The sequence below is a fragment of the Bhargavaea cecembensis DSE10 genome, from assembly GCF_000348905.1.
GTDB classification, from domain to species: domain Bacteria; phylum Bacillota; class Bacilli; order Bacillales_A; family Planococcaceae; genus Bhargavaea; species Bhargavaea cecembensis.
Window position 1 is genome coordinate 115150 of the sequence record NZ_AOFT01000009.1, and the last position, 43304, is coordinate 158453.

39 protein-coding genes and 1 rRNA gene (1 of these 40 running past the window's edge) are annotated in these 43304 nt (G+C 55.9%); 5 read left to right on the plus strand and 35 right to left on the minus strand.

Annotated elements, in window-relative coordinates; translation table 11 throughout:
* From thrS to citZ, 17 genes are all read right to left on the minus strand, one after another.
* On the minus strand, nucleotides 1–1693 hold the 5' portion of the coding sequence (thrS, locus tag C772_RS10010; protein WP_008299691.1) for a threonine--tRNA ligase. 245 nt of this gene lie to the left of the window's left edge; the window shows 1693 of its 1938 coding nt (coding positions 1–1693); its start codon is at nucleotides 1691–1693; the stop codon falls past the left edge of the window.
* Between the two features lie 374 nt (nucleotides 1694–2067).
* Nucleotides 2068–3015: a primosomal protein DnaI gene (gene dnaI / locus C772_RS10015; protein ID WP_008299692.1), complete on the minus strand. Its 948-nt coding sequence runs from the start codon at nucleotides 3013–3015 to the stop codon at nucleotides 2068–2070.
* 1 nt (nucleotide 3016) lies between these two features.
* Complete coding sequence (locus tag C772_RS10020; RefSeq protein WP_008299694.1) at nucleotides 3017–4387, minus strand: replication initiation and membrane attachment family protein; 1371 nt, start codon at nucleotides 4385–4387, stop codon at nucleotides 3017–3019.
* A gap of 28 nt (nucleotides 4388–4415) precedes the next feature.
* Nucleotides 4416–4877 carry a transcriptional regulator NrdR gene (gene nrdR / locus C772_RS10025; protein WP_008299696.1) on the minus strand — a complete coding sequence of 154 codons (462 nt, stop codon included), beginning with the start codon at nucleotides 4875–4877 and terminating at the stop codon, nucleotides 4416–4418.
* A gap of 188 nt (nucleotides 4878–5065) precedes the next feature.
* Nucleotides 5066–5449 (minus strand): adenosylmethionine decarboxylase, encoded by a 384-nt coding sequence (gene speD, locus C772_RS10030; protein ID WP_008299697.1) that lies wholly within the window; start codon nucleotides 5447–5449, stop codon nucleotides 5066–5068.
* 271 nt (nucleotides 5450–5720) lie between these two features.
* On the minus strand, nucleotides 5721–6743 hold the full coding sequence (locus C772_RS10035) for a glyceraldehyde-3-phosphate dehydrogenase (protein ID WP_008299698.1): 1023 nt from the start codon (nucleotides 6741–6743) through the stop codon (nucleotides 5721–5723).
* 127 nt (nucleotides 6744–6870) lie between these two features.
* A complete protein-coding gene (coaE, locus tag C772_RS10040; protein ID WP_008299699.1) occupies nucleotides 6871–7467 on the minus strand; it encodes a dephospho-CoA kinase in 597 nt (198 codons plus the stop codon).
* 13 nt (nucleotides 7468–7480) lie between these two features.
* Nucleotides 7481–8353 carry a bifunctional DNA-formamidopyrimidine glycosylase/DNA-(apurinic or apyrimidinic site) lyase gene (mutM, locus tag C772_RS10045; RefSeq protein ID WP_008299700.1) on the minus strand — a complete coding sequence of 291 codons (873 nt, stop codon included), beginning with the start codon at nucleotides 8351–8353 and terminating at the stop codon, nucleotides 7481–7483.
* A gap of 46 nt (nucleotides 8354–8399) precedes the next feature.
* Nucleotides 8400–11033, minus strand: coding sequence for a DNA polymerase I (gene polA, locus C772_RS10050; RefSeq protein WP_008299701.1), 2634 nt, complete (start codon nucleotides 11031–11033; stop codon nucleotides 8400–8402).
* A gap of 89 nt (nucleotides 11034–11122) precedes the next feature.
* Entirely contained in the window at nucleotides 11123–12178 is a 1056-nt protein-coding gene (hflC, locus tag C772_RS10055; protein WP_008299702.1) for a protease modulator HflC, read from the minus strand.
* Nucleotides 12168–13151: an FtsH protease activity modulator HflK gene (gene hflK / locus C772_RS10060; RefSeq protein ID WP_008299703.1), complete on the minus strand. Its 984-nt coding sequence runs from the start codon at nucleotides 13149–13151 to the stop codon at nucleotides 12168–12170. The genes hflC and hflK overlap by 11 nt, the downstream gene beginning before the upstream one ends.
* 148 nt (nucleotides 13152–13299) lie before the next feature.
* Nucleotides 13300–14817, minus strand: coding sequence for a two-component system histidine kinase PnpS (gene pnpS, locus C772_RS10065; RefSeq protein WP_008299704.1), 1518 nt, complete (start codon nucleotides 14815–14817; stop codon nucleotides 13300–13302).
* The gene (locus C772_RS10070; RefSeq protein WP_008299706.1) at nucleotides 14814–15533 is read right to left on the minus strand and encodes a response regulator transcription factor; all 720 of its coding nucleotides are present in this window, start codon (nucleotides 15531–15533) and stop codon (nucleotides 14814–14816) included. The genes pnpS and C772_RS10070 overlap by 4 nt, the downstream gene beginning before the upstream one ends.
* Nucleotides 15502–16023: a MaoC/PaaZ C-terminal domain-containing protein gene (locus C772_RS10075; RefSeq protein ID WP_008299709.1), complete on the minus strand. Its 522-nt coding sequence runs from the start codon at nucleotides 16021–16023 to the stop codon at nucleotides 15502–15504. The genes C772_RS10070 and C772_RS10075 overlap by 32 nt, the downstream gene beginning before the upstream one ends.
* Nucleotides 16024–16243: 220 nt before the next feature.
* Nucleotides 16244–17182, minus strand: a complete 939-nt coding sequence (gene mdh / locus C772_RS10080) for a malate dehydrogenase (protein ID WP_008299711.1) — start codon at nucleotides 17180–17182, stop codon at nucleotides 16244–16246.
* A 104-nt stretch (nucleotides 17183–17286) separates the two neighbouring features.
* On the minus strand, nucleotides 17287–18555 hold the full coding sequence (gene icd / locus C772_RS10085; protein WP_008299712.1) for an NADP-dependent isocitrate dehydrogenase: 1269 nt from the start codon (nucleotides 18553–18555) through the stop codon (nucleotides 17287–17289).
* 85 nt (nucleotides 18556–18640) lie between these two features.
* Complete coding sequence (citZ, locus tag C772_RS10090) at nucleotides 18641–19756, minus strand: citrate synthase (protein ID WP_008299714.1); 1116 nt, start codon at nucleotides 19754–19756, stop codon at nucleotides 18641–18643.
* Between the two features lie 226 nt (nucleotides 19757–19982).
* Between citZ and C772_RS16145 the strand changes: the two genes are divergently transcribed.
* Complete coding sequence (locus C772_RS16145; RefSeq protein WP_008299717.1) at nucleotides 19983–20945, plus strand: AI-2E family transporter; 963 nt, start codon at nucleotides 19983–19985, stop codon at nucleotides 20943–20945.
* Here C772_RS16145 and C772_RS10100 read toward each other — a convergent pair.
* The 8 genes from C772_RS10100 to C772_RS10135 all read right to left on the minus strand — a co-directional run bounded on the left by C772_RS10100 (nucleotide 20935) and on the right by C772_RS10135 (nucleotide 31155).
* Nucleotides 20935–21321 (minus strand): FxsA family protein, encoded by a 387-nt coding sequence (locus C772_RS10100; RefSeq protein WP_008299720.1) that lies wholly within the window; start codon nucleotides 21319–21321, stop codon nucleotides 20935–20937. The two genes, C772_RS16145 and C772_RS10100, sit on opposite strands and share 11 nt — an antisense overlap.
* 65 nt (nucleotides 21322–21386) lie before the next feature.
* Nucleotides 21387–23147, minus strand: a complete 1761-nt coding sequence (gene pyk, locus C772_RS10105; RefSeq protein ID WP_008299723.1) for a pyruvate kinase — start codon at nucleotides 23145–23147, stop codon at nucleotides 21387–21389.
* An 18-nt stretch (nucleotides 23148–23165) separates the two neighbouring features.
* Nucleotides 23166–24125: a 6-phosphofructokinase gene (gene pfkA / locus C772_RS10110; RefSeq protein ID WP_008299724.1), complete on the minus strand. Its 960-nt coding sequence runs from the start codon at nucleotides 24123–24125 to the stop codon at nucleotides 23166–23168.
* Nucleotides 24126–24148: 23 nt separating this feature from the next.
* The gene (locus C772_RS10115) at nucleotides 24149–25111 is read right to left on the minus strand and encodes an acetyl-CoA carboxylase carboxyltransferase subunit alpha (RefSeq protein WP_008299727.1); all 963 of its coding nucleotides are present in this window, start codon (nucleotides 25109–25111) and stop codon (nucleotides 24149–24151) included.
* Nucleotide 25112: 1 nt separating this feature from the next.
* Nucleotides 25113–25973, minus strand: a complete 861-nt coding sequence (accD, locus tag C772_RS10120) for an acetyl-CoA carboxylase, carboxyltransferase subunit beta (protein ID WP_008299729.1) — start codon at nucleotides 25971–25973, stop codon at nucleotides 25113–25115.
* Nucleotides 25939–26625 carry a FadR/GntR family transcriptional regulator gene (locus tag C772_RS10125; protein WP_008299730.1) on the minus strand — a complete coding sequence of 229 codons (687 nt, stop codon included), beginning with the start codon at nucleotides 26623–26625 and terminating at the stop codon, nucleotides 25939–25941. The genes accD and C772_RS10125 overlap by 35 nt, the downstream gene beginning before the upstream one ends.
* 525 nt (nucleotides 26626–27150) lie before the next feature.
* A complete protein-coding gene (locus tag C772_RS10130; RefSeq protein ID WP_008299732.1) occupies nucleotides 27151–30204 on the minus strand; it encodes a DNA polymerase III subunit alpha in 3054 nt (1017 codons plus the stop codon).
* Between the two features lie 15 nt (nucleotides 30205–30219).
* Nucleotides 30220–31155 (minus strand): DHH family phosphoesterase, encoded by a 936-nt coding sequence (locus C772_RS10135; protein ID WP_008299734.1) that lies wholly within the window; start codon nucleotides 31153–31155, stop codon nucleotides 30220–30222.
* A gap of 92 nt (nucleotides 31156–31247) precedes the next feature.
* Between C772_RS10135 and C772_RS10140 the strand changes: the two genes are divergently transcribed.
* Nucleotides 31248–31556 (plus strand): YtpI family protein, encoded by a 309-nt coding sequence (locus C772_RS10140; RefSeq protein ID WP_008299735.1) that lies wholly within the window; start codon nucleotides 31248–31250, stop codon nucleotides 31554–31556.
* A gap of 24 nt (nucleotides 31557–31580) precedes the next feature.
* Here C772_RS10140 and C772_RS10145 read toward each other — a convergent pair whose 3' ends face one another.
* Nucleotides 31581–32888, minus strand: coding sequence for a DRTGG domain-containing protein (locus C772_RS10145; RefSeq protein WP_035002038.1), 1308 nt, complete (start codon nucleotides 32886–32888; stop codon nucleotides 31581–31583).
* Between the two features lie 160 nt (nucleotides 32889–33048).
* A complete protein-coding gene (locus C772_RS10150) occupies nucleotides 33049–33732 on the minus strand; it encodes a metal-dependent hydrolase (RefSeq protein ID WP_008299739.1) in 684 nt (227 codons plus the stop codon).
* 105 nt (nucleotides 33733–33837) lie between these two features.
* Here C772_RS10150 and C772_RS10155 point away from each other — a divergent pair, with 105 nt between their 5' ends.
* Complete coding sequence (locus C772_RS10155) at nucleotides 33838–34932, plus strand: M24 family metallopeptidase (protein WP_008299741.1); 1095 nt, start codon at nucleotides 33838–33840, stop codon at nucleotides 34930–34932.
* Between the two features lie 76 nt (nucleotides 34933–35008).
* Here C772_RS10155 and ald read toward each other — a convergent pair whose 3' ends face one another.
* A complete protein-coding gene (gene ald / locus C772_RS10160) occupies nucleotides 35009–36124 on the minus strand; it encodes an alanine dehydrogenase (RefSeq protein WP_008299743.1) in 1116 nt (371 codons plus the stop codon).
* A gap of 210 nt (nucleotides 36125–36334) precedes the next feature.
* Here ald and C772_RS10165 point away from each other — a divergent pair, with 210 nt between their 5' ends.
* Entirely contained in the window at nucleotides 36335–36805 is a 471-nt protein-coding gene (locus C772_RS10165) for a universal stress protein (RefSeq protein WP_008299745.1), read from the plus strand.
* Between the two features lie 41 nt (nucleotides 36806–36846).
* On the opposite strand, the gene C772_RS10170 is transcribed toward C772_RS10165, so the two are convergent.
* From C772_RS10170 to C772_RS10200, 7 genes are all read right to left on the minus strand, one after another.
* Nucleotides 36847–37785, minus strand: coding sequence for a class I SAM-dependent methyltransferase (locus C772_RS10170; protein ID WP_008299747.1), 939 nt, complete (start codon nucleotides 37783–37785; stop codon nucleotides 36847–36849).
* A gap of 52 nt (nucleotides 37786–37837) precedes the next feature.
* On the minus strand, nucleotides 37838–38344 hold the full coding sequence (tpx, locus tag C772_RS10175; RefSeq protein ID WP_008299749.1) for a thiol peroxidase: 507 nt from the start codon (nucleotides 38342–38344) through the stop codon (nucleotides 37838–37840).
* 29 nt (nucleotides 38345–38373) lie between these two features.
* The gene (locus C772_RS10180) at nucleotides 38374–38913 is read right to left on the minus strand and encodes an RDD family protein (RefSeq protein ID WP_008299751.1); all 540 of its coding nucleotides are present in this window, start codon (nucleotides 38911–38913) and stop codon (nucleotides 38374–38376) included.
* 13 nt (nucleotides 38914–38926) lie between these two features.
* Nucleotides 38927–39937 carry a signal peptide peptidase SppA gene (sppA, locus tag C772_RS10185; protein WP_008299754.1) on the minus strand — a complete coding sequence of 337 codons (1011 nt, stop codon included), beginning with the start codon at nucleotides 39935–39937 and terminating at the stop codon, nucleotides 38927–38929.
* A gap of 53 nt (nucleotides 39938–39990) precedes the next feature.
* Nucleotides 39991–40902, minus strand: a complete 912-nt coding sequence (gene rarD, locus C772_RS10190) for an EamA family transporter RarD (protein ID WP_008299756.1) — start codon at nucleotides 40900–40902, stop codon at nucleotides 39991–39993.
* A 170-nt stretch (nucleotides 40903–41072) separates the two neighbouring features.
* A complete protein-coding gene (gene mbcS / locus C772_RS10195) occupies nucleotides 41073–42638 on the minus strand; it encodes an acyl-CoA synthetase MbcS (RefSeq protein ID WP_008299758.1) in 1566 nt (521 codons plus the stop codon).
* Between the two features lie 194 nt (nucleotides 42639–42832).
* Nucleotides 42833–43036 (minus strand): alpha/beta-type small acid-soluble spore protein, encoded by a 204-nt coding sequence (locus tag C772_RS10200; RefSeq protein WP_008299759.1) that lies wholly within the window; start codon nucleotides 43034–43036, stop codon nucleotides 42833–42835.
* Nucleotides 43037–43120: 84 nt separating this feature from the next.
* Here C772_RS10200 and C772_RS10205 point away from each other — a divergent pair.
* Nucleotides 43121–43304, plus strand: a 16S ribosomal RNA gene (locus tag C772_RS10205); the annotation flags it as partial.

Below are 43304 nucleotides of genomic sequence, written 5' to 3' on the forward strand. Positions count from 1 at the left end.
CTGCATAGTCGTGGTGGACTTCCGGAGAAACCGGAATGACTTCCACCTGGACCGGTGCGAGCCATGTCGGGAACGCGCCTTTGTACTCCTCGATGAGGAATGCGACGAATCGCTCCATCGTGGAGACGACACCACGGTGGATGACGACCGGGCGGTGCTGTTTGCCGTCGCTGCCGATGTAGTTCAGGTCAAAGCGTTCAGGCAGGAGGAAGTCAAGCTGGACAGTGGACAGGGTCTCTTCCTTGCCGATGGCCGTCTTGACCTGGACATCGAGCTTAGGACCGTAGAATGCCGCTTCGCCTTCCGCCTCGTAGTAGTCGAGGCCGAGGTCATCCATCGCTTCCTTCAGCATGCTTTGTGCCTTTTCCCACATTTCATCGTCATCAAAATACTTTTCCGTATCCGCCGGATCGCGGTAGGACAGGCGGAACGAATAATCGTTCAGGTTAAAGTCTTTGTAGACATCCATGACGAGTTCGACAACGCGCTTGAACTCTTCCTTGATCTGATCCGGACGGACGAAGATGTGGGCGTCGTTCAGTGTCATGCCGCGCACGCGCTGCAGGCCGGATAGTGCACCGGACATTTCATAGCGGTGCATCAGTCCGAGCTCCGCGATGCGGATCGGCAGGTCGCGGTAGGAGTGGATGCCGTTTTTATAGATCATCATGTGGTGCGGGCAGTTCATCGGGCGCAGGACGAGTTCCTCGTTGTCAGCCTGCATCGGCGGGAACATGTCATCCTGGTAGTGCTGCCAGTGGCCGGACGTCTTGTAAAGCTCCACATTTGCCATGACCGGCGTGTAGACGTGATCGTAGCCGAGCTTTTCTTCCTTGTCGACGATATAGCGTTCGACGAGACGGCGGATCGTCGCGCCTTTCGGGAGCCACATGGGAAGCCCTTGCCCGACCAGCTGGTTCGTCATGAACAGGTCGAGCTCCTTGCCGATTTTCCGGTGGTCACGCTCCCGCGCTTCTTCAAGCAGGCGGAGATGTTCTTGCAGGTCTTCTTTCTTGAAGAACGCCGTTCCATAGATGCGCTGGAGCATCTTGTTATCGGAGTCTCCACGCCAGTAAGCGCCGGCAGTGCTGAGCAGCTTGAACTCCTTCAGCTTGCCGGTGGACGGTACGTGGACGCCCCGGCAAAGGTCGAAGAATTCGCCTTGGTGATAGATCGTCACTTTTTCATCTTCCGGAATCGCGTCGAGCAGTTCCAGCTTATATTCATCGCCGATCTCCTCGTAGATTTTCCGGGCTTCGTCGCGAGTGACCTCTTTCCGGACAATTTCAAGGTTTTCATTGATGATTTTCTTCATTTCTTTCTCGATGGCGGCAAAGTCTTCCGCGCGGAGCGGTTCAGGCGAATCGAAGTCATAGTAGAATCCGCTTTCGATAACCGGGCCAATGCCGAGCTTCACGTCTTTGAACAGTCGTTTTACCGCCTGGGCGAGCAAGTGTGCAGAACTGTGGCGGAGAATCTCAAGTGCTTCCGGTGAATCCTGAGTGATGATTTCGATGTCCCCGTCTTCCGTGATGGGTGTACGGAAATCGATCAGCTGACCGCTGAGCTTGCCGGCCAGCGCCTTTTTGCGCAGACCGGGGCTGATCGACTGGGCCACATCCTCTGTTGTCGTACCCGCCGCGAATTCTTTTACCGCGCCATCCGGGAAAGTCAATTTAATCTGTTCTGCCATGCCAATGGGCTCCTTTCAATTTTCCAAAATACGCAAAAAAGCCCCGTCCCAAAAAGGGACGAGGCCTGCTCGCGGTTCCACCCTTCTTCCTGCCGGCAATGAACGACCATGCCGGAGAAGCTCTGCATCGGATAACGGACCGGAGGCCGGCTCGGGCTAATCCACGGTTTCCCGGGGTTCACCTTCGCTGCTCTGGGGTGGTCGATCCGATGCCGCGCCATCGGGGGCTCTCAGCCTAAGGCCCCGTTCTCTGTCTGGCCGGACAACCGTTCGCTGTCCCCGTCATTGCATTTGGAAGAAGTATTGAACTCATCATACGAAAAACCCGAGAAATTTGCAACAGCCGATTGCATGCATCCGGCTAGCAGATCTGATCAGCTGCGCTCGCGGCGGTTTTCCCCGTCAAGACGCACCGGTACGGTCATCGCGCGGATCCGCTCCATGATGCGGCCCGCCTTGACGACTTCCTTGTCCCCGCGCTGGGTGTACGACAGGTGGGTTTCCATTTCCTTATAGTCAAAGTTCGACGTGAAGAAAGTCGGAAGCTTTTCCGCCATCCGGTGGTGAAGGATGGTCGCCAAAACTTCGTCGCGCGTCCAGGCGGTCAGTGTCTCTGCCCCGAGATCATCGAGCATCAGGACCGGGGCCCGTTTGACGAAGTCGATTTTCTCGTTCAGCGACTGGTCCTGGATCGATTGCTTGAGCTCCCGGAGAAACTCCGGTACAAAAACGAGGACAGACGGCACGTGCCGCTTCGCCAGTTCGCCGGCGACCGCTCCGAGCAAATAGGATTTACCCGTGCCGAACGGGCCATGAATATAGATCCCTTGTGCAGGCAGCTCGCCTGTGCGGTCATATTTATCAAGGAATTCCAGGACAAGCTCCACTGCGCCAAGACGGCTCTCCCCTTTCGTGATATCAAAATCACGGATTTCCAGGTTAAGCATGTCCTTTGGCATATGCATGCTGCGGATCATGGAAGACACGCGGCGACGTTCCGAATCTTCCAATTTCCTCTTGCACATCACATAATCGACGCCGATCGAACCCCGCTCGATCACCAGCTTCGGTTCATACCCCTTCATCATATTGGTGCATGCTTCCAGGCTCTCGCACTTGCCGCAATCATGGGATTGGGAGGTATATTCATACAGCTTCCCCAGGCCGCGGTCGACCATCGCCTTGTCCACTTCCCCGGCGTGGGCTTCCAGGAAAGCCTGTACACCGGGATGGTTCAGGACTTCAGACCGCATCTCTGAATATCGTTCGGCGAATGTCGGTGCATTGACAATTCGCTTTAGTGTGTCACGGATCGGTTCCATCTCAGTTGACACCGCCTTTCGTCATGCCGAATTTCTCCATGAGGCGGATCCGCCTTGCCTCGATGTCGGGATCCTTCTCCTCTGGCCGGGGCTCTTTATCGCCCTCGGGTTTGTGGTCTTTCTTGTAGAACCAGTCGGGTACGGCTTCCGTTTTGGCACCCGGCTTTCGGGGTCTCGTGGTTCCGCCGCCCTCCTGCTTCCACTTCATATACTTGTCGTGTTCTGTCCGTGCCAGCTCGAGCGCGTCCTTTACATTGTCGACTTTTTTAGCCATCCAATGCGAGGCGATCCGCTCAACATAATTGTTCGTCAGCTTCCCGTCGTTCCTGAGCCATACATACTGCAGAAGCACATTGACCACACCTGACGGAAGGCGATGTTCCAGCACAAGCTTCTGTGCAAGTTTTACATCCACCTGCATCGGCTCGCGTCCCCCATTGATGTCTTTCAGCATCTCGACCGGCGAACTGGACTCCAGATAGAGGATCAGCTCATCTTCCTTGGTTTTCGGTTCTTCAGGAGAAGCCGCTTTTTCCTGGGTGGCGATGATTTTGGTGAGTTTCGGAGCTGTATTCGACCTGGACAGCTTGTAATAATCGGCAGCTGCACGCTTCAGCCGGTCTTCCGTCAGATTGCCGTCGGCATCGATCGCCAGAAGGACGACCTGCTGCATATCGACCGGCGACAGGCCATATAGGAAGGCGATCCGGACGATCATTTCTTTCACCGACGGAGTAAATGCCTTCCTTGGCACCAGTTGCGCCGACAGCCCTTCCATCATAAGCGGGAAGTCAAACGGATAGCCGGTGAAAGCGAGCTTTGGCGCCCGCTGGTTTGATTCGTATGTATCTGTATCTTCCTCCATGGCACCTGCCTTGACGGACTTGTACACTTCGGGGAATGACCTGGACACCTCTTCGTAGCCCTCCGGAACCGGCGGGTTCAGAAAACGTCCGCGGATGCGCTTATATGTCTGGGCCCCCACCTTGCCGAACAAGAACATCGACAAAATCGGATCATGGAAGAACGTCTCCGGGTCCAATGGCGGCTTAAGTTCATAAAGGAAGCAGCGCGCCTCCCCGTCATTTTTCCGGTAGGTCTTGAGCAGCCCGATTCCCTCAAGTGACAGCCTGGCCTCGAACAGCGTCCCGATCGGCATATCAAGAAGGTTGAGGAGGTGATAGTGGGTGGACTCTGCGGTCCCTTCCCGCTCAGCCTCTCCCCAAAGGGCAAAGAAGACCGCCATCGCCCCATGCCCGATAAGCGGCTGGTAGAGTGCGGTCAGGATCTGGCGGTCAAAATCGGAAAAGGGATAAGGAAGACGGACACAATACGCATCCGACGGCTGCAATTCTTTGTAGAGCGGATTCATATTCCCATCCTTTCATTCCGCGGGTCAATCAGTCATCTTCTTTCTTCAGGAGGTCTTTCAGTTCATCGATAAAAACATTAATGTCCTTGAACTGACGGTAGACGGAGGCGAACCGTACATAGGCGACGTCATCGATTTCGACAAGCCGCTCCATCACCATCTCCCCGACATCCTCGGACTTGACTTCGGCATTGCCCTGGCGCCGGAGCTCTTTCTCGATCGAGAAGACAACCTCTTCAAGGTCGTCGAGCGGCACGGGCCGCTTTTCACAGGCCCGGATCAGTCCGCGCAATACTTTCTCACGGCTGAACTCTTCCCGTGAACCGTCTTTTTTCACGACGATCAGCGGCATCTCCTCGACTTTTTCAAATGTAGTGAACCGGTATCCGCAAGCCTCGCACTCCCTGCGTCGCCGGATCGCCTTGCTTTCGTCCACCGGCCGGGAATCGACGACTCGCGTCCCGTTATGCTGACAGGCCGGGCACTTCATCGGCATCCCCGCTTTCTGTTTAAGTTCATGATCTTCCGGTCACCCGATGTGAGCGGAGTGTGTCATTCATTCCATTATAGCAGAGTTCCGCCGGCGGCTAAACGGGATACTGCCTGCCAGAAACTGCTCCAAAAATAAAAAAGCAGAAGCTTCCGCCTCTGCTCTTGATGTTCCAATCATAAACGGTGTCAGGCCATGACGGTGACCGCTGTTTTTCCGGCTCCGACAGGACCCATGCCCCGGGGCAGTTCGGTCATCTGGCGGTTCTTTGCTCCGAGCGCATCCGCAATATAGCCGGCTGCAATGGTCGGATCAAGATCTCCGCAAGTGTATACGTCAATGCTGGCATAGCCATGCTCAGGGAAGCTGTGGATCGTGAGGTGTGATTCGGAAATGATGACGACCCCGCTGACTCCCTGCGGTGCGAATTTGTGAAACGCGACTTCTCGCACTTCCGCGCCCGAACGCAATGCGGCTTCGACAAATGTCTGCTCGATATACGGCATGTCATTCAACTTGTCGAATTCACATTCCCAAAGTTCAGCAATTACATGACGACCCATTGTTTCCATGGTTCGTCCCCCCTTCTTCAGTAAGTATTGCCGGCTGTCGGCAAACGGGCAACCACGGGGGAAAGTTAGTCCGATGAGGTCCTAACCCTTTAAGCTGCCCAGTGTGAACTTTGAGGTTCACGGGATAATTATATGACGGGAACCCTTCAAACGCAACTATTAATCTCAAACAGAGGATAAACGGCCAATCATTCCCAATGACGGACGATGTCTCTGTCCCCCTCCGCGGCAAACAGAAAACCCGGGCGGGGCCCGGGTCCTGACTCATTGATTACGCATTGACTTTCGCACCGATTCCGGCCGCAACTTTCTTTGTTAGGTCGACAACGCGTGCAGAATAGCCCCATTCATTGTCATACCATGCAAGAACTTTCACTTTGCGGTCTCCCATGATCATCGTCGTGAGCCCGTCGATTGTAGCCGAGTGCGCATCGGTCTTGAAGTCACTCGAGACAAGCGGTTCTGTCGTGTAAGCAAGAATTCCCTTGAGCGGGCCTTCTGCCGCACGGATGAAGGCATCATTGACTTCTTCGACCGACACGTCACGGTTCAGGTCAACCACAAGGTCGACGAGCGAGACGTTAGGGGTCGGAACGCGGAGTGCCATGCCGTGAAGCTTGCCTTTGAGTTCCGGCAGTACGAGAGAAAGTGCCTTTGCGGCGCCTGTAGTTGTCGGGATGATCGACTCGGCAGCCGCGCGCGCACGGCGGAGGTCCTTGTGCGGATTGTCGATGTTGTTCTGGTCATTTGTATATGCGTGGACAGTGGTCATCAGTCCGCTGTCGATGCCGAATTCGTCATTCAGCACTTTTGCAACCGGTGCAAGGCAGTTTGTTGTGCAGCTTGCGTTGGAGATGACATCGTGCCGGTCGAGATCAAGCTGATCATCGTTCACACCCATGACGATGGTGACATCTTCGTTCTTGCCCGGAGCGGTCAGGATGACTTTCTTCGCACCGGCTTCAAGGTGAAGGGCCGCTTTGTCCCGGGAATTGAACTTGCCGGTCGCTTCGATGACGATATCCACGCCGAGCTCTTTCCACGGAAGCTTAGCCGGGTCACGTTCAGCAATCAGCTGGACCCGTTTGCCGTTGACGACAAGCGCATCGTCCTCAGTCAGGACATCTCCTTCAAACTTTCCGTGAATGGTGTCATATTTCAAAAGATGGGCAAGTGTTTCCGGCGGATAGCTCGCGTTGACCGCTACAATATTCAATCCGTCTTCAAGAATTGCCTGGCGGAATACCATACGGCCAATCCGGCCGAAACCGTTAATCGCGATGGAAGGATTCATGAGGGGGCCTCCTGTAACTGTGTTATACTCATTTTCTTTTACTCGTAATTAGTATATCACATTTACCGGAAAAAGCACCCACATTTATCACGTTCAATGAAATTACATGATTCAGAATGTTTACCGGTCAGGGGAAGGCATTCCAGGATTCCAGAATCCGGTCCAGCTGTTCTTCCGTCTCTTCTATGGTCCCATTGTTGTAGATGACGGCATCTGCTCCCCGTTCTTTCTCGGAGATCGGAAGCTGTGAGGTGATCCTGGCCCTAGCTTCCTTTTCACTGAAGCCGTCCCTTTCCATCAGCCGCTTCAGCTGGGTCTCCTCTGTCACTGATACGACGAGGATCTTGTCGGCGTAATGCTGGAGCCTGCTTTCAAACAAAAGCGGGATATCCATCACTACGGTCTTCGCCCCACGGTCAAAGTGCCCGTCGCGCTGGCGCAGCATCTCCTGACGGATGGCGGGGTGCATGATGTCATTCAATTTCTTGCGTTCGGCCGGATCGTTGAAGATCCGTTCCCCGACCGCGGCTCGGTCCATCGTCCCGTCCTCAAGGATCACCTCTTCCCCGAACGCCTGACGGACCCTTTCGAGTGCAGGCTGCCCGGGCTCGACGACGAGCCTCGCGACACGGTCCGCATCCACAATCGGAAATCCTCTTGCTTCAAGCATCCCGGAAACTGTACTTTTCCCGCTCGCAATACTTCCGGTCAATCCGATAATCATTGTGACACCTCTTTCAATGCTGGCATTTCGGGCAATAGACCGATGTCCGCCCGGCTATTGTCACCCGTTTGGTTTCCGCACCGCAATCGGGACAGCCTTTCCGCCCGTACATGCGCAGCCGGTTCTGCATCCCGCCTGCTTCGCCGTTGATGTTCCGGTAATCCGAGATCGAGCTGCCGCCCGCTTCGATCGCTTCTCCAAGCACCTGGCGGATCTCAGCAAACAGTCGCTCAAGACGCTCCATGCTGATTCTGCCCGTCTTCCGTACAGGGTGGATCCCGGTCCGGAAAAGCGCTTCAGTCGCGTAGATATTCCCGCAGCCGGAGATGACTTTTCCATCCATAATCGTTTCCTTGATCGGCTTTCCGGCGTATTTCGCAGTCCTGCACAGACTCAGAAAATGCCCTGCTGCTGATTCATCGAACGGTTCAGGAGCCATCGCGAGCAGCGGCGGATGATCGCTTTCCTCCCCGATCAGGCGCAGCTCACCGAAACGGCGGATGTCCGCAAAGGCAAGCAGGCCGCCGTCCTCCATCCCGAATATGACATGGATATGCCGGCGAAACTTCTCCTCCTTCACCTCATCGATGTCGTTGACCGCGAACCAGGCGCCCGACATGCCGAGATGGCTGACAAGAAGAAAGGTTTCTCCGTTTTTCTCAAGGTGAAAGTAAATGTATTTGCTCCGGCGGGTGACATCCGTGATCGTCATCCCGCGCATCCGCTCAGCGAACTCTTCCGCAGAGATGTTTTTCAGGATGGCTTCTTTTGCCTCAGACTTCGATTGGATGACCGTATCGGACACCGCAATGTCCCGGATTGTCCGTCCGGATGCGGCCGGGGCGAGCGACCGCACGACCCCTTCTACCTCCGGCAATTCCGGCATGTTGTTCAACTTCTTTCTTTATAAAATGGTTCTTTTGCTGGGTGACTTATTTTGTATCGTACCAGGATGGACCGTAGGCGGATTCCACCATTAGCGGTACATCCAGTTCCAGTGCCGCCTCCATCACATCCGGCACCACCTCGGCAAGCTTTCCAAGCTCCTCTTCCGGGCACTCGAAGATCAGTTCATCATGCACCTGAAGCAGCATGCGTGCCTGCAGGCCTTCCCGCTCCAGACGCTTGTCCATCTCGACCATCGCCTTCTTAATGATGTCCGCTGCGGTTCCCTGGATCGGCGTGTTCATCGCGGTCCGTTCAGCGAAGCTTCTCAGGTTGAAGTTCCTGCTGTTGATATCCGGCAAGTATCTCCTGCGGTTCATGAGGGTCGTGACAAAACCTTTTTCCTTTGCTTCGGCAACCGAATCCTCCATGTACTGCTTGACACCGGGGAAACTGGCCAGATAGCGGTCGATGAATTCCGCAGCTTCTTTTCGTGTGATGTTCAGGTTCTGGGAAAGTCCGTAATCACTGATCCCGTAAACGATCCCGAAATTGACAGCTTTCGCCGCACGCCGCATGTCCGGTGTCACATCCTGCGCTTCCACGTGGAACACATCGCCGGCCGTCCGGGTATGAATGTCCTCACCTTCACGGAATGCGTCAATCAGCTTCTCGTCTCCGGACATATGGGCAAGGACGCGAAGTTCGATCTGTGAATAGTCTGCAGCAAACATCACCCAGCCCGGTTCCGAGGGGACGAAAGCCTTGCGGATTTTCCGCCCTTCCTCGATGCGCACCGGAATGTTCTGCAGGTTCGGGTTGGTGGAGCTCAGCCTTCCTGTCTGTGTGAGAGCCTGCTGGTAATACGTATGAATCTTGCCGTCCGCATGAATCTCTTTCAGCAGCCCCTCGATGTAAGTGGACTGGAGCTTTCCAAGCTGGCGGTATTCAAGGATCAGGTCGATGATCTCATGCCGCCCGCTGAGCTTTTCAAGCACGTCCGCTGCAGTGGAATAGCCGGTTTTTGTCTTCTTGATCACCGGCAGGCCCATTTCCTCGAAAAGGATCACACCCAGTTGCTTGGTCGAGTTGATGTTGAACGTTTGACCGGCCAGGGCATAGATCTGTTCTTCAATGGCTTCAAGTTTGCCGGCGAGGTCTTCCCCGATTTCTTCAAGGATACCCCGCTCGGTTTTGACGCCGGTGGCTTCCATGCGTCCGAGGATCGTCGCAAGCGGAATCTCGAGTTCCCGGTACAGTTCGAATTGGTTGTTTTCCTTTAGGCGCCCTTCCACTGTCTCGCGGAGCCTGTGGACGGCAAGCGCCTTGCGGCTTGCATGTTCCGCAACGGTTTCCAGGTCAGGGACTGCCCGTTTGGCGCCTTTTCCGTAAATGGCCTGGTCTTCCGAAACCCCTGAAAACCCGAATTCCCTTGCCGCGGAAGACGCGTCGGTGAGCGACACGGAAGGATTGGCGATATAAGCGGCGAGCAGCAGGTCAAAAACGATGCCGTCCGCTTCGAGCTCCAGCCTCGCAAGCGCAGCCAGAGAGGCCTTTGCGTCGACGGTCAGTTTTTCCGACGAATCATCCGCAAGCCACTTTGCGAGCTGCGGGTCCGCTTTCAGATGATCTGAAGGGATATAGACGGTCTCTTTTCCGTCAGACAGCGCCACACCGAGAATATCCGCCGTGTGATAAAACTCATCGGACAGTTCGACATGGAAGGCTGTGCCGCTCTTGAGGAGGGATTCGGGCGCTTTCTCGGCGACCGTGAAACGGATCTCTTCCGCTTCCTCTGTCTCTGTTGCCGGCTGTGCCCCATCCGCCTTTTCGATGAGTGTCCGGAAATTCAGCTCACGGAACACCGGGATAACCTGCTCCATGTCCGGTCCCGGGTAGGTGATGTCTGACAGCCCGATCTCAATTGGGGACTCGGTGTTGATTGTGGCGAGCGCTTTGCTCATCCTGGCCAGTTCCTCATTCTCGACCAGCTTCTCTTTCAGCTTTTTCCCGCTGACTTCGTCAATGCCATTGTAGACGCCTTCGACAGAGCCAAACTGTTTCAGCAGCTTGATCGCGGTCTTTTCTCCCACACCGGGAACTCCCGGGATGTTATCGGATGCATCGCCCATCAGACCCTTCATATCGATGATCTGTTCAGGCGTCAGGCCATACTTTTCCTTCACATGATCCGGCGTATAGGCCTCGATGTCGGTCATTCCTTTTCGGGTGATCTGGACGGTCACCGCTTCATCAGCAAGCTGGGTCAGGTCCTTGTCACCGGTGATCACGACGGTCTCCACACCGCCGGCCGCAGCTTCACGGCTTAATGTGCCGATGATGTCATCCGCCTCAAAGGACTCCAGCTCGTACTGCCTGATGTTGTAGGCGTCGAGCATTTTTCGGAGATACGGGAACTGTTCGGACAGCTCGGGCGGCGTTTTCTGCCGGCCGCCCTTGTACTCCTTATACGTGCTGTGGCGGAACGTTGTTTTTCCGGCGTCCCACGCGACCAGCATATGGGTCGGCTGTTCATCTTTCAGGATCTTCTCCAGCATCATCGCAAAGCCGTACACCGCGTTGGTGTGCACGCCCTGGTCATTCGTCAGGAGCGGCAGGGCGAAAAACGCCCGGTAGGCCAGACTGTTCCCGTCCAGGAGCAGCACTTTCTGCTTGGTCATTCAGGTCAACCTCCATCCGCAAATAAAAAACGTCGTCTCCCTCCATCTTACCACAGGGGCAGGATGGAGCAGAAACGACGTGTTGGCGCTTATTCGGTGAAGCCGGAAAGGATCCTTGCATAAGGGGAATCGGATGGGATGACAATCATCGTCTCTTCACCGATCGTCTTCTTATACGATTCCAATGTACGGTAAAGCTCATAGAAATCAGGGTCTTTCGAGAAGGATTGGTTATAGATGCGTGCCGCTTCCGCCTCGCCTTCCGCCCGGATTACTTCAGCCTGTTTTTTCGCTTCGGCCAGAAGTTCCTGCACTTCCCGGTCCGTTTCGGCTTCAATGCGACGTTTTTCCGCATCCCCTTCCGACAGGTAGGTCTGGGCGGTCGATTCCCGCTCCGAGATCATCCGCGTATAGATGGACTGTTCGTTCTCAGGCGGCAGGTCGATCCGCTTCATCCGGACATCCGTCACCGCAATTCCGAAATTACCGGATTCCAGCAGTTCATTCACCCGTTCGGTGACTTTGTCGTTCAGGTTGCCCCGGGAGGAGTCCTCGTCGTTGACGATGCTTGTATAGTCAAGCTGCCCAAGCTCCGAACGGACAACGGAATAAATATATTCTTCCATCCGTGCCTCGGCATTGACGATATTCCTCGCGTTGTTGATCATCATTTTCGGGTCGGTAATGCGCCATACTGCATAGTTGTCGATGATCATGCGCTTTTTATCCTTTGTCGTGATTTCCGCTTCGGAGACGTTATAGGCCATCTGGTTTTTCGGAAGCATCGTCACGCTTTGCAGAAACGGAACCTTGAATTTCACACCAGGGTCCGAATCGATGCGGACGATCTCACCGAACTGACGGACAACGCGGTACTCGTTTTCCTTTACTACATACACATTTGCAAGAAGGATGAGCAGCACTGCGAAAATGGAAGTGAACACAATGGCCGGCTTGATGTACTTGCGCAGGTCTGCCGGCGGCTTCGGTTCCGAAGGATCATTCGTTTTCCTGGACCGTTTCTTTTTCCCGAAAGGAGTGATCTTGCTGCTGCCGCCTGATTTTTTGCGCGCCTGTTCCTGTCTCTGCCGCTCCAGGAACTTCTCTTCGATGCTCTTGAATGGGTTGTTGTCATTATTGGCCATCGTTTTTCCCTCCTTCCTCCTGGGTGTTCTGATCTGAGCTTTGAGGCACGGCCGGCTGAGGCGGCTGGATCGGCAGGTATTTCACTGTCCCTTCCCCGTCGTTCATGATATAGATCTTCGCGCCGGGGAGAACCTGCTCGAGGGTCTCAAGAACCAGCCGCTCCCTTGTGATGTCCTGATTGTTGCGGTACTCCTCGTACAGTTTGTTGAACACGGCCACATCACCGTGGGCCTGCTCGATCCGGGACGTTTTATCCCCCTGTGCCCTGGAGAGGATTGCGTCCCGCTCTCCCGTAGCCTCGTTCTTTTTCTGGTTTTCGTATTTTTTGGCCTGGTTGATCTTCGTGCTTTTCGTCTCCCGGGCATCTGTTACCGCGGTAAACGCCGAACGGACTTCCTCATTCGGAAGCTCGACATCCTGGAGCTTCACTCCCTGGATGGATATTCCGATGTCGTACTTATCGACGAGTGTACTGAGAAGGTCCCTTGTCTCCGCCTCGATTTCAGCCTTCCCGTCTGTGAGTGCATCGTCGATCGGCGAGGAACCGATGATCGACCGGATGGATGCCGCCGTGGCGTCATGCAACAATTCCCTCGGATCCTCTGCGTTGAACAGGTATTTCACAGGTTCTGTGATTTTCCACTGGACGACCAGGTCGGCAAGGACGATATACTCGTCGCCTGTGATCATCTTTGTCTCCTTGTCATAGGAGATGAGGTTTCCGTCCTCGTCCTGGTCATAGCCGAACGTCGTACTGAACGTCTCTTTGGACAGTTTCTCCACTCTCTGTACCGGCCATGGAAGTTTGAACTTCAGTCCCGACTCCGTTACCGTTTCATCCGCCTTTCCGAACGTAATGATGACGGCCTGTTCCCCTTCATCCACTGTGTACCAGGTCGTGAATGCGAGGACGACGAGGATCAGCCCTGCAAAGGCCATTCCGGCAATCGTCAATATGCGCTTAACGCTCATGTGGGATTCTCCTTTGTATTGGTCTATGTATAGTTCATATACGGCCATCAGCGCTCTGCGGTTTCATCATTTTTGGGATCCCGGCAAAAAATGGACACAAAAAACTCCCCTGCCCGCTTGTCTGTGCGTTAAGCGAGCAGGGGAGTGATCAGTTATCACTCAATGGAATGTTCACCGTGAAGGTCGATCCTTTGCCGGGCTCGCTCTTCACAGAGATTGTACCGCCGTGAAGCTCCACGAGATGCTTCACGATGGAAAGGCCAAGCCCGGTGCCGCCGGAATCCCGGCTCCTGGCACGGTCCACCCTGTAAAACCGTTCAAACAGCCTCGGCAATTCCTCAGCCGGGATGCCAATGCCCTGGTCAGTCACAGCGATGGACGCCATGCCCTCAGATACAGTCGCCGTGACCCCGATTGGAGTCCCGGGCTTTGAATAGCTCACGGCATTCGTCAGGAGATTGACCAGGACCTGGACGAGGCGCTCAGGGTCACCCTTGACACACAGATCCGGCGGGCATTCGGAGCGGATGGTCATCTCCCGGTTTTTCAGCCTGCCGGAGACGGAACGGATGGAGCGTTCGATGATATCCTGCACATTGACCGTCTGAAGCCTGAGTGAATACCCCTCTTTTTCGATCTTGGAGAGGTCCAGAAGATCTTCGATCAGCATCTCAAGTCTTCCGCTCTCGCCATGGATGATCTCCAGAAATTGCATGGCAGCCTCTTGGTCATGGATGGCCCCGTCCATCAGTGTCTCGGAAAAGCCCCGGATCGACGTGACCGGTGTCCTGAGCTCGTGGGACACATTGGCGACAAAGTCTTTCCTGACCCGCTCGAGGCGGATCAGTTCGGAAATGTCATGCATGACGACCACGATGCCGAGCCATCCCCCGTGTTTATCAATGACAGGCGCAGAATAAACCGCCATCGTGCGGTTTCCCGTATCCGTTTCGATATCGATCTGTTCGGATACCGGCTTTTCCCTGACGGAGACCACATCAATCAGCGTGACAAGTGCATCAGGAAGCCCGGCTGCCTTGTATGCGCTGCCGATCAGCCGGTTCTCTTCCTGCCCGATCTGATTGAGGAAAAATGAGTTGGCCATGGAAATATCGGAATTCCTTCCGATCATGAGCAGGCCGCTGCCCATGTTGGCAATCAGGGTTTCCAGCCGTTCGGCTTCCGTCTCCCTGATGGATTGCATCTCCTGAAGATTCCGCGCCAGTGCATTGACCGCGGTGACCAGGCCAATCTGGATGCCCGGGGCCGTCCATCCCGCCCTGGCGGAGTAATTGCCCTTCGCCAGTTCCATGGTGGTATCCGTCACCAGGTCGATCGGACGGATGTACCGCTCCGTCAGACGGTGGAAAACAATGACGGACACGATGAAGGCAACCGTAAAGGCGATGACGATCAGCCGGAGAAAGCGTGCAGGTGCCACCCCTGCTGCGTCATCGGCCATTCTCTGGCTGAGCTGCTCACGGTCTCCGCTGTCCATCTCGACCCCCATCTCAGCCAGATGCCGGACAACCGCCTCCGCCTCTGCCCTGCTTTCCTGATCCTGCAGGATGGGAAATGTCTGGCCCAGGACGATGGCAAGGCCTGTCAGTGTGATGGCCATGATGAAGATGAATGCCAGGAACAGCAGCCTCTGGAGCGATTTCATCCTTCCTGAGGGCCCTCGAATTTATAGCCGGTCCCCCGGATCGTCTTGATGAAGACCGGACGCCTCGTGTTTTCTTCAATCTTGTCACGGAGGTGGCTGATATGTACGTCAACAATTCTCGTATCCCCGGCAAAGTCATAGTTCCAGACCGCACTGAGAAGCTGGTCACGTGACATCACCCGGTTCCGGTTGGAAATCAGGTGGACGAGAAGTTCAAATTCTTTTGGAGTGAATTCCAGAGGCGTGCCATCCTTGTAGGCTTCAAAGCGTTCCGGATACACCTTCAGAGGGCCTGATTCGTACACCGGCTCCGCCTGCTCGTCGGTATCCTGCACAGGCGAGCGCTGTTCCGACCTGCGCAGCACCGCCTTGATCCGTGCCACGACTTCCCTCGGACTGAACGGTTTCGTCATATAGTCGTCGGCGCCAAGCTCCAAACCGAGGATTTTCTCCAGTTCATCCGACTTGGCGGTCAGCATGATGATCGGGGTGTCTACCCCCTTCTGTCGGAGGGTACGGCACACATCCATACCGTCCAGCTTCGGCAGCATCAGGTCCAGGACGATGAGGTCCGGACTTTCCGTCTCTGCCTTTTGCAGCCCCTCCTCTCCATCGGCGGCGGTGATTACATCATAACCAGCCTGTTTCAGGTTGTACTCAAGCAGTGTCAAAATAGGACGTTCATCATCCACGACCAGAATTCGTTTCACGTTCATCCATGCCTCCATCAGGCGCACCAAGCGCAGAAATTTCCGTATTGCCGCCGTCAACCGGCGCCATTCCGGCCACCAGCTCGCCGGCCATCACCGTGCGATTCTCCTCGTCTGCCGCCTCAACCCGGATCAGGACAGTGCGGGAAATGAGATCCACATTTCCGATTGTGAGATCAAAGGACACCGTCGACCCGTGCCAGGCGGCTTCCGGGAAACGGAATCGCTGTTCCAGCACTCTGGAACCCGGTCCGGGAAGATGCTTTGATACAGCCGAACTGACGATGCCCGTCAGCATCACAACAGGAACGACCGGCCTTTTGTAGCCGGCTGCCGCCGTGAAATCATGCTGGATGTAAAGCGGGTTGCTGTCATTGGTAAGCCCAAGGTACAGGAGCAGATCCCGGTCATCCATTTTCTCGACGATCTTCAGGGATTCCCCTTCAGTCAGCTCTTCTGCCGGACGGATCCGGACGCGGCGCCCGTTGAATAGCAATTCAATCTCCCCTTTGGCGGTGTAGTCTGCAGAAGACAGAAATGATCCGCCGCTCTGCTTACTTCCAATATTCTTATTATAGCATGGACGGCAACTGCAACGGTCCTTCAGAGCAAGAAAGAAGGGACATTGCAGAATGACAGGATGTCTGTCCTCTGCAATGCCCCATTGCGAACATCTTCGCACCTGAATCTATTTTGCGCTAATCCGTTACTTGTCCTCATTCCAGTACGTTCATCACATTCCTGACGGACTCGGCTGATTTTCCGAGGCTTTTCTTTTCATCTTCTGTCAGATCAAGCTCGATGATTTTCTCGATGCCGCCCGCCCCGAGCACGGCAGGCACGCCGATATAAAGGCCGTCCATCCCGTACTCGCCTTCCAGATAAGCGATGGCAGGTAGCACCCGTTTCTGGTCTTTCAGGATCGCTTCCGCCATCTCGGCAAGTGATGCGGCAGGCGCGTAGTAGGCTGACCCGTTGCCGAGCAGGTTGACGATCTCGGCGCCGCCTTTCCGTGTCCGGTCAACGATTTCATCGAGTCGTTCCGGCGGAAGGAGTGTTTCAAGCGGAATGCCGCCCGCATAGGAGTATCGGACAAGCGGCACCATATCATCGCCGTGCCCGCCCAGGACAAACCCTGTAACATCTTTGACTGATAGATTCAGCTCCTCGGCGACAAATGTCCGGAAACGTGCTGTGTCCAGTACACCGGACTGGCCGATGACCCGTTCTTTGGGGAGGCCGCTTTCCTTGAAAACCGTATACGTCATCGCGTCCACCGGATTTGTCAGCACGAGAATTGTGGTATCCGGGGAATACCGGGTGATTTCCGATGTGACGGCTTTCATGATTATCTGATTGGTCTTGACAAGATCATCGCGGCTCATGCCAGGTTTGCGTGCCATGCCTGCCGTGATGATGACCAAATCGGAGTCCTCCGTGTCCCGGTAGTCGGAAGTGCCGGTGATTTTCGCGTCAAATCCCAGCACGGGGGCGGATTCTGCCATATCGAGCGCCTTCCCCTTTGTCGGTTTTTCCATATCCGGAATATCGACGAGGACGACGTCTCCAAGTTCTTTCTGGGCAATCAGGAAAGCAGTGGTTGCGCCAGTGAAACCGGAACCGATCACCGAGATCTTGTTGCGTCTGATGGACATTTCGCTCACTCCTTTGTTTGGAAGGGTTGCTGCATGCAAAAAAGGGAGGAGCCTGGGCTCCTCCCTTTCGTATTCCCGATATTCGGAAGAAAATCCTTTTCCGATTACAGGTTCTTGATCAGTTCGTCGGCGAACTCGGAAGCCTTGACTTCTGTTGCGCCTTCCATCAGACGTGCAAAGTCGTAAGTGACGACTTTCGATGCGATTGTCTTCTCGATGGATTTCGTGATCAGGTTTGCTGCTTCGTTCCAGCCGAGGTGCTCGAGCATCATGACACCGGACAGGAGGACCGAGGACGGGTTGACTTTGTCGAGGCCTGCATACTTCGGTGCCGTGCCGTGTGTTGCTTCGAAGATCGCGTGGCCGGTCACATAGTTGATGTTCGCGCCCGGCGCGATGCCGATGCCGCCGACTTGCGCAGCAAGCGCGTCGGAGATGTAATCGCCGTTCAGGTTCATCGTCGCTACGACGTCGAACTCTTTCGGACGTGTCAGGATCTGCTGGAGGAAGATGTCGGCAATCGCATCTTTGATGATCAGTTTGCCTGCCGCTTCAGCATCGGACTGTGCTTTGTTGGCAGCATCCGTGCCTTGCTCTTCCTTGATCTTGTCGTACTCGTTCCAAGTGAAGACTTTATCGCCGAACTCTTGCTCAGCCACTTCGTAGCCCCAGTTCTTGAACGCGCCTTCCGTGAACTTCATGATGTTGCCCTTGTGTACGAGTGTGACAGACTTGCGGCCTTCTTTGAGTGCGTACTCGATCGCAGAGCGGACGAGGCGCTTCGTGCCTTCTTCGGAAACCGGCTTGATGCCGATACCGGAAGTTTCAGGGAAGCGGATGTTCTTGACGCCCATTTCGTTCTGGAGGAAGTCGATGACTTTGTTGACTTCTTCCGTACCCTGCTTGTATTCGATACCCGCATAGATATCTTCTGTGTTTTCACGGAAGATGACCATGTCTGTGTGTTCAGGATGCTTGACCGGCGAAGGAACACCTTCGAAGTAGCGGACAGGACGTACGCATGCGAACAGGTCGAGTTCCTGGCGCAGTGCTACGTTCAGGGAGCGGAAGCCGCCGCCGATCGGAGTTGTCAGAGGACCTTTGATCGCGATGAGGTACTCATCGATTGTCTTGAGTGTTTCTTCAGGAAGCCAGTTCCCAGTTTCGTTGAACGCCTTCTCGCCTGCAAGGACTTCTTTCCAGACGATCTGCTTTTTTCCGTCATATGCCTTCTCAACCGCTGCCTCGAGGACGCGGGAAGCTGCATTCCAGATGTCGGGGCCTGTACCGTCACCAATGATGAATGGAATGACGGGTGCGTCAGGTACATTCAGTTTACCGTTGGATACTGTGATCTTTTCACCGTTTGCCATGTTGAATTCCTCCTGATTCTATCTTTGTTCACAAGTAGGGGACGGCGGTTGCCGTCCCTAACATTGTACACTATTTCACATACAATTAGCGTTCGTTTACGGGAACGTAGGATTGCATGCCCGGGCCCGTGTAGTCTGCACGCGGGCGGATCAGGCGGTTATTCGCATATTGTTCGAGAATGTGCGCGATCCAGCCGGACATGCGGGACACCGCGAAGATCGGCGTGAACAGGTCGTGGTCGATGCCGAGCGAGTGGTAGACCGATGCCGAATAGAAGTCGACGTTCGGAGGCAGGTTCTTCTGTCCCGTCACAAGCTCTTCGATCTGTGTCGACATCTTGTAGAGGTCTTCCTGGCCCGTGAGGCCTGTCAGCTTCTCGGACATTTCGCGCAGGTGCTTCGCACGAGGGTCGCCCTTGCGGTAAACGCGGTGGCCGAAGCCCATGATCTTTTCTTTGTTGTCCAGTTTTTCCTGGATGTAGGATTCGACCTTATCAGGGGAGCCGATCTCGGTGAGCATCTTCATGACCTGCTCGTTGGCGCCGCCGTGGAGAGGGCCCTTAAGCGCACCGATCGCCGCAGTTACGCCGGAATAGATGTCGGAAAGAGTCGCGACACATACACGTGCAGTGAACGTGGATGCGTTCAGCTCGTGGTCCGCGTGGAGAACAAGCGCCTTGTTGAACGCTTCTTCCTCGATCGCTTCAGGCTCCTTGCCGTTGAGCATATAGAGGAAGTTCGCAGCGTAGCTGAGCTCCTTCTTCGGCGCAACCGGCTCTTCGCCTTTACGGATGCGGGAGAACGCAGTCACGATTGTCGCGACTTTTGCCTGGAGCTTGATCGCTTTCTCATAGTTGGCTTCGTCGGACATGTCTTCCGATTTGTCATCATACAATCCCAAGAGCGATACCGCTGTGCGGAGTGCAGCCATCGGATGTACGTTATCAATCGGATAAGTCTTGAAGTGGTCAAGCACTTCCTGAGGCACGGCCATGTTGTCGGCCAGCTGCTGCTTCAGTTCCGACAGCTCGTCCGCTTTAGGCAGACGCTTGTGCCAAAGAAGGTAAACGACTTCTTCAAAGCTTGCATGATTCGCGAGATCATCAATGTTATAACCGACGTATGTAAGTGTATCGTCGATGATGGAGCTGATGGAAGACTCGGTAGCCACTACCCCTTCAAGTCCGCGTGTTGCAGTCATATCAATCTCTCCTTTTTCCCTGTAATGCCTTTGCCCGGGCATAAAAAAAACCGGGTTCTGGCCATATGCAGCTTGTACAATCTGTTTAAACGCTTACAAGAACATTATAATCATTTCTTACATTTTTGTGAATGGAAATGCATGATTTTCTTTTGTGCTTGGCCAGAACAAGAAAAAAGAAGGGCGAAGCATTAAAAAAACCGGCCGAAAACAGGAGGGTGAAAAGGTGAAAACCGGCATCAAATTCCAAAGAGGGGTGAGAACTTACGGTCCGATTGCTGCCGGGGCGGCGCTCTGTTTTTTTCTGCCCCAGCTGTCATTGGCCATACTTGCGGGCTATATCGCATCTCCCGCCGTTTCGTTTATGAAGCAAAGGCTCCGCATCCCGCTTCCTGCCGCTGCTCTCCTGGCAGAACTGCTGATTCTGGCATCCGGCGCCTTTGCGCTCCTTTTCGCGCTTCAGCAAATCATCCTGACCCTGCCCGCCATCCGGGCCGCGCTTTCAACCATGGACTTCGAGCATCCGGTCGCTTCCGAATGGCTGGCATACGCAGAAACAGCCGTGTCCGCAGCGGGAGACAATCTGATCGATTCTTCGGCGGGCATGGTGCAGGCTGCATTCGGCCAGGTGTTTTCCTTTATCCTTTTCCTGCTCGCATTCTATTTTGCCCTCTATGAATCCGCGAGGGACCGTTTTTGGTTCCTCTCGGCCCTCCCCGCGGATGCCAGGAAAAAAGCAAAAGGAATGTTCCGTGAGGGCGGCAGCCTCTTTGGAACATTCCTCTTCGTGGAGCTCAGGCTGATTTTGCTGACGTTCGTCATCCTGAGCATCGGACTTGCGGCACTCGGCTTCGGCTCGCCGGTCGGCAGGGCTTTCCTGATCGCTTTGGCGGACAGCCTGCCGTTTCTGGGAATCGGGATCTTCCTGATCCCGATGGCGGCCTACTACCTTCTGAGCGGCAATGCCCTGCTTGGTGCTGCGCTGATCGTCCTCTACGTTTTCGTCATGCTGACCCGGCAAATCGCCGAATCCCGGATGTGGGCGGCCACATTCCAGCTCAGGCCGTCACACACATTCTTCATTACAGCAGCGTCAATTCTTCTGTTTGGGCTGGCAGGTATCGTGCTGAGCCCGATCCTGCTGTTCGTGGCAGCACGCATCAGAAAGATGCCTGCCTTCAGCGGATAATGACCACACTGCCGTTTTTCATCTTTTTCCGGATCTGGCGGTAAAGGAACGGTTTCAGCTTTTTCCTTACTCCCGGGATCAGCAGGAACAAGCCGATCACATCTGTAATAAAGCCCGGGAACAGAAGCATGAGGCCTCCGGCCAGAATAAAGAGTCCGTCAAGGGCTGCATCGCCCGGCGGATAACCTTCTGCCGCCTGTTTCCGGATGTCCTGCCAGGCCCGCAGCCCTTCCCGCTTTGCCAGGTAGGATCCGGCAGCGGCTGTCAGAAGGATCAGAAGGATCGTTTCAAACACTCCGATATGGCTTCCGGCATAGAGAAGAACCGCCAATTCGGTTGTCGGGACGACGATAAACAAAAGGAACAGCCATTTCAAATTGAAAAATCCTTTCGAAAGACGCCCTGCCGTTCCGGCCAGGGCGTCTTGGTTTCTTGATTTAATTATAGCACGGATGCATGGCCGTTGTAGACTACGCCGGCTTCGGCATCGATCGTCAGATCCTGTCCGTCCCCGATTTCGGTCATGGCGTTTTTCACGCCGATGATGACCGGGATTCCCACATTAAGGCCAACAACCGCCGCGTGACTGGTCAGGCCGCCTTCCTGGACGACCATGCCTGCGCACTGCTCGATTGCCGGCATCATGTCCCGGTCTGTCCCGTAGGTGACAAGGATCTTGCCTTTCATGTCACGTGCGAGCGCTTCTTCGGCATTCCGTACGACAGCGGCCTGTCCGAATGCAACCGCCTTGCCGATGCCCTGGCCTTTTGCCAGCAGATCCCCGATGACGTGGATCTTCATCAGGTTGGTCGTGCCCGCTTCACCGACCGGAACGCCTGCCGTGATGATGACGACATCCCCATGGGTGACGTACTTGTGTTTGATGCTTTCTTCAACCGATGTTTCCAGAATGGCGTCGATCGATTTGACGCGCTCTCCGACAATCGGATAAACACCCCAGACGAGCGTCAGCCTGCGCGAGCATTCGTCGGATGCCGTCACTGCGATGATCGGGCAGCCCGGGCGGTATTTCGCGATCATCTTCGCTGTCTGTCCGCTCTCCGTAGGCGCAATGACAGCCCTGACGTTCAGGTTGACCGCCGTGTAGGCGGCGGCCTGTCCGATTGCATCGGTCATATTGCCTTCCTTTTCGCGCCGTCTTGTTGAAATGACGGAGCGGTAATCCACGGCCGCTTCTGCGGTCTTTGCAATCCTGTCCATCGTACGGACAGATTCTGCCGGATACTGGCCGGCTGCCGTTTCACCGGACAGCATGATCGCATCGGATCCGTCCAGAATGGCATTTGCCACGTCGCTCGCCTCTGCCCGTGTCGGACGGGGGTTGCGCTGCATCGAATCGAGCATCTGCGTGGCAGTGATGACCGGCTTGCCGGCCTGGTTGCACTTTTCAATCATCCGCTTCTGGACAATCGGCACTTCTTCTGCCGGAATCTCCACACCGAGATCCCCGCGCGCGACCATCAGTCCGTCGGAGACTTCAAGGATGGCATCGAGATTGTCGACCCCTTCGCGGTTCTCGATCTTCGGAATGATCTGTACGTGACCGGCATCATTTTCCTCAAGCAGCTTCCGGATTTCCATGACATCGGACGCACGGCGGACAAATGACGCCGCGATAAAGTCCACCCCGTTTTTGATCCCGAAGAGGATGTCGGATGCATCTTTTTCAGTGATTCCCGGAAGCTGCACGGATACCCCGGGTACGTTGACGCCTTTTTTATCCTTCAGGGTCCCCGCATTCCGGATGACTGTCCGGATTCTGCCGGATTCGGGATCCGACTCCCTGACTTCCAGCTCGATCAGGCCGTCATCCAGTAAAATCGTAGATCCGGCGTGCACGTCCTCCGCCAGCTTTTCATACGTGACCGAGAAGCGCTCGGAGTTGCCGAGCACCTCGGTCATCATGATGTCGATTTCCTGCCCGTTTTCCAGTTCCACCGCTCCGCCATCCATCTTGTGGGTGCGGATTTCCGGGCCCTTTGTGTCCAGGAGGATGCCAACGACACGGTTCATCCTTCTGGCAGCCTCGCGGATATTGCCGATTCTCGCCAGGTGTTCTTTATGGTCACCGTGGGAGAAGTTGAGACGCGCGACGTTCATTCCCGCATCGATCAACTTTTCCAGCATCTCAGGCGTTTCACTCGCCGGCCCGATCGTACATACGATTTTTGTCTTCCTCACATCGCTCGCCCCAATCCTTTAAATCGATAGTTCTTTCGAAAGTTCGTAAAGGCCGTCTTCCATGCCTTCCCTTCTGCTGAATACTTCCGTTAAAGGATAGTCTATCACTGCGTGGTTTCGCATGCCAACGGCGACTCCCGCACGGCCTTCAAGAAGCACTTCGACAGCCCTCGCACCGAACTTTGAAGCGAGGACCCGGTCACGGCCGGTCGGGCTGCCGCCCCGCTGAATGTGGCCGAGCACCGACACACGGGTCTCGATCCCCTCGGCTTCCTTTAGCTTTTCCGCGAGATCCTGGGCCGTCATGACGCCCTCGGCGACAATCAGGATACTATGCTTTTTGCCCCTGCCGGTTCCCTGCCGGAGCCTCGTGATGATTTCATCGACATCGTGGGGCTTTTCGGGAATCAGGATCGACTCGGCACCTCCGGCAACACCTGCCCAGAGTGCCAGGTCGCCCGCATCGCGACCCATCACCTCGATGATGAAAGTCCGCTCATGGGACGTGGCGGTGTCCCGGATTTTGTCGATCGCGTCGATCACGGTGTTAAGCGCAGTGTCAAAGCCGAGTGTGTAGTCGGTGCCGTTGATATCGTTGTCGATCGTTCCCGGCACTCCGACACATGGGACCCCTTCCTGCGATAGGGCCTGGGCACCCCTGTATGAACCGTCGCCGCCGATGACAATCAGCCCTTCGATTCCGCGTTCACTCAGTTGGCGGACTCCTTCCGCCCGGCCTTCCGGTGTCTTGAATTCTGGGCATCGTGACGAGTGCAGCATGGTGCCGCCCTTCTGTATGATGTCCCCGACAGATCCCGCATCAAGGCGCTCGATCTTCCCTTCAATCAGCCCCTGATAGCCGTTATAGACACCAAAGACATCAAGACCTTCAAAAATCCCTTTCCGGACCACCGCCCGGATGGCGGCGTTCATGCCGGGGGCATCCCCGCCGCTTGTCAGTACCGCTATTTTCTTCATTCGGGCAACCTCCCGGTCAATCTTTAGTCTTCGCCTTCCTTGTATACCCCAATGTTGCGGAATTTACGGTACCGGTCTTCGATTACCTGGTCCGCGTCCATCGTGCAAAGGGTGTCCATGGAAGAACGGATTGCTTTCCCGATCGCATCGGCCTGTCCGGCAGCGTCACGGTGTGCGCCTCCCATCACTTCAGGGACAATTTCGTCGATGATCTCCATTTCCTTCAGGTCCGCAGCGGTGATTTTCATCGCTTCCGCGGCCTGCTGTGCAAGAGCGGCGTCTTTCCAGAGAATGGATGCCGCGCCTTCCGGCGAAATGACCGAATACGTCGAGTTCTCGAGCATGTGGATATGATTGGCCACACCGAGACCGAGCGCCCCGCCGCTTCCGCCCTCGCCGATCACGATACTGATCACCGGAACGCGGAGTCCTGCCATCTCGACCAGGTTTCGGGCAATTGCCTCACTCTGGCCGCGCTCTTCGGCGGCCTTGCCCGGATACGCGCCTTTCGTATCGATAAAGCAAATGATCGGACGGCCGAATTTCTCTGCCTGCTTCATCAGGCGCAGCGCCTTCCGGTAACCTTCAGGGTGCGGCATCCCGAAGTTTCTGCGGATATTCTCTTTTGTGTCCTTGCCGCGCTGGTGCCCGATCACGGTCACCGGCGTGCCGCCGAACGAAGCGATCCCTCCGACAATGGCAGCATCATCGCCGTAGGCACGGTCCCCGTGAAGCTCGATAAAGTCCTCGAACAAATACCCGATATAGTCCAGGGTCGTCGGGCGTTCAGGATGGCGCGCCACCTGGACACGGTCCCAGGCGGCCATATTGCCATAAACGTCGGCCTCCAATTTCTGCAGGCGCTCCTCAAGGCTGCGGATTTCATCCGCCATATCGACATGCGCATCATCCGTAATGTTTTTCAGTTCTTCAATCTTTTCTTTAAGCTTGATTACCGGCTCTTCAAAAGGCAGCGGCTTCACCATATCAGCGTGCCTCCTTCGTGTGGAATCGGATCAGTGTGGAGAGCGTCTTTTTCATCTCCGAACGGTGAACAACGGCATCCAGCTGTCCGTGCTCCATCAGGAATTCAGCTGTCTGGAAATCTTCCGGCAGCTTCTCACGCACGGTCTGCTCGATGACCCGCCGGCCGGCAAATCCGATCAGCGCCTTTGGCTCGGCCAGATTTATGTCACCGACAGAGGCGAAGCTTGCAGACACTCCGCCCGTCGTCGGGTGTGTCATGACTGAGATGAACAGGAGTCCGCGGTCCGCGTGACGGGAAAGCGCGACGCTCGTCTTGGCCATCTGCATGAGCGAGAGAACGCCCTCCTGCATCCGGGCACCCCCGCTTGCAGTAAAGATGATGAAAGGGACTCCTTCTTCTGTAGCTTTCTCGATCGCACGGGTGATTTTCTCGCCGACGACCGATCCCATGGATCCCATCCGGAAATGGGAATCCATGATCGCCACGGCGATGCGCTGGCCGTCGATCTCGCCGATGCCCGTGAGCACCGCTTCATTCAGGCCGGTTTTCTCCGCATCCGCATTCACTTTTTCTTCATACGAAGGGAAGCCGAGCGGATTGACGGTTTTCATGCCCTCATCCATCGGAATGAACGTATCCTCATCAAACAGGCAGTCCACCCGCTCGTATGCAGTCATTTTATAATGATGTCCGCAGTCGGGACAGACTTTATCACATTTCATCAGGTCCTTTGTCAGGACGATGGATTTGCATTCAGGACATTTTGTCATGAGTCCTTCAGGTACATCCTTTGCCGCCTCGGAAGGGACGGTCATGTACCGTTTTTTATTTTTCTTGAACATCTCTCGGATGATCGCCATCGGTATTCCCCCTTTGAGCGTGTACAATTTCGGTCCATCGGTCATAGGCCGCCACTGCTTTTTCGGTCTCGCCGCTCCGGATCAGCCGGAGCATGCCTGCGATTTCAGTCCGTTCATCTGCCTCTGCCTCTCCTGAATAGGGCTTCCCGGCATATTGGTAAAGCAGGTGCCAGATTTTAAGGGACAGGCGGTTGCCGGATGCGATCAGCACTTCCCGCACAATGTCTTCCCGAAGATAAGGGCCTCCGGATTCCACTGCGTCGATGAGACTGTCCCAAAGCGGCAGTTTGCGGATATCATCGTGTCCCGATGAGACACGGACCGCTTCCTTTTCATGGATCCGCATCGTTGCGCTTACGTCCTCGAGCGACTTCGGTTCCTGCATGATGAATGCCGCGAGCACTTCGACAAGCTGGTGTTTGCGGAAGTCGGACAGGAATGTGCCTTCTCCCTGCCGTGACTCGATCAGCCCGAGCAGCTCCAGGCTCCGCAGGGCTTCCCGGATCGTCGACCTTCCGGTTCCGAGCCGCTCGGCAAGCACCCGCTCGGAGGGAAGTTTATCTCCTGCCCGAATGTTTTCATTCCCGATAAGCGAGCGCAATTCCTGCACCACTTCAAGAAACATCTTGCGGGACGGTTTGGTTTCGGTCATGTCGCGCTCCTTGTTTTACCATTTAATTGAAAGTGGTCAGACCACTCGTACCCATACAGCATAACGGAATCGGAAAAACGAGTAAAGAAAAAACTGCACAGAAGATCTGTGCAGTCAGGGTGTCGACAAGTGAATGTATGGCTTTTTTGTCTGCAGTTTTTCTTTTTCATAAAATCCTCCGGAATTCCGCTGCGGGCCTTCCCTTACCGCGGGCGTTGCCTTAGCCGGCGCCAGTACGGAGACTGGCGTCTGTGCGCATCGCGTAGCGGAAGATCTCCTGCGAGCTAAAGCGCCAGCGTTGCGGAGCATTACGCAACACTTTTGGGCACAAAAGCGTAGCGTTGTGCCACATCCTGCGGGGTCTTCGGCTAACGCTTTTCCCGCAGGTGTCTCGGGCCCTTCGCACCAATCCATCCACATAATAGAAAAAATGATGTCGTTCCCACTCTAAAAGTAGAATCCTGGAACAAGGCGTGGCGTTTTTTGACTAATTGATAATTGCCTGTATCAGAAACCCATCGAAGGTTACCCTTCGATATTCTTCACGATCAGCTGCAGGCGGCCGTTGCGCATTTCGGCGTGGCCGGACAGGCGGATGCCGGCTTCTTCCGTGAGCAGGCGGTTGAAGGCTGCGTATTCTTTCGGGAACAGGGTGCATTCGACTTCTCCCGTGTCGTCCTGAAGTTTGAGGAACGCCATGGCCTCCCCTTTTTTTGTCCGGATGCGCTTGATCTCGGTGATGATGCCTGCGACCCGAACACGGCCGCTTCCGCCGCCGAGTGCGGCGATATCCGCAAATGACCCGCTCCGGTCTGTCTTCAGTCTCGCCGCCGGGTGTTCCGATATATAGAAGCCGAGTGCGTCCCGTTCGTACTGGAGTTTCAGGGCTTCGGGCAGCGTTCCGGCCTCGGAGTACTTTTGGCGGCCGAACGATGCCGCATCTCCGCCGAACAGATCGTCCTCTTCGGTCGGCCTCACCAAATTCGCATAGGTTTCCGCTGCTCCGATCGAGGCAAGCAGGACGGCCCTGTCCGGATGGAAGTCATCCAGCGCACCCGACCGTGCAAGCGGCTCGGCTGCCCCCCTTGTGAAATGCGCACCGGATAGGGCGACCGCCATGTCGAACAGGTCTTCCCACGGAGCGGAAAGCTTTCTGGCTTCCAGCAATCTTCTGATGAACGGGGCGGGAACCCCCTTGATGCCGGATAGGCCGTAGCGGATCGCGCCGTCCTCCACCCTGCATGCGTAGCCGCTCTTTTTTACGGACGGCGGCAGGATCTGGATGCCCTTCATGCGGATTTCGCTGACCAGCCTGGAAACCCGGTCCGCGTCACCCGCCGCCTGTGAAAGAAGTGCTGCATAGAAGTATGCGGGTTCATGCGTCTTCAGGTATGCCAGCCGGAATGAAATCAAAGAATAGGCGACGGCGTGGCTTTTCGGGAAACCGTAATCCGCGAACCTGACGATATAATCGTAAACCCTGACGGCTGACCCGCGGTCATATCCGCGGGATTCCGCTCCGCGTACAAAGTGCTCCCGTTCCCGCTCAAGCACATCCCTCTTTTTCTTGCTGACGGCCCGGCGGAGAATGTCCGCCTCCCCCATTGTGAATCCTGCCATTTGTACGGCGATCTGCATGATCTGTTCCTGGTAGACGATGATGCCGTACGTCTCCTCCAGGATCGGATCGATGTCAGGATGGATCGACGGAACACGTTCCCTGCCGTGCATCCTGCGCTCAAACACCGGTATATTGTCCATCGGGCCCGGCCTGTACAGCGCGTTGATCGCGTAGATGTCACGGAAACGCTCCGGTTTCAGCTTCCTGAGCGTATCCCGCATGCCCGGCGACTCGAACTGGAAGACCCCGGTCATGTCACCCGCCTGGAACAGCCGGATGGTAGCCGGATCATCCAGGGGGATTTTTCCGAAGTCCAGGTAAACATTCCGGTCGTACCGGATCATGGACCGGATCCGGTCCAGGAGCGTCAGGTTCCTCAGACCGAGAAAGTCCATCTTGAGAAGCCCGCGTTCCTCCACTTCTTTCATTGGCCACTGGGTCAGGTAGATTCCTTCCGAACCGCTGGTCAGGGGCACAGCATCCACAAGCGGCACCGGCGACAGGACGACCCCTGCTGCGTGTGTGGAGGCGTTTCTCGGAATGCCTTCAAGGGCGAGTGCCGCATTCAGCCATTTTTGCCTGTTCGGCGCCGCTTCTGCCCAGCGCGACAGAGGAGCGCCCGGAGCCGCCGCTTCCGCCAGTGTCATCCCGGGCCTTCCCGGAATCATCTTGGAGATTTCGCGCTGCTCCGCTTCCGGGAATCCGAAGACGCGTGCCGTGCTCCTCGCGGCAGCGCGTGCGGATAATGTCCCGAACGTGATGATCTGCGCCACATGGTCCCGACCATATTTCGCAGCGACATATTCAATCACCTCATGCCGGCGATGATCCGCAAAGTCCACATCGATATCCGGCATGCTGACCCGCTCGGGGTTCAGAAAGCGCTCGAAGATCAGGCCATAGGCGATTGGGTCAACATCAGTGATCCCGAGCGCGTAGGCAACCAGCGACCCGGCCGATGACCCGCGGCCGGGCCCTGTCAGAATTCCCTTCGCGGCTGCATAAGCGATGAAATCCGCAGTGATGAGAAAATAATCCGAGTAGCCCATCGATGAAATCACGTCCAGCTCATGATTCAGCCGTGCTGCATAAGTGTCCGGAACCGGACCCAGCCTTTTTCCGAGCCCCTCCAGGCAGTCCCTGCGAAGGCGCCCGTCAGCCGTCTCCCCTTCGCCAAGCGGGAACTTCGGCATGAGCCGCTCTGCTTCGGGTATTGTGTTGCCGCAGGACATCAGAAGCCCCGCAGTCGCTTCCAGCCACTCCGGATGATCAGAAAATCTTGCCAAAAGCTCATCCGGCATCGGCAGCCCGGCTTCAGGGAGATCTGCGAGGTCGTTTTCCGAAAGTTTTCCTCCCTCATCAATCAGACGGGCTACCCGGTATGCGAATGCATCCTCCCTGTCTATGTATCGGGCAACGGCCACTGCACAAACGGCGAGACCTTCTTTTTCCGCAAATCCGGTCCAAGTTTCCTCTTCGGCATGCCGGATCCCGCCCTGGCGGGATATGCCGACTAGTATCCGGTCCGGTCCCCCGGCATCAAGTACAGCTTGCATCGCCCCTGCCGGATCCCCGTTATCCATCGATGCAGGATCGGCCACAAGCAGGCCACCCCTGCTGTATGCCTTGAGCCAGGCCAGCGGAAGCGTATCCCGGTCCTTGACGGACAGCGCGCTGCTCATCTTGAGCAGGTTTTGGTAGCCTCCGTCGTCTTTCGCATAGATAAAGGCCGGCAGGACGCCGGCCTCCGTCTCGATCTGTACGGTCAGCCCGATGACGGGCCGGATGCCGGCCGATTTCACCGCCCGGGCAAACGGCAGGACGCCGTACAGTTTCGTATTGACGATCGCCGCCGCAACGGCTCCCCGTGCCTTGAGGGCTTCCGGGAGCATGCCGGGCCGGATGATGCTTTGCAGCGGATCATCCGATGTCATGATCTGCGCATATGCCATGTTCATCCCGATCCCTCCCTGTCAGTTGCCGCACAGTTCACGAAGTGCTTCTGCCGCCTGCTCCGCTTCCTTCCAGTCTGCGGCGGAAGCGCCGGCGGCAAGTGCATGGCCGCCCCCTCCGAACCGCCTGGCCAGATCATTGACAACCGGACCTTTGGAACGGAAGCGGAGGCGGATCTGGTCTTCCTCCTCGACCTGGAAGACCCAGGCGACCAGCCCCTTGACTGCGCCGGGAACCCCGACCAGTTTTGCGGTATCCGAGGCGGTGACACCGAATTCGTCCATCGTTTCCGAAGTAATTTTGACCACGCCTACCCCATTGTCCACTTTGAGGTTTTGCAGGATGTAACCGTTCAGCCTGAGGAGAGGCGCATCCATCTCGTACATCGCGTTATGGAGGGAGGGACGGTCAAAGCCGTGTGACACCAGCTCTGCCGCTGCCAGGAACGTTTCCGGGCCGGCCGACGGATGCAGGAACCTTCCCGTATCTCCGATAATGCCTGCGTATAGGAGCCGGGCGGCCCCGACGCTCATCCTCCAGCCCCGCGACTGCTCGCCTGCCTTGAACAGCCGGTAAATCAGCTCGCTTGTCGCACTGGCGTCAGGCTCCACCCATCTGATGGTGCCGTACCGGTCGTCATCGGGATGGTGGTCGATCTTGATGAGCTCGGCACCTTTGCCGTAGTGGCAGCCGTCAATCCTTTCCGTATTCGCCGTGTCTGTCACGATGACGAGCGCGCCCTCATAAAGCGGCACGGCCACTTCGTCCGGCCTTCCGAGATAATCCAGCGAAAAGTCATGATCGCCGGCAGCGAACACCTTCTTCCCCGGATAATTGTCCAGGATCAGCGTCTTGAGTCCCAGCTGGGAACCATATGCATCCGGATCCGGCCTTACATGGCGGTGGATGATGATGGTGTCGTAGCGCTCAATTGTGTCAATGATTTGTCGTTTCAACCCTATTCCCTCCATCGACCGGTCTTTTCCCTTCGCAATCCGGCAAAATTCGAGATACAATGAGGACAGTTTTGCTTGACCGGAGGGATTCAATGCTTAATCTGACTTTTCTCGCACTGATCATCTTTTCAGTGGTCGCCTATCTTTACTTTAAGACAAAGCAGTTCCGGACAACGCTTCAGGCGGAGCGCCAGTATCACCGCAGCAGCGCCTCGGCAGCACTCGGAGCATTCATCATGCTGTTCGGTGCGCATCAGCTGATCCTGTTTACCGGAGTGGTCACGTATATCGTAGCCGCAGCCTTCATCCTGCTCGGACTCTACGTTCTTGTCCACAATATTAAGGCGAGAAAACATTATGCCGGCTTCCTTGAGGAAGAGCGGCGGCTGAATGAAAAGTGATGCACAGACTGTGCATCACTTTTTTCATCGTTCAAATACCTGAAGCATCATCATGGCCTTGCCGACGATGGCCTCACCGCTGTATACGGTGAATTCCATCTTGGCAAAGTGCCGGCTCATGTCCAGCAGTTCCGGCCTGATGCGGACTTGGGAACCGAGCTGGACATGCTTCATGAAGTACACGGACATGCTCTCGATGACACTTTCCCCGCGCTTGCGCTTTTTCAGGAACTGATCGGCCGCTTCCGACAGCATAATCGTCAGCGCACCGTGGGAAAGTGAACCGAGAGGATTGGTCATCCTGGGTGTCACGGTGAAGAGCAGGGTGGATTCCGCCTCCGCGTCCTCTTCCATCTGCGACCGCACGAGGTCTTCGAATGTATCCCCCTGGTGCGGCTGCCGCTGTGCGACCTGGAGCGCCTTCAGCACATCCTGGCGGCTGATGACCCCCTCAAGCTTGTCTCCCGTGGAGACGACAGGCATCAGGTCAATCCCTTCCCAGATCATTCTGTGGGCCGCCGAGGCAACACTCATCTTCATCCCCGCGGAGATCGGTTTCGGTGTCATGACCCGTTCGATCGGGACCTCTCCGTCCATCCCGATCACGTCCTTTGCCGTGACGATGCCGACAAGCCGGCCGCTCCCGCTTGTCACCGGAAATGCGCCGTGAGAGGTTGTTTTGTTGCGCGCATGAAAATCGGACACATGATCGCCCGAATCGAGTGTGGCCGTCTGGCTGATCGGCACAATGATGTCCTCGACAAGGAGAATATCCTTTTCGATCAGCTGGTCATAGATCGCCCTGTTGATCATCGTCGCCACGGTGAACGTGTCATAGCTGGTCGAGATGATCGGAAGTTCCACTTCGTCGGCCAGCTTCTTCACCTCGTCGGAGGCATCAAACCCGCCCGTAATCAGGACGGCCGCTCCCGCGCGGATGGCATTTCCGTGCACCTTCAGGCGGTTCCCGACAATCAGCAAACTGCCCGGGTCGGTGTATCGCATCATGTCTTCCATCTGCATCGCGCCGATGACGAATTTCGTCAGTGTCTTGTGGAGGCCGTTCCGGCCGCCCAGGACCTGCCCGTCAACGATATTCACCACTTCTGCAAATGTCAGCCGCTCGATGTTCTCTTTTTTCTTCTGCTCGATCCGGATCGTCCCGACCCGTTCGATCGTATTGACGAGTTTCCGGTTTTCCGCTTCCTTGATGGCACGGTACGCCGTTCCCTCGGAGACATTCATCTCCTTGGCGACCTGGCGGACGGAGATTTTGTCGCCGACCGGCAGGCTCTCGATGTATTGTAAGATCTTCTCATGTTTTGTCGCCACGTCGTCACCTTTTCCCAGCTTCTGATGATTCCATCTTACCATAGTGGGCGTGCCTGAGTAGCAAAAAGAACCCCGGGTGAAGTGGGTCCGTCATGCGGCAGGTCCTGGTTGGGAAAGCAAAAAACGGAAGGCCCGGCGCCTCCCGCAACAGTTATGGTGGTCAGAGATCGATGGAGTCTCCCGCCTTCATGATCCTCACTTCGGTTCCTTCCACCTGATTTTTAAAGTCTTCCGGATCCTGCCTGATCGGAGGGAACGTATCATAGTGGATCGGCACCGCCACCTTCGGCTTCAGGAGGCCGACCGCATAAGCCGCGTCCTCGGGCCCCATAGTGAAGTTGTCCCCGATCGGCAAAAAGGCGATATCCGCCGGGTGGCGCTTCCCGATCAGTTCCAGGTCGGAGAACAGTCCCGTGTCACCAAGATGGTGGACCGTCTTTCCTTCAGCAGTGAACAGGATCCCGGCCGGCATGCCCGTGTAGATGATTTCCTGGCTGTCTTCTTTGATGAAAGAAGAGCCGTGGAACGCCTGGGTGAACTTTACTTTCCCGAAATCGAACTCATATGCGCCGCCGATGTGCATCGGGTGTGTGTTGACGCCCTGCCAGCCCAGCCAGACGGCCAGCTCATTCGGTGCGACGACAAGCGCGCCGGAACGCTTCGCGATGTCGACCGTGTCACCCACGTGATCGCCATGTCCATGTGTCAGAAGGATGACATCCGGATTCTCATCTTCTGGTTTCAGGTCCGTCAGTTCGTTGCCGGTAATGAACGGATCGATCAGGATTGTATGCCGCTCCGTCCGGATTTTGACGACCGAATGGCCGTGATAAGAAACTTTCATGAATACATGCCCCTTTCTGTTTGCTCCCGGGCATGTTTCGACAGGGTATGCGCCGAATCCTTCTTTTTGCTATGATGGATTCATTCAGAAAGGCTGGTGTTCGGAATGGAGAAAATAAAAGAAATCAGGACGTACATGAAGGAGAACGGGATCGACGCTGCACTGGTCACGACACCCGATAATGTGTTTTACCTTTCCGGATTCAAAAGCGAACCCCATGAGCGGCTGCTGGCCGTTGCGGTATTCCGCGATGCCGAGCCGTTCATCATTGCACCGAAAATGGAGCTGCCGGATGTAAAGGCGGCCGGATGGACGGGCGAAGCCGTGGGACACGAAGATACCGATGATGCATGGACGATTGTCGACCGGGCGATCCGCGGGCGCGGCATCACACCATCCCGGATTGCGATCGAGAAGTCCCACATGAATGTCGAACGCTATGAACGACTAAAAGAGATTTATCCGGAAGCCGCATTCACAGGGCTCGACAGCAAACTCAATGCCATGAGGAACATCAAGGACGGGGCCGAACTCGAGAAACTCCGCAAAGCGGCGGAACTCGCGGACTACGCCATTGAAGTCGGCTGCCGTGAAATCGCAGAAGGCAAGACAGAGCTGGAGATCCTTACGGCCATCGAGTTCGAGATGAAGAAAAAAGGCGTATCGCATATGTCATTCGATACGATGGTGCTGAGCGGCAAGAAGACGGCTTCTCCACATGGCACTCCGGGTGACCGGAAAATCCGGAAGGGAGACTTTATCCTGTTCGACCTTGGAGTTGTCTGGGAAGGCTACTGTTCCGACATCACCCGCACTGTGGCGTTCGGTGAGCCCACAGAAGAAATGCGCACCATCTATGAGACCGTGAAGCGCGCCGAGCAGGCTGCCGTCGATGCAGTCAAGCCCGGTGTTCGTGCGATGGACCTCGACAAGACGGCCCGGGATGTGATCACTGAAGCCGGCTACGGCGAGTACTTCACCCACCGCCTGGGCCATGGACTCGGAATTTCCGTCCATGAATTCCCTTCCCTGCACGGTTCGAATGAAATGGAACTCGAGGAAGGCATGGTCTTCACGATCGAACCGGGCATCTATCACCCGGACATCACCGGCGTCCGGATCGAGGATGATGTCGTCGTCACGGCCGACGGTGTGGAAGTGCTGACCAAATTCCCGAAAGAACTTCAAATCATCGGGTAACAGGATTTACAATTGACCGGTCCATACGAAAAGATAAACCGCCGAAAGGATTTTCCTTCGGCGGTTTTGCTGTGCATTATTGGAGCAGAGATTCGACCGGGACATATTCGCGGCCCTGATCATCTGCAACAGCTTTGTAGGTAATGTGCCCTTCAAGCGTGTTGAAGCCTTTGCGGAGTGCTTCGTTGTCAAGCGCCGCCTGTTTCCAGCCTTTGTTGGCGATCTGGAGCGCATAAGGCACCGTGACATTCGTCAGTGCCATTGTGGACGTGCGGGGAACTGCCCCCGGCATATTGGCGACCGCATAGTGGACGACACCGTGTTTTTCATAGGTCGGATCGTCATGCGTCGTTACCCGGTCACTTGTCTCGAAGATACCGCCCTGGTCGATCGCAATATCAACGAGAACCGATCCCGGCTGCATCGCCTTGACCATTTCCTCGGTGACGAGCTTTGGCGCCTTTGCACCCGGGATCAGCACCGCACCAACGACGAGGTCCGCTTCCTTCACCGCTTCCGCAATGTTGAGCGGATTCGACATCAGTGTCTGGATGTCGTTGCCGAACTGGTCGTCAAGCTGGCGGAGCCGCTCGGGATTCAGATCGAGAACCGTCACTTGTGCACCCATTCCGACTGCAACGCGGGCAGCGTTCGCACCGGCCATGCCGCCTCCGATAACGGTGACTTTCCCGCGCTGGACACCGGGTACGCCGGACAGAAGGATCCCCTTGCCGCCGTGGATGCGCTCGAGGAACTGGGCACCGATCTGTGTCGCCATGCGGCCGGCAACTTCGCTCATCGGCGAGAGCAGCGGCAGCGAGCGGTTCGGCAGCTGGACCGTTTCATAGGCGATGCCGACAACCTTGTTTTCCAGCAGTGCCGCAGTGAGTTCTTCTTCCGGTGCAAGGTGGAGATAAGTAAAGAGGATCAGCCCTTCACGGAAGTATGGGTATTCGGATGCGACCGGCTCTTTTACTTTCATCACCATGTCCGCTTCCCATGCTTCACGTGCCGTCCCGACTATTGTCGCTCCCGCTTCGCGATAATCTTCATCAGTGAAGCCGGAGCCTTCTCCTGCTCCGTTTTCAATCAGCACTTCATGGCCCGCCAGATTGAGCGTCACCACACCCGCAGGCGTCATTGCCACACGGTTTTCATTGTTTTTGATTTCCTTTGGTACACCGATTCGCATTTCCTAAACCCTCCCGTATGTCTATCCTTGGTTGCTGGGCAGATGGTTGGCTTGTCCCCTGTTTCTGCAGTTCCATCATACCACTCTTTTTTCGGCACGGAAGTGCTTTTCTTCCGAAGCGACACAATTTTGCCACTGTTCCCGCCACTCTCTAGCAGGATTCGGCATTTCTGACGCCGAAAGAGAACAGTAGAAAAAGGAGGGAACGACATGACACTCAACTACAAACATATTCTTGTCGCGGTAGATGGTTCCAAGGAAGCCGAGTGGGCATTCAAGAAGTCGGTCGGCATCGCAAAGCGCAACAATGCCACTCTGAACCTGGTGAACATCATTGACACCCGCTCGTTTGCCGCGGTTGAGGCGTATGACCGCTCCATCGCTGATCGGGCCCATAAATTCGCGGACCAGCTCCTTTCCGACTACCGCAAAGAAGCTGAAGCGGCCGGCGTCAGGGATGTGAACCTCGTCGTGGAATACGGTTCGCCGAAAACGATGATCCCTCGTGATATTTCGAAAAAGGTCGAGGCGGATCTGATCGTCTGCGGAGCGACCGGACTCAATGCGGTCGAGCGCTTCCTGATCGGATCGATTTCGGAAACGATTGTCCGGAGCGCGAAGTGTGACGTGCTCGTTGTCCGGACAGAAGAACTGCCCGGTGAAGAACCGATTGCAGAATAAGCAAAAGGGATGTGCAGCCGAACGCTGCACATCCCTTTTTATCACGCTTTTTTATAGCCGTTCTGCTCCGCCCAGGCGTCGACCTTGCCGAAAAATGCCGAGACGGCATTTGCATTTTTCAGATCCGGCGCCTGCGCCAGCAGAACCTCCGGCTTTGGTCCGGTGCGGCCGTCCGGCTTCCTCAGGAGAAGCAGGCTCTTGGCATTCGCCCGATTCTTGAACAGGCCTTCAGGAAGTGCAATGACACCGAGGATTTCCGCTTCCCCCTTCAGGAAGGTATGGAGCTGTGTGGCAAATTCCGATTCGAACAGGTTGGCCGGGACGACGAAGATGCCGTGGCCGCCTTTTTTCAGGTGCCGGACAGATTGCTCGATGAACAGGTGATGGGAGTAGGAATGGCCTTCCTCCGCTCTCAGATTATAGTTCATCGCGTTTTCATCGTCCGGATAATAGCCTACCGGCAGGTCCGTGACCACCAGGTCTGCCGGGTCCACCATCAGGGGTCGCAGGGAATCCTGGTGATAAAGGGTCACCGGCTGTGCCAGCAGTTCCGCCGATGCGGCTGCGAGCTGGATCAGCAGATCATCGATTTCGGACCCGCTTGCGGCAGTGCGGCCGTCCATGAAGTTCATCACGGTATAGAGCAGGTTTCCTGTTCCGATTGCCGGGTCGAACAGCGTCACATACGGTTTGCCGCCGGACAGACGGTCGGCCAGGTAGCCGGCGATCAGCCCGATGGAATCAGGTGTCATCTGGTGGTTTGGCTGGGCGCTTTCCTTCATGCCCTTCAGCATGGCCAGCTGGAGTCCCTTGCGCACTTCTTCCTTTGACGGCTTTTCCGCTTCCGGACCGATCTTTCCGTCCGCCCATGCCCTCACCGTTTCAAGGACGGCTTCCAGATACATCGTGCCCTCTTTTTTCGAGATCCTTTCGGCGTGGCCGTCAATGAAATTAAAGATCCGTTCTGTATAGGTTTCCATGTTCATCCTCCACAAATATGAAACCCACTCGCCTGAGTGGGTTTCGTTTTGGTTATTCCGCCAGTTTCTTGACGGCGTCGATTGCTTTGTCGTAGTCCGGGTGGTCGGTGCCTTCCGGAACGTATTCGACATAGGCCACCTTGCCGTCTTTGCCGATCACGAAGACGCTCCGTGCCAGGAGGCGCAGCTCCTTCATGACAGCCCCATATGCTGTGCCGAACGACAGGTCCCGGTGATCGGAAAGGGTGTGGGCATTGTCCAGGCCTTCCGATGCTTTCCAGCGCGCCTGCGCGAATGGCAGGTCGACGGAGATTGTCAGGACCGCCACGTCATCCCCCAATTCGGTAACGGCTTCGTTGAAGCGCTTCGTCTGTGTTGAGCAGACGCCGGTGTCGATCGACGGGATGACGCTGATCAGCCGGATCTTCCCTTCCGTATCTTTCAGCGTGAACGGGGACAGGTCGTTTTGCAGGACCGTGAAGTCCGGCGCCTCGTCACCGACCTTGATTTCCGTTCCGAGGAGTGTAACCGGTTGTTGTTTGAATGTTACTTGTGCCATATTGCAACGCCTCCTTTTCCTTCAGTGTACTAGAGTGCGTGACCGTCTTGCAAACGGTTCGCATAAACGCGGGAAGAGGCAGCTTTTTGGTAGCGCTCTTCATGGATGACCAGCGTGTCCGCGATATAGTCGTGCAGCGCTTCCTTTTTCGGTGTGAACCCGACCACCAGGTACAGGACCACCAGTGTCTTCGAGAAATACCGGCCGACCCACTCGCGGAACAGGACCGTCTTCCAGTCCAGCGGACCGCCGTCCCTACGGATGACCCGGATTCCGGTGACCATTTTGCCGACCGTCTGTCCGAAGTATTTCGTCATGAGGATGAAATACAGGAAAAAGATTGCCGCAGTCAGCAGGTTGTACGGTGCATACCATGCGTCCGGTGCAATTTCAAGCCCCGCCAGCCGGAACAGCGGCCGTACTGCGAGCATGCTGAGAGAGCCCAGAACGATCAGGTCGATCAGATAAGACCAGAAGCGGATCCAGAATCCGGCGTAGGCATGCCGGAACTCCTCCGGTTCCGGGAAGGATCCGGGCAGACGGCCGGTTCCCTGAATTGGTTCCGTCATTTCGAATCCCTCCTCACTTTTCACCGTACAGGTACATCATGCGCGGCGAGTTGTAGTCGGACAGCACCTGTCCGATGATGCGGCTTTCCAGATCACCCTGGAAGAGCGACTGCATCTTCACCCCGAATAGTGAGCCGAAGCCCGCATCCATGCCATATTCAAACACCTGAGCTTTGTCCAGGTCATGATCCGCCCGGAGCCCGGCAATCGCATCTTCCAGCCGGCCGGTTTCGTCCGCAAGCTTGGCCTCTACTGCCTGCCCGCCGTTCATGATCCGGCCGTCTGCCCATTTCTTCACTTCTGCCTCGCTCATGCCGCGGCCTGCCTCGATGACGTCAACAAACCGCTCGTAGGAATCGTTCAGCATCGTCTGCAGCATGTTCCGCTCTTCTTCCGTCATATCCCGTGTCGGGCTCATGATGTCCTTGTACTCGCCCGATTTGATGGTGACGAAATCGATTCCGTGCTCTTCGGCGAATCCGCCGTAGTTGACACTTTCCATGATGACGCCGATCGAGCCGGTCAGGGTCTCTTTATGTACGAAGATCTTGTCCGCCGGCGCCGAAATGTAGTAGCCGCCCGATGCCGCCATGGATCCCATGCTGACGTAAACCGGGATATCCTTTTCTTCCTTGATTTCGACCAGCTTGTCATGGATATCGGACGATTCTACAACTCCTCCGCCCGGAGAGTTCACGTACAGGACCACGCCCTTGACGGAATTGTCCTCCCGGATCATCTCCAGCTGCTCCATGAATGCCTGATGGTTGTATCCGGTTGTCGCAAACAATGGGGAGGCTGCGCCCGTGTCCTGGATGATGCCGTCTACGCGCAGCAACGCGATCCGGTTCCTCGCATCCCCTTCCTCGACAACCTGCTCCATCTGTCCGCCTGCAGGTGCGAGCTGATCTTCCATCACGGATTGCCAGTTCATCGACATAATGGACGACACCGTGTTGATGCCCGCTGCGACGACGAACAGGAGAACGGCCGCTCCAAGGGCGATCCATCGTTTCATATTCATTGGTTACTACCTCCCTTTCCAACTCACTATACGGGCAAGGACCCCCGTCCGTTTCATTTTTCTTGTGCCGGCTTCATCTTTTTCATCATCCGGAACTTCGAAACGGTCACCAGGACCAGTCCGGACCAGATGAAGGAAAAGGCGATCAGCTCCACAACCCCGAATGCCTCGCCATAGACTATGACTCCCAGGAACAGCATCATGGTCGGCGCAATGTACTGGAGAAAGCCGAGCAGGTACAGCGGCATGCTCTGTGCTCCCCGGGCAAACAGGACGAGCGGGACGGCTGTCGCCGCTCCGGACAGGATAATGAGCATGACGGTGCCCATGTCAGCCTCGAAAAACACCAGCTGGCCGGAGGTCTCCGCCCAAATGAGATAGATGACAGCCGCCGGTGCGATAAATGCCGTCTCGATCGTCAATCCTCTCAGGGCATCGAGATGGATCGTCTTTTTGGCAAACCCGTAAATGGCAAACGTTCCTGCCAGGCCGAGCGCAAGCCATGGGAATGTCCCATGGGAAACGGTGATGATCAGGACTCCCGCCAGAGCCAGCACGACGGCTGCTTTCTCAGCAGAAGACAGCCGCTCTTTCAGGAAGATGATCCCGAGCAGGATGGATAGGAGCGGGTTGATGTAGTATCCGAGGCTGGTCTGGACGATATGGCCGTTATTGACCGCCCAGATAAACAGATACCAGTTGCCCGAAATGATGACGGAAGCGCCGAACAGGCTCCAGAATGCCCGCTGGTTTTTCCAGAGGGCCTTCAGGTCTTCTGCCAGCTGCTTTCCCTGTCCCAGAAGCAAAACCACCGCTCCGGTGGTGATTGACGCCCAGAAAATCCGCTGGGCAAGAACTTCTCCGCTCGGCACATGGCCGAGGGCTTTCCAATAAATCGGCAGCACTCCCCATATCAGGTAAGCGGAGGCCGCCCAGATGATGCCTGCTTTCTCCTTGCTTTCCAAGGACGGTCCCTCCTTTTTGCTCTGCATCGCAGGGCATGAACGGGTTGGGGCGGGTCCTGCCCGCTTATCCCCAAACCGGAAAAACCTCCCCAAAAAGCTCGGGGAGATTTCATCGCCGCCTTGCACGGTACCGAAAACCACCTGACAAAGCGGGTATGTGCAGCTCAGGATCAGCTCATGGCTTCCTGCTTGCGAAGTTCAACCCTCATGATTTTGCCGGATGCGGTCTTCGGCAGTTCCCCGATAAATTCCACGGCACGCGGATACTTATACGGAGCCGTGACGGTTTTGACATGCTCCTGCAGGTTCTTCACGAGTTCCTCCGATGCTTCCTCCGGGTTCCGGAGAACGATGTACGCCTTGACGATGCTGCCGCGATCCGGGTCCGGGCTGGCGACCACTGCGCATTCCTTTACGGCCGGGTGCTTGGTCAGTGCGTCTTCCACTTCAAACGGCCCGATGGTATAGCCGGAGGAGATGATGATGTCATCTGCACGGCCCTCAAACCAGAAATAGCCGTCCTCGTCCATCCTGGCACGGTCCCCCGTCACATAATAATCTCCGCGGAATTGCCGGCTCGTCCGCTCCGGATCGTTCAGGTATTCCTTGAACAGAGCCGGCGTGTCGACATGGACCGCAATATCCCCTGCCTCACCCGGTGCGCAAGGCTTGCCGTCATCATCAATGATGACGACCCGGTTTCCGGGCGTCGGCTTGCCCATCGAACCCGGGCGTGCCTCCATCCCCTTCATCGTTCCGACGAGCAGCGTATTTTCAGTCTGCCCGTATCCGTCCCTTACCTCCAGGTCGAATTCACGCCGGAAGGTCTCAATGACTTCGATGTTCAGGGGCTCACCTGCCGAAACGGCACTATGGAGCGATGAGAGGTCGTAGTCTGAAAGGTGATCCGTTTTTGCCATCAGCCGGTATTCAGTCGGCGTGCAGCACAGCACATTGACCCCGTATTGACCGATGAGGTCCAGGTACTTTTCAGGCTTAAACCGCCCGTCGTAGACAAATCCGGTCGAACCGCTGCCGAGTGTCGCCAGAAACGGTGACCAGATCCATTTCTGCCAGCCCGGGCTTGCAGTCGCCCAAACGGTGTCACCGTCCTCAATGCCGAGCCAGTTTGCAGCGGAAGTGCGGAGATGGGCGTAGCCCCAGCCATGGGTATGGACAACCCCTTTTGGTTTGCCTGTCGTCCCGGACGTGTAGGACAGGAACGCCATATCGCCGCTGCGTGTCTCCGGAGATTCAAATTTGTCAGAAGCGTTTTCCATTTCATCAAGAAGCGGAATTCCCTCCTCCGAGTCACCGACAATAAACAATTTGACGCCGTCCATATGGCCGGCTTCCTTGAACTGGTCCGCAAATGGAGCATAGGCGATGATCGCTTTGGCTCCGCTGTGCACAAGCCGGTAATCAATATCCGATGCACGGAGCATTTCAGAACTTGGAATGACGACAATGCCGGACTTCAGGGCAGCCACATAAGCCACATAAGCTTCGATCAGCCTGGGCATCATGACGATGACGACATCGCCTTTTCCGAGGCCGTGCGAGGCGAGCACGTTTGCACAGCGGTTTGCGCGGTCCATCAGTTCCCCGTACGACACTTCGCGCGTTTCCTGCCCGTTTGTCCAGATCAGCGCCTTGCGCGCCGGGTCATCAGCATATTTCTCAAATTCAGAAGCAAGGTTATACAGCTCCGGCGCCAGCAGATCTTCTCTGTTCATGCCCAGTCACCCCTTTTCTATATTCACTTCCGATTATACGCCTAACATTTCGGCGTTTCAAAATCGAATTTGTTTTCGGAAGATATCTCCAAAGGAGGCATGAGAATAGACCGGGGCGACGGAAGCACACTTTATGTAAAAGAACGGCACAAATTTAAAGACCGCCCGTCTTGGACGGGCGGCCTTCGCTTGCATTATTGTTGACCCTTCATTTGCTGCTGTGCCATCGAAACCAAACGCTTGGTGATTTCTCCGCCAACGGAACCGTTGGCACGCGATGTTGCGTCGGCACCCAGCTGAACTCCGAATTCCTGAGCAATTTCATACTTCATCTGGTCAAGCGCTTGGCGGACACCAGGTACGAGAAGCTGGTTCGAGTTGTTGTTGTCGTTTGCCATGGATGTATCACCTCCTTGTACTCATAGAATGTGCCGGAGGCGAATGATCATACGGCAGAATATCTGGAAATTAAATAGTACTCTCTTATGGAGAGTTTGATCCTGGCTCAGGACGAACGCTGGCGGCGTGCCTAATACATGCAAGTCGAGCGGATGACGGGGAGCTTGCTCCCCCGATTCAGCGGCGGACGGGTGANCACGTGGGCAACCTGCCTGTAAGGTCGGGATAACTCCGGGAAACCGGGGCTAATACCGGATGGTTCCTTCC

Bases quoted from the DNA above. Each gene is read 5' to 3' on its own strand.
- dnaI (WP_008299692.1), bottom strand. From the start codon at position 3,015: ATGGAACCGATCCGTGACACACTAAAGCGAATTGTCAATGCACCGACA.
- C772_RS10020 (WP_008299694.1), bottom strand. From the start codon at position 4,387: ATGAATCCGCTCTACAAAGAATTGCAGCCGTCGGATGCGTATTGTGTC.
- nrdR (WP_008299696.1), bottom strand. From the start codon at position 4,877: ATGAAGTGCCCGGCCTGTCAGCATAACGGGACGCGAGTCGTCGATTCC.
- speD (WP_008299697.1), bottom strand. From the start codon at position 5,449: ATGGAAACAATGGGTCGTCATGTAATTGCTGAACTTTGGGAATGTGAA.
- C772_RS10035 (WP_008299698.1), bottom strand. From the start codon at position 6,743: ATGAATCCTTCCATCGCGATTAACGGTTTCGGCCGGATTGGCCGTATG.
- coaE (WP_008299699.1), bottom strand. From the start codon at position 7,467: ATGATTATCGGATTGACCGGAAGTATTGCGAGCGGGAAAAGTACAGTT.
- mutM (WP_008299700.1), bottom strand. From the start codon at position 8,353: ATGCCGGAATTGCCGGAGGTAGAAGGGGTCGTGCGGTCGCTCGCCCCG.
- polA (WP_008299701.1), bottom strand. From the start codon at position 11,033: ATGACCAAGCAGAAAGTGCTGCTCCTGGACGGGAACAGTCTGGCCTAC.
- hflC (WP_008299702.1), bottom strand. From the start codon at position 12,178: ATGGCCAATAATGACAACAACCCATTCAAGAGCATCGAAGAGAAGTTC.
- hflK (WP_008299703.1), bottom strand. From the start codon at position 13,151: ATGAGCGTTAAGCGCATATTGACGATTGCCGGAATGGCCTTTGCAGGG.
- pnpS (WP_008299704.1), bottom strand. From the start codon at position 14,817: ATGAAATCGCTCCAGAGGCTGCTGTTCCTGGCATTCATCTTCATCATG.
- C772_RS10070 (WP_008299706.1), bottom strand. From the start codon at position 15,533: ATGAACGTGAAACGAATTCTGGTCGTGGATGATGAACGTCCTATTTTG.
- mdh (WP_008299711.1), bottom strand. From the start codon at position 17,182: ATGTCCATCAGACGCAACAAGATCTCGGTGATCGGTTCCGGTTTCACT.
- icd (WP_008299712.1), bottom strand. From the start codon at position 18,555: ATGGCAAACGGTGAAAAGATCACAGTATCCAACGGTAAACTGAATGTA.
- citZ (WP_008299714.1), bottom strand. From the start codon at position 19,756: ATGACTGCAACACGCGGACTTGAAGGGGTAGTGGCTACCGAGTCTTCC.
- pfkA (WP_008299724.1), bottom strand. From the start codon at position 24,125: ATGAAGAAAATAGCGGTACTGACAAGCGGCGGGGATGCCCCCGGCATG.
- C772_RS10115 (WP_008299727.1), bottom strand. From the start codon at position 25,111: ATGGTGAAGCCGCTGCCTTTTGAAGAGCCGGTAATCAAGCTTAAAGAA.
- accD (WP_008299729.1), bottom strand. From the start codon at position 25,973: ATGGCGATCATCCGAGAGATGTTCAAGAAAAATAAAAAACGGTACATG.
- C772_RS10125 (WP_008299730.1), bottom strand. From the start codon at position 26,625: ATGACCGAAACCAAACCGTCCCGCAAGATGTTTCTTGAAGTGGTGCAG.
- C772_RS10130 (WP_008299732.1), bottom strand. From the start codon at position 30,204: ATGAACATGGCATATGCGCAGATCATGACATCGGATGATCCGCTGCAA.
- C772_RS10140 (WP_008299735.1), top strand. From the start codon at position 31,248: ATGCTTAATCTGACTTTTCTCGCACTGATCATCTTTTCAGTGGTCGCC.
- C772_RS10150 (WP_008299739.1), bottom strand. From the start codon at position 33,732: ATGAAAGTTTCTTATCACGGCCATTCGGTCGTCAAAATCCGGACGGAG.
- C772_RS10155 (WP_008299741.1), top strand. From the start codon at position 33,838: ATGGAGAAAATAAAAGAAATCAGGACGTACATGAAGGAGAACGGGATC.
- ald (WP_008299743.1), bottom strand. From the start codon at position 36,124: ATGCGAATCGGTGTACCAAAGGAAATCAAAAACAATGAAAACCGTGTG.
- C772_RS10165 (WP_008299745.1), top strand. From the start codon at position 36,335: ATGACACTCAACTACAAACATATTCTTGTCGCGGTAGATGGTTCCAAG.
- C772_RS10170 (WP_008299747.1), bottom strand. From the start codon at position 37,785: ATGGAAACCTATACAGAACGGATCTTTAATTTCATTGACGGCCACGCC.
- tpx (WP_008299749.1), bottom strand. From the start codon at position 38,344: ATGGCACAAGTAACATTCAAACAACAACCGGTTACACTCCTCGGAACG.
- C772_RS10180 (WP_008299751.1), bottom strand. From the start codon at position 38,913: ATGACGGAACCAATTCAGGGAACCGGCCGTCTGCCCGGATCCTTCCCG.
- sppA (WP_008299754.1), bottom strand. From the start codon at position 39,937: ATGAATATGAAACGATGGATCGCCCTTGGAGCGGCCGTTCTCCTGTTC.
- mbcS (WP_008299758.1), bottom strand. From the start codon at position 42,638: ATGAACAGAGAAGATCTGCTGGCGCCGGAGCTGTATAACCTTGCTTCT.
- C772_RS10200 (WP_008299759.1), bottom strand. From the start codon at position 43,036: ATGGCAAACGACAACAACAACTCGAACCAGCTTCTCGTACCTGGTGTC.